Raw genomic sequence first — 51,996 nt, forward strand, 5'->3', positions numbered from 1 at the left:
CCATAACTACGACTCATAGAATCGGAGTTATGGAGGGGCTTGTGGCGCAGCCCGGCCCTTTCCCCCTTCCTTCACGGACCAAAGCCCGCGCATGGCGCAAGGAGGTCCAGCAGAGTGAAAGCACGTATCAATTCAACGGAGTGGCACGATGACCAAACGTATCCTGGTAGTTGGCGCCGGCTTTGCCGGCATGTGGAGCGCCCTGAGCGCGGCGCGCCTGATCGACCAGCAGGGAGAGACGGGCATAGAGATCGCGCTGATCGCCCCCCAGCCGGAGCTGCATGTGCGTCCGCGCCTCTATGAAGTGGGTGCCGCGCAGATGCGGGCGCCGCTCAAGGAGATCTTCGATGCGGTTGGCGTCAGGTTCATCCAGGGCACGGTGGAGCGGATCCACGCGGACCGCCACGAAGTCGAGGTGGTCGGCGTCGATCAGGTCCGCTCCACCGTGGCGTATGACCGCCTTGTGCTGGCTACGGGCAGCCGCCTGTTCCGCCCGCAAATCCCCGGCCTGGACAAGCACGCATTCAGCGTCGACCAGGTTGATGAAGCGGCCGAGCTGGAGGCGCATATCAAGCGTCTGGCCGACCATCCCGCATCCCTTGCGCGCAATACCGTGGTGGTGGCTGGCGGCGGCTTCACCGGCATCGAGACAGCCGCGGAAATGCCGGCGCGCCTGCGCGAGGTGCTGGGGGAGGACGCCGACGTGAACGTCATCGTGGTCGATCGCAACGACGAAGTGGCGGCCGAACTCGGTGCCGGGCCGCGCCCCGTTATCACGCAGGCACTCGATGCACTTGGCGTCAGCTGGCGGCTTGGCTCCGCGGTGGCATCCGTCGACGAGAATGGCCTGACCACCGCGGACGGACAACGCATCGATGCCAGGACGGTGATCTGGACTGCCGGCGTGCGCGCGAGTTCGCTGACGCAGCAGATCCCCGCGCAGCGCGATGCGTTCGGCCGCCTGCACGTGGACAGCAGCCTGCGCGTCAAGGGCGTGGACACCGTGTTCGCCACCGGCGACGTCGCCTATGCCGCGACGGACGATGAAGGCAACTACGCCGCGATGTCGTGCCAGCACGCGATGAACCTTGGCCGTTCGGCAGGACACAATGTGGCGGCGGATCTGCTCGGCCTTGCGCCGATCCCGTACAGCCAGCCGAAGTACGTCACCTGCCTGGACCTGGGTCCGTGGGGTGCGATTTATACCGAGGGCTGGGAGCGCGAAGTCAGGCTCGTGGGTGCCGATGCCAAGAAGCTGAAGAGCCAGATCAACTCGGAGTGGATCTATCCGCCCAGCGCCGATCGCGCGGAAGCACTGGCCGCGGCCGATCCGAACCGCATCGTGGTGGCGTGATCGGAAGCCCGGCAACGTTCGCTCGCGCGGCGTTGCCGGATGTCCTGATGGCAGGATAGCAAGGGCAAAGGTAAAGGCCGGACCGTCAATTGCGCTGACGGTCCGGCCTTTACCTGCTGGCGTCGGCCGAATCGCCTTGGCCTAGTCCCTGGTATCCGTGTCGCGGTCGCCGCGACGATGCGTGGCGCGGTCCGTCAGCCACTGCACCACATGCGGCCCGAAGCTGGCGTTTGCCTTGGCGAGGGTCCGTTCGGCCAGGTCGGCGAGGGTATGTTTTGACAGCTCTTGCCGCATGGCCTTTTCCGCCGCCTGCATCACCGCATGGATGGAACAGACGCCGCGCGTGGCCCAGGCGGGCGGCGCATCCTCGAACAGCGCGCAGCGCGAGCGGATCTCGCGGCAATCGAACAGTGCCTTGTCTCCGTCGATGGCTTCCACGACATCCTGGACGGTGATCTTCCCTGCCGGCCGCGCCAGCGAAAAGCCGCCGCGAATGCCCTCGGTTGCCACCACCAGGCCGGCCTTGGCAAGCTTGGTGAACAGCTTGGCGAGGTATTCGACAGGCACGCCTTGCAGGTCGGCGAGGTCCCGCACGCTGGCGCCTTTGGTGCCCGGCGGCGGGTCCACGAGGAACAGCAGGCAATGCAGTCCGTATTCGACACCTGTGCTGATGTGGGACATGACTTAACTAAGATGAATTGAATCGTAGTTTTAGCCTATAGGGAATCGATGCAAAGCGCAAGACGGTGCCGCCGCCCGCCATGCCACCGCGCGCCGGTCCGGCCGCGGGTCAGGCGATCGTATCGACCACGCCGCCATCCACGCGCAGCGCGGCGCCAGTGGTAGCCGATGCCTGGGGCGAGCAGGCATACACGATCATGTTGGCGACTTCCTCGACGGTGGCGGCGCGCTGGATGATGGAAGACGAGCGGTGCGTCTTCACAAAATCCGCCGCCACCTCCTCGGCGGATTGCCCCGTGCTTGCGATCGCGTCCTTGAGCATATCGGTGACGCCTTCGGACAGCGTGGGGCCAGGCAGCACGGCGTTGACCGTCACGCCGGTGCCGGCGAGCCGTTTGGCCAGCCCGCGCGAAACGGCGAGTTGCGCGGTCTTGGAGAAACCGTAGTGGATCATGTCGGCGGGGATATTCAGCGCCGATTCCGACGAGACGAACACGATCCGCCCCCATTTGCGCCCGGCCATCGACGGCGCATAGGCGCGCGACAGCCGCACGCCGGACATGACGTTGGTTTCGAAGAAGCGGGTCCACTCGCTGTCGGGCGTCTCGAAGAAGTCCTGCGGCTTGAAGATGCCCAGGTTGTTCACCAGGATATCGACCCGGGGGTATTGCGCCACCAGCCGGATGCAGGCTTCGGGGTCGGCAAGGTCACCGACGAAGCCCGCCACATCGGCGCCGGGCACGGCGCCGCGCAGCGTTTCCAGGGCCTTGCCCACCGTGGCCTCGCTGCGGCCGTTGACGATCACGCGGGCGCCCGCGCCGGCGAGCCCTTTTGCCGCGGCGAAGCCGATGCCGGCGGTGGATCCTGAAACGAGGGCGATCTTGCCCGAGAGGTCAATCTTCATGTTGATTCCTGGTTGGCAGGCATCCGGGACGGAGGCCGATTGACCCAGTGTATTGGCTCCGCGCAAATGGGCAAGGAGGTGCGGGGCGTACGACAGCAGGGATCGGCGTATCATCCACTTCCATCATGCATTGGAGCCCGGGCGATGAAATCCCGTTGGTCTGTTCCCACTGTCGCATTATCCGCAGCCGTGGCGCTGCTGGCTGGCTGCACCGGCCCGGTCGAGTTCTCGGCAGGCGGCCCCGATACCGTATCCCCGGCGAATCCGGATTCCCTCGACTTCGGTCCGATGGACCGCTCGATCGCGCAATGCAAGGCCGCCTCGCAACAGGCCGGCACGGGGCAGTGCGCCAAGGTGCGGGCCTATGAAGCGTGCATGAAGGGCAGGGGCTATTTCACGCTGATGGGTCCCGAGAACCCGTCCGGATGCGGCGAACCGTCCTGGCAACAGGATGTGCGCAAGCTGCTTCGCTGAGGGCCTGCCATGTGAGGGCCTTGTGCGCGCGTCCGGCGCGCCGCGGCGATCTGCGTGATGCCACACGATGCTTTGCGCTTCCCCTCGCGGATGTAACGCGAAAGCCGCAACGTTGTGGCGCAGGCCTCGCCAGCCCGGCCTCCCCGGCCCGCTTGCCGCCCGGCCTGGGCGCGCCCTTTCTCTGCACGTACAATCCCTGTTTTTACTTGATCTTCAGGCCCTGATCTCACATGACCACTATCGGCACCCCTCTCTCGCCTTCCGCGACCAAAGTCATGCTGCTGGGCTCCGGCGAGCTTGGCAAGGAAGTCCTGATCGCGCTGCAGCGGCTCGGCGTTGAAACGATCGCGGTGGACCGCTATGAAAACGCACCCGGACAGCAGGTCGCCCACCATGCGCGCACCATCGCCATGAGCGACCCGGAGCAGCTCAAGGCGCTGATCGAAGCCGAGAAGCCGGACCTGGTGGTGCCGGAGATCGAAGCGATCGCCACGCAGATGCTGGAGACGCTGGAAGCCAGCGGCGTGGTGCGCGTCATTCCCACGGCGCGCGCGGCGCGCCTGACCATGGACCGCGAAGGCATCCGCCGCCTGGCCGCCGAAACGCTGGGCGTGCCCACGAGCCCGTACAAGTTCTGCGATTCGCTGGAAGAACTGCAGGCCGCCATCGACGGCGGCATCGGCTACCCGTGCGTGGTCAAGCCAGTGATGAGCAGTTCCGGCAAGGGCCAGAGCAAGATCGACGGCGCCGCCGATGTCAAGGCCGCTTGGGACTACGCCATGGCCGGCGGCCGGGTCAGCCACGGCCGCGTGATCGTGGAAGGCTTTATCGATTTCGACTATGAAATCACGCTGCTGACGGTGCGCGCGATCGGCGCCGGCGGCCAGGTCGAGACGCAGTTCTGCGAACCGATCGGCCATGTGCAGGTGAGCGGCGACTACGTGGAAAGCTGGCAGCCGCATCCCATGCATCCCGCCGCGCTGCGGAAGTCGCAGCAGATCGCGCAGGCCGTTACCGCCAACCTGGGCGGGCAGGGCCTGTTCGGCGTGGAGCTGTTTGTCAAGGGCGAGCAGGTCTGGTTCAGCGAAGTCAGCCCGCGTCCGCACGACACCGGCATGGTGACCATGATCACCCAGTGGCAGAACGAGTTCGAGCTGCATGCGCGCGCCATTCTCGGCCTGCCGGTCAGCACCGCGCTCAAGAGCCCGGGCGCCAGCGCGGTGATCTATGGCGGCGTGGATGCGCAAGGCGTGGTGTTCGACGGCGTGGACGAGGCGCTGCGCGTGCCGCAGACCGAGCTGCGCCTGTTCGGCAAGCCGGAGAGCTTTGCCAAGCGCCGCATGGGCGTGGCACTGGCGTATGACGCCGATGTGGAAACCGCCCGCGTCCGCGCTAAGGATGCGGCGGGGCGCGTCAAGGCACGCACGGCCGGCTAAGGGCGCCACGGCAGGCTGGCGGCGAATCCAGGCGCTTCTATACTTCGAGGCATCGGCAACACCGGTGGATTGGCCAGTCCTGCTGCTGGGCCGCGGGTGAAGCCGGCGGCATGCGCGTATTGGCGCTCTCCGGCGGTGTGCCGGGGCCGGGACGGTGCGTGCGCGCCGAGTCCTGGCGTCCCACTGCCGGAGGTGCTGTCATGCCACTCGCTCCCCAAAACCTGCCAAGGCCCGGCGGCCCGGTCTTCCTGGCCGATGGCGGGCTCGAGACCACGCTGGTTTTCCTGGAAGGCATCGAATTGCCATGCTTTGCCGCGTTTCCGCTCGTGCTCAGCGACGAGGGGCTGCAGCGGCTGGAGCGCTACTTCGTGCCGTATCTGCGCACGGCCGTGGAGCGCGGGGTCGGATTCGTCCTCGATACGCCGACCTGGCGGGCCAACGCGGACTGGGGCGGCAAGCTTGGTTTTTCGCCACAGGCCGTAGCCGATGCGAATCGCCGGTCGGTCGCCTGGGCGGCGGGCCTCGGCGCGGCCTTTGCCACGCCGGATACAACGATCGTCATCAACGGCGTGGTTGGCCCGCGCGGCGATGGCTACCAGCCCGGCATCCGGATGAGCGAGGACGAGGCCCGCCATTACCATGCCCCGCAGATCGAGGCGCTGCGCGAGGCGGGCGCTGACATGGTCACTGCCGTGACCATGACCTATCCGGACGAGGCGATCGGCATCGTGCGTGCCGCAAGCGCCGCCGGTGCGCCTGTCGCGGTTTCCTTTACCGTCGAAACCGACGGCAAGCTGCCATCGGGCGACACCCTGGGCGCGGCGATCGAACGGGTCGACCGCGAGACGGCGGGCGGTCCGCTCTACTACATGATCAACTGCGCGCACCCGAGCCATTTCGAGGCAGCCGTCTCCACCGGAGAGCCCTGGACCGCGCGTATCGGCGGCGTGCGTGCCAATGCCTCAGCCAAGAGTCACGCGGAACTCGATGAAGCGCAAACGCTGGATGCCGGCGATCCGGTTGACCTTGGGGAGCGATATCTGGGGCTGTGCCGGCATCTGACGAAGATGTCGGTGCTGGGCGGATGTTGCGGGACCGATCACCGGCATATCGTCGCGATCTGCGATGCCGTATTGAGGCCCCCGGGGAGATAGCCACCGGGCAACGCAGGAAGCGGGCGCGATAAACTCCCCCCTTTCTCCTGACGGGATCCCCCAATGCCTGGCCACATTGGCATCGTTGCCTGCTCCGCCGAAGGCGCGGCGCTTTGCTATCGCACCATCTGCATGGAAGGCAGCCGCCTGCTGGGGGCGCATGCGCATCCCGAGATATCGATGCACACGCCTTCGCTCGCCGAGTATGTCAGGTGCCTCGATCGCGGCGACTGGGAAGCGGTAGGTGAGTTGATGCTCACCTCCGCCGGAAAGCTTGCCGGCATGGGTGCCGATTTCCTGATTTGCCCCGACAACACCATCCACCAGGCGTTGCCTTACGTGCTGCCGCGTTCGCCGCTGCCGTGGCTGCATATTGCCGAGGCAGTCGCCGACAGCGCGGTGCAGCGCGGCTTCACCCGCCTTGGCGTGACCGGCACGCGCTGGCTTGTCGACAGCGAGGTGTACCCCGAGAAGCTCGGCGCGCGTGGTCTCGGGTTCGTGCGGCCGGACCACGCCGAGCGCGCCGAGATCAACCGCATCATCATGGATGAACTGGTTGGCGGCATCGCCACGCCGGAAGCGCTCGCTTACTTCCAGCAAGTCATCGAGCGGATGAAGGGGCAGGGATGCGACGCCGTGGTGCTTGGCTGCACGGAAATCCCGCTGATCGTGAATGACGCCAATTCGCCGCTGCCTACGCTGGATTCCACGCGATTGCTGGCGCGGGCGGCGCTGCGCCGGGCGGTGCAGGGCGCACATTGACGCCCGGCGGCGTTGCTGCTTCGGGCGTAGTATTGGCGGTCTGGCGATTCCCCGGAAGAGGCCTGGCCATGACCAGCAAGCCGATCAAGATCCCTGGACCCGATCATCCGATCACGATCGAGGCCAACCCGTCGCGCGTCGTGGTGTCCATCGGCGGCGTCGTGATCGCCGACACGCGCGAAGCCCTGACGCTGCAAGAGGCATCGTATCCCGCAGTGCAATACATCCCGCGCAAGGACGTCGACATGTCGCGGCTTGCCCGCACCGGCCACGCCACCTACTGCCCGTACAAAGGCGACTGCGCCTACTACAGCATCCCCTCGGGCGGCGAGCGGTCGGTCAATGCGGTGTGGACCTATGAGGCGCCATATCCCGCCGTTGCGGCGATCGGGGATCACCTGGCTTTCTATCCGGGCCGCGTCGACGCAATCGAGGAGCGGGCAAGCTAGCGCACCGGGCCTGGCGCCCGGCGTCGCGCCATTGTCAGTCATCCCTGATTTTCGCTGAGGCAAGATGCCGGCCGCGCGCCACGGGCGTCACTTCCGGCGCATTGCGCGGCTGCGGGATGGGATTGGCCGGCGAGGCCGGCTATGACTATAGTCACTGCATCCTGTCGTCCAGATCATGCCTGATCGATCTTTCCAGCCCGGCACGCTGTGGCCGGCCATCCTGCGCCAGACGGCGCACGCCCTGCGTTGCGGGGCGCTGCGTCCGATCGAGACCATCCAGGCGGTCATCGAGGATGGTGGCGTACGCTTCCTGGTGCGGCAGGTCTCCAGCCTCGCGCGCAAGGATCAGGACAAGGCCCGGCAACGCGACGCCAGCGCGGCGGTCAACCCGTTCCTTCCTTACGATCCGGACCTGTTCGTCGCCGATATCTCGGACACCCACGTGGCGCTGCTGAACAAGTTCAACGTCATCGATCATCACCTGCTCATTGTCACCCGCCGTTTCGAATCGCAGGACGCGCTGCTTGCTCTGGCGGATTTCGAGGCGCTGCTGGTATGCATGGCCGAGTTTGATGCGGTGGGTTTCTACAACGGGGGAGCGGCTGCCGGCGCAAGCCAGCGCCACAAGCACTTGCAGATGGTGCCGCTGCCGCTCGGCCCGGATGGCCCGGCGCTGCCAATCGCGCCCTTGCTGGCTTCGGCGCGGTACAGCCGTCGGGRCCGTATAACTTGCTGGTCACGCGGTTGGGGATGCTGCTCGTGCCTAGGTCGGCGGAGTGCGTGGAGGGAATTTCGGTGAATACGCTGGGGTTCGCGGGGTCGTTTTTTGTGCGGGATGGGGCGCAGATGCGAATTGTGGAGCGGGTTGGGCCGATGGGGATGTTGGGGAGGGTTGCGGGTGCGGCTTTGGTTTGAAAGTGGTTTTTGGCTGGCGTCAAAGGACGTGCGGCCTCGACGGCGGTGCCGCCAGAACGCAGACTAAAGAAAATCCTGGGGCGCCGAAAAAAACTTTGCGTACTGAGCGGGTCCGAGTCCGGCGTGGGTAGTGTATTAGGCACAATTGAATAAAATACTGGGCTGCACTCGGATTTCGTCAACGATGCCCCGTGCCAGGTCGACCCTATCATTGCGGCCAGCATCGCCTCGTTCGGATTCGTCTTCATTCACCCGTTCATGGATGGTAACGGTCGGCTGTCCCGGTTCATGTTTCACAAGGCCCTGTGCATGTCAGGAATACGGCTACGCTGAATTGTTGTCTCGGCAGCGCTTTCATTGACAGRCATTCGGATATCGAACGCCGGGGCTTTGGTCCCGGGCCTGCTTCCGCCTGCCAGTTCCTGTCGTGCCGCAAACAATCCCGTCTCGTTTCCCGTGGTTCCTGGCCAAAGGGAGCGGCATCCGCTCGACAGCCAAAATAAAGGTAAATATCAATCCGGGAACGCCGTTATAGGGTTTGGGCTGGCAAGGTTGTCCCGTGATTGCATCCGCATCGGGCAGGAATCCCTGAGTATCGACGCTGGCCAAGTCAGATCGTATCGCCTGCAGTGTGATTCGATGTGCCCAACAAGTACAACCTGGTAGGCCCGAACTCTTGCCTCTTGAAATGGCTACCGCCCCGGCCAGTCCCTGTACCGGCCGGAGGCGCTTCTCTCCCTCTCGTTTCCTGCTGGCCCTGCTTGCCGCCAGCCTGTGCGTGCAGTCGCAGGGGACCGCTGCGGACACGGCCCCGCAACGTTCCGAGGCGGTGGCACGGGTGGTATTCAGCCTGCTCGGCTATGCCCGCTGGCCCTCGGAGCGAGACGTCTTGCGCCTTTGCATAGACGGATCCGCCCGCTACGCCGCCAAACTCTCGGAAGGCGGGATCCTGGCGACCGGGCGCTCCGTGCAAGCCAGGCGCATCGAACTCCTGGATGCCGGGATGACCACGGGCTGCGATTCCGTCTATCTGGGCGTCATGACGGATGTCAGGCGCAAGAAGGTGGCAACGGAGCTGAGCGGGCGCCCCGTCCTCGTCATCACGGAGGAAGACTTCGAGTGCGAGGTCGGCAGCATGTTCTGCCTCAACGTCGCCGATGGCCGCGTTACCTTCCGCGTCAACCTGGATTCCGTTGCCCGTAGCGGGATTCACATCCATCCGGGCGTGCTGCAGCTCGGCCGCCGCCGGGGGCCGCCGTCATGACCATGCCATCCCGGCCCGACGCAGCGGTATCGCGCCCGACGCTGTACAACACGCTGCGCCGCATCCACTTCGGCGTGGCGCTGATCGCGGTCTGCACCGCCGGCATCTCGCTGACCGCGCTCGGACTGGCGGCGCTGCGCGTGTATGCCGACCACAACCTGCACCTGGTGGCCCGCTCCGTCGCCTATACGCTGGAGGCGCCGGTGGTGTTCCGCGACCAGGCGGCCGCTAGCGAGGCACTGGTGGCGATCGCCGCGGCGGAGGTGGCCGAGGCCAGCGTCTATGACAGGGACAACCGGCTGCTGGCCGAATGGCAGCGCCCGGAAGGCGCGCGGTTCTCCGGCCTGCAGCGCCTGGCGAGCCGCCTGATGGCGCTGGGCCCGGTGGAACAGGTGATCCTGCATGAAACGCAGCCGGTTGGCACCGTTCGGCTGACCGGCGATCCCGCCAACCTGCTGCGCTTCGTGCTGAGCGGCCTGCTCGGCTTGCTGGCTTGCCTGCTGCTCACCGCGGTCAGCGCGCACTATCTGTCGAGCCGCATGCTGGTCCACATCATCGAGCCGGTGCGCAACCTGATGCACGTAGCCCACGCGGTGCGTTCGGAGCGTGCCTTCGACCGGCGTACGCCCCCGGCCCATATTGCCGAACTCAACGCGCTCGGCGAGGACTTCAACGGCCTGCTCGACGAGCTTGAGACCTGGCAGAACCAGCTCCAGCACGAGAACCGCTCGCTGGCACACCGCGCCAGCCACGATAGCCTGACCGGCCTGCTCAACCGGGCGGCATTCGAAGACGCATTGCAGCGCACCGTGCGCCTTGCCACCGCCACGAAGACGCATGCGGGCGTGCTCTACCTGGATAGCGACGCGTTCAAGGAGATCAATGACAGCTTCGGCCACGCCGCGGGGGACGAAGTGCTGTTCGACATTGCGCAGCGCATCCGCTCCTGCGTGCGCGAGGGCGACGTGGTCGCGCGGCTGGGCGGGGACGAGTTCGCCGTGCTGGTGACGGCGCTGCGCAAGCCGGCCGACATCATCCAGGTCGCGGAGCATATCCTGATTCGCATGCGGGATCCGGTTCAACTGTCGAGCGGAACCCGCATCGACGCGTCGCTGAGCATCGGCCTGTCCGTGTTTCCCGTGCACGCGCAAACGGCCGCCGCCTTGCTGCGGACCGCGGACGAAGCCATGTATCAGGCCAAGCGCAGATCGGGGGGGCGCTGGCAAAGCGCGGAACCGCGCCTGGTCACGGTGCAAGCCGAACAGGCATAGAAGAAGAAAACCGAAGCGGAAGCGGAAGCCGATGCGGAAACAGGAGTATCCATCGTGTTATCGAACTTGCGAGGCATCGGAGGCTGGGGCATGGCTGCCGCCCTGATCGCCATGACGCTTGCCCTGGGCGCCTGCCAGACCGTGCCTGTCTCCACACTCACCGCCACGCAAGTCGACGCGCTGCAGCAGCAGGGTTTCAAACTGACCGAAAACGGCTGGGRACTGGGCTTGTCGGAGAAGGTTCTCTTCGGCTTGAACGAGGATGTCATCAGCGGCGACCAGCAAGCGACCGTGCAACGGATAGGGCTGGCGCTGACGGGCGCGGGCATCGATCAGGTCAGGCTGGATGGCCATACGGACGATTCAGGCTCGGCCGACTATAACCAGCAACTGTCGGTGCGGCGTGCGGAGGCGGTGGCCAATGTGTTCGCCACGGCGGGATTCCTGCCTGAGAAGATCGAGGTACGAGGGCTGGGCAAGAGCAAGCCGGTGGCGGACAACCGCACGGCGGCCGGCCGCGCGGAGAATCGGCGGGTGGCTATCGTGGTGACGATTGATTAGCCGGTCGAATAGCCGATCGATTTGTAAATAGAGAGAGCTTTCCTCGCGCCTGATCATGCGATCGGCGCGAGCCGGACCCGTGATGCCGCGCCGGCTCCCGCTGCCGGCGCGGACTCTCGCAACGGCGAGGCTAGCGTACGCCCCGTGCGAGCTTCTCCTGCGCCCAGCTGACCGCCTCGCGCGCGGGCGCCAGGCCGGTCTTCTCCACGCGCTGTGCCAGCTCGAACACGCGCTCGCGGATATGGGCCACCTCGGCCAGCACCGCGGCTTCATCGGCGCCGCCGAGATACTCGCGGGCGCAACTGATGATGCCGCCGGCATTGATCAGGAAATCGGGCGCATAGAAGATGCCGCGGCGCTGCAGGGTGTCGCCTTCATCCAGCGAGGCCAACTGGTTGTTGGCGCCGCCTGCGATGATCTTGAACTGGCACTGCTCGGCAACCGCCGGGGTGATCACGGCACCGAGCGCGCAGGGCGCGAAAACATCGGCGGCGACGCTGGTGATGGCGGTTGTCGGCACGGCATGCGCGCCAAACTGCTCGCGCGCTTGCTCCGCCCTGGCGCCGTTGATGTCGGCCACGATCAGTCTGGCGCCGGCTTCATGCAGCCGGCGGCACAGGTCCCAGCCGACCGAGCCAAGCCCTTGCACGGCAACGGTCACGCCTTGCAGGGTGTTGCGGTCGAGCACATAGCGCACGGCGGCTTCGATGCCGACGAACACGCCATAGGCGGTCTTGGGCGAGGGGTTGCCGCCGAAAGTGCCTTCGCGCGGCATGCCGCTGATGTAGCGGGTCTGCGTGCGGGCGGCGACCATGTCTTCCACCGTGGTGCCGACGTCCTCGGCAGTGATGTAGCTGCCGTCCAGCGATTCGACCAGCCGGCCGAAGGCGCGGAAGAGCTGAGCGCGGTCATGCTGCGCCGGGGTGCGCAGGATGACGGCCTTGCCGCCGCCGAAGGGCAGGTCGGCGAGCGCGTTCTTGTAGGCCATGCCTTGCGACAGGCGCAGGGCGTCGGTCAGGGCATCGCTCTCGGCGGGATAAGTCCAGTAGCGGCAGCCGCCGAAAGCGGGGCCAAGGCTGGTGCTGTAGATGGCGATGATGGCCTGCAGGCCGGATTCGGGGTCGGTGGCGAGCGTGACGCGCTCGTGGGTCGGGCCTTCGCCGGTGCCGAACAGGCGGCCGGCGGCCTCTGGGGTGGTGCGTTCAGTCAAAGCGTCTTCTCCATGAAGATTGGGAATGCAAAGGGGTAGCTTCGCTTTCCTGGTGMGCCGCATTGGGTGGCAAGGCGGTGCAGTGGCGACGGTGGCCGGGCGGCTGCCGTCTTGACAAGGCCGGGCTGCCATTGTGTGGCTGCCCGGCCTCGGGTAAACGCTTGGTGCCGCGCACTGGCGCGGAACCGGTGCTGGATCTTACCGGCAAATCGCGGCTGGATGAAGAGGGCGGTGTGTGCGCGGCACCGCGACACCTATACTTGGAGTGAGGTAATCCTCAACCCCGAGCGATGGGCGAGGAGGAATCTACCCGGTGGCCTCCGCCCCTCGCGTGCAAGGAGGAAGCCATGTTCCAGCATCTGCTGCTACCCGTCGACGGCTCGCCACTGTCCGAATCCGCTTTCAGGAAGGCGCTGGTGTTTGCCCGCGAGGCGCGAGCTCGGGTCACTCTGATCCGTGTGATCCCGGATTTCCATGTCTATACGTACCAGGTGGAGATGCTGGCCAATACCCGTGCGCGGTTCGAGCGGGAGGCCACCAGCAACGTGGCGGACTATTTGAAGACCCTGGCCGCCGAAGCCGAGGCGGCGGGCGTGTCTTGCGAGACCCTTGGCGTGATGCAGGACCACCCGTATCAGGCGATCATCCAGGCTGCCCAGGACAAGGGCTGCGACCTGATCGTGATGGCCTCGCACGGGCGCCGCGGCGTGCAGGGCGTGCTGATCGGCAGCGAGACCAACAAGGTGCTGACGCACAGCAATATCCCAGTGCTGGTGTATCGCTAGCGGCGCTTGAGCGGGGGTGCCGACAGGGCCGGCATGCGCATTCGCTCTCGCTCTTCTAGGCGGGAACGGTGGCCGTCTGACTCGATCCCGTCCAGTCCAGCACCACCTTGCCGCTATTGCCCGACAGCATGGCGGCAAAACCGGCTTCGAAGTCGCCGACGCTGTAGCGATGGGTGATCATGGGCGTCAGGTCGAGGCCGCTTTGCAGCATGGCGACCATCTTGTACCAGGTCTCGAACATCTCGCGGCCGTAAATCCCCTTGATCTCCAGCCCCTTGAAAATCACCTGGTTCCAGTCGATCGCCATCTTCGACGGCGGAATGCCGAGCATGGCGATCTTGCCGCCGTGGTTCATGTGCTCGAGCATGGTGGCGAAGGCGGTCGGCACGCCGGACATCTCCATGCCCACATCGAAGCCTTCCGTCATATGCAGCTCGGCGGCCACGTCTTTCAGATTCTCGTGCTGCACGTTGACGACGCGGTTGGCGCCCATCCTGCGCGCCAGCGCGAGACGGTAGTCGTTGACGTCAGTGATCACCACATTGCGCGCGCCCACATGGCGCGCGATGGCGGCGGCCATGATGCCGATGGGGCCGGCGCCGGTGATCAGCACGTCCTCGCCCACCAGGTTGAAAGACAGCGCGGTATGAGTGGCGTTGCCGAAAGGATCGAAGATGGCGGCGATCTCGTCCGGGATGTCGTCGGGAATGCGGAAGGCGTTAAAGGCCGGAATCACCAGGTACTCGGCGAACGCGCCGGGCCGGTTCACGCCCACGCCCACCGAATTGCGGCACAGGTGGCGGCGCCCGGCGCGGCAGTTGCGGCAAAAGCCGCAGGTGATGTGCCCTTCGCCGGACACGCGGTCGCCGATTTCCAGCCCGCGTACCTCCTGCCCGATGGCGACGATCTCGCCGACGTACTCATGCCCGACCTGCATCGGCACGGGGATGGTGTTCTGCGCCCACTCGTCCCATTTCCAGATGTGGATGTCGGTGCCGCAGATGGCGGTCTGGCGGATGCGGATCATCACATCGTTGTGGCCGACTTCCGGCTCGGGCACCTCGGTCATGGTCAGGCCGGGCGCGCGTTCAAGTTTGGCGAGGGCTTTCATGGGGAGCCTCCTGCACGAAGCTTAGGCGATGGCGCCGAACTTGCGGCCGACCTTTGCAAACGCGGCAACGGCCCGCTCGATCTGCTCCGCCGTGTGCGCGGCACTCATCTGCGTGCGGATCCGCGCCCGGCCCTTGGGCACCACCGGGAAGGAGAACCCGACCACATACACATGCTCCGCCAGCAACGCGTCCGCCATGCCGGAGGCCAGCGCGGCATCGCCCAGCATCACCGGGATGATGGGATGCTCGCCAGGCACCAGCGTAAAGCCCAGCGCCGTCATCTCGCGGCGAAAATGCTCGCCGTTCTCGCGCACGCGGGCGCGCAGCGCGGCGCCTTCCTCGCTGGCCAGCAGGTCCAGCACCTTCAGCGTGGCGGCGCAGATGCTCGGCGCCAGCGAGTTGGAAAAGAGATACGGGCGCGAGCGCTGCCTCAGCAATTCCACGATTTCCCGGTGCGCGGCCACGTAGCCGCCGGAGGCCCCGCCCAGCGCCTTGCCCAGCGTACCGGTGATGATGTCCACGCGGCCCTCCACGCCGCATAGCTCCGGCGTGCCGCGCCCGTGCTCGCCGACAAAGCCTACTGCGTGCGAGTCATCCACCATCACCAGCGCGCCGTAGCGGTCCGCCAGGTCGCAGATGGATTTGAGATCGGCAATGATCCCGTCCATCGAGAACACGCCGTCGGTGGCGATCAGCTTGAAGCGCGCGCCGGCGGCATGGGCCTCGCGCAGCCGCGCCTCCAGGTCGCCCATATCGTTGTTGCGGTAGCGGTAGCGCTTTGCCTTGCACAGTCGCACGCCGTCGATGATGCTGGCATGGTTCAGTTCGTCGCTGATCACCGCATCCTGGTCATCGAGCAGCGTCTCGAACAGCCCGCCGTTGGCATCGAAGCAGCTGGAGTACAGGATGCTGTCGCCGGTGTGAAGGAATTTGGCGAGCACCGCCTCCAGCGTTTTGTGGACCGACTGCGTGCCGCAGATGAAGCGCACCGACGCCATGCCGAAGCCATCCTGCTCCAGGCCGCGCCGCGCCGCGTCGATCAGGCGGCGATCGTCGGCCAGGCCCAGGTAGTTGTTGGCGCAGAAGTTCAGCACATGCTCGCCGCCCGCGAGCCGGATGTCGGCTGCCTGCGGACTGGCAATGACGCGTTCGGCTTTGTGAAAGCCGTCGGCTCGGATGGTGTCCAGCGTATCGCGGAGGTGGGAAAGATAGCGGTCGCGCATGGGAAGCCCCTGGCTAGGTTGTTGGGCGGCGTGGCTGGCGCCAGCCTCCATGGTATGGCGAAAGCCGGAGGAATACCGGTTTGCGATGCGCGTGTTTTGTGCTGCGCTGCGCAAGTGGCGGCCGGCGCGGGCTACCGATGCTGCTATGCGGCAGAGACCCGGCCAGTCCTTGAATCTGGATACTAAACCCAATGAAATCAAGCCTTTGTCTCTTTTCCTTGGGTTCGCCAACTCCTATTCTTAAGTCAGGTTGCGCATGCCACCGCGATCGGCGCGCATGCCGGCTAACGGCTTGCTTGCGGAGGCGGCCATGAACGAAGACACGCGGATTGCACCTATCGATCGAATCGTCTATTCGCGCCGGCACGGATCCACCGGCACCCTTATCGGCCACAACGCGCGGCGGCGCCGCCTGATTCAGGCCGCCGGGGCAACCGCGCTCGCTGCGGGCCTTGGCCCCTTTGTGCTGCCACGTCGGGCGCGGGCGGCCAAACACACCTTGAAGATCCTCCAGTGGAACCATTTCGTACCGGGCTACGACAAGTGGTTCGACAACACCTACGTGAAGGAATGGGGCCAGCGCAACGATACCGAGGTCATCGTCGATCACGTGGGAATCCCCGCGTTGGCCACGCGGGCCGCGGCCGAGGTTTCCGCGCAAAAAGGGCACGACCTGTTCATGTTCCTGTCGCCGCCCCCGGTGTACGAGGAGCAGGTCATCGATCACCGCGAGATCTACGAGGAATGCCAGCGCAAGCATGGCAGGCCGGTCGAGCTGGCGATCAAGAGTACGTATAACCCGAAGACGAAGAAGTACTTCGGCTTTTCCGACAGCTTCGTGCCGGACCCGATCAACTATCGCAAGGACCTTTGGGACGACGTTGGCATGGCCGCGCCCGATAACTGGCTGGATGTCCTTGCAGCGGGCAGGAAGATCAAGCAGAAACGCAATATTCCGGTCGGCATTGGCTTGTCCGCGGAACTCGACACCGCGATGGCGATGCGGGCCATCCTCTATGCATTCGGCGGCTCGGTGCAGGATGAGCGCCATACCGTGGTGCTGAACTCGAAGAATACGCTGGAGGCAGTCAAGTTCGTCAAGGCGCTGTACCAGGAAACCATGACGGCGGAGGTCTTGGCGTGGGACCCGTCGTCCAATAACCGAGCCATGCTCGCAGGCAAGATCTCGCTTTGCCTGAACGCGATTTCCATCACCCGCGAAGGCGAGAACAAGAACCTGCCGGTCACGTCGGACATCTGGCTCACGCAGGCCTTGCAAGGGCCGGTGCGGCGCATCGGCCTGGAGCATGTGATGGATTGCTACGTGATCTGGAAGTTCGCCGAGAACATTGCGGGCGCCAGGAAGTTCCTGGTGGACTATATCGACCACTTCCGCGAGGGCTTCCTTGGTAGCGAGTTCTACAACTTCCCGTGCTTCCCGGGCACGGTGCCGGACCTGCAGAAGCTGATCGCCGACGACCCCAAGGCCAGGCCGCGCGACAAGTACAAAGTACTGGGCAGCCTGAGGAATCAGGCCACCAACGTCGGCTTCCCTGGCTATGCCAACGCGGCCACCGACGAGATCTTCAATACATGGGTGCTCAACACCATGTTCGCCAAGGCCGCCACTGGCGACGAAACGCCGGAGAATGCCATCCGCGCCGCGGATGCGACCTGCAAGCGGATCTTCGCCAAGTGGCGGGAAAAAGGGCTGGTATGAGCCGCCGCCCCCGCCGGGCCGGCGGTGTCGGGACGGGCGTGGGCCGATGAGCCATGGCCACGGTGGAGACCCGCTCGCTCACCAAGCGCTTCGACGGCGGCAACGCCGTCGACGGCATCAGCCTTGCCGTGCGCGAGGCCGAGTTCCTGGTGCTGCTGGGCCCGTCTGGCTCGGGCAAGACCACCTTGCTGCGCCTGATCGCCGGGTTGGAAGCGCCCACCTCCGGCGACATCCTGGTGGGCGGCCGTGTCGTCACCGGGCTGCCGCCGCGCGCGCACAACATGGCAATGGTGTTCCAGAGCTACGCGCTCTATCCGCACCTGAGCGTGGCCGGCAACATCGCCTTCCCGCTGCAGGCGCAGCGCATGCCGCGCGAGGCGATCGCGCGCAAGGTGAACTGGGCCGCGGCGCTGTTCGGCATCGGCCACCTGCTGGCGCGAAAGCCGCGCCAGCTCTCCGGCGGCGAGCGCCAGCGGGTGGCGCTGGCGCGCGCGGTGGTGCGCGATCCGGTGGCCTTCCTGCTGGACGAGCCGCTCTCCAATCTGGACGCCAAGCTCAGGACTTCCGCGCGCGAGGAATTGCAGCAGTTGCAGCGGCGCCTGGCGGCCACCACGATCTACGTGACGCACGACCAGATCGAGGCGCTGGCGCTGGGCGACCGGGTCGCCATCCTCGACCACGGCCGCGTGCACCAGATCGGCACGCCGCAGCAAGTGTACGAGCACCCGGCCGATACGTTCGTGGCCAGGTTCATCGGCTCGCCGCCGATGAACCTGGTCGATACGGATGCGGTGGTGACGGGCTTCCGGCCGGAGCACTTCCTGCCGCGCGGTGTCTACGGCGACGATGAAATGCTGGAACCCTTTCCGTTCCATGTCACCCGCATCGAAAACCTCGGTTCCGACCGGCTGGTGTACGGCTTGCTGGAGCCACCGCTGCCGCCCGCCAAGGTCATCTCGCGGATTCCCTGCACGGTCACCTTCCCGCTGGAGACCGGTGCGCGCTACCCGTTCGTGGTGCGGCATGCCGACCTGAGGCGCTTTGATCCGCGTTCCGGCGCCAGCGTGAGCGCGGCGCCGTCAGGGAGGCCCGCATGAGCGCCCGGTCTTCCGCCGCGCTTGCGCCACAGGCCGGCGGCTGGCATGTGCTGGAGGGCGAGCGCTGGCTCGGCGCCCTGATGCTGGCGCCGGCACTCATCTACATCGCGCTGCTGCTCGGCTTTCCCTTCCTGCTGTCGATCTACTACAGCCTGTCCGACATCACCGTGGGCAGCCGCGCCATGCATTTCGTTGGCCTGGAGAATTTCCGGCGCATCGTGCAGACCCCCACCTTCTGGCGCTCGCTCGGCAATGCGCTTGTGTTCACGCTGGTGTCCCAGGCGCTGGTGGTGATTCTGGCCAAGATCCTGGCGTTGGCACTGCTGCGCGACTTTCGCGGCAAATGGCTGGTGCGGCTGCTGATCCTGCTGCCGTGGGTGGCGCCGATCTCGCTGGGTTCGATCGGCTGGCTGTGGATCTTCGATCCGGTCTACAGCATCATCAACTGGACGCTGCGCGCGCTCGGCCTGCTCGGCCCGAATACCTGGCCGGTCTGGCTGGGCCAGCCGGACCTGGCGATGGCGTCGGTGATCCTGGTGGATGTCTGGCGCCTGCTGCCGCTGGCCACGGTCATCATCCTGGCCGGCCTGCATGGCATCCCGCAGGATATCCACGACGCCGCCGCCATGGATGGCGCCGGTTTCTGGCGCCACCTGTTCCGCATCAATATCCCGCTGGTGATGCCGATCATGCTGGTGGCGCTTCTGTTCGGCATCGTGTTTACGCTCACCGACATGATCATCATCTTCGTGCTGACGCGTGGCGGGCCTTACGACACCACGCAGGTGCTGGCCAGCCTGGCATTTTTCACCGGCATCCAGGGCGGCGACCTGGCCGAGGGCGCGGCGATTTCGCTGTTCCTGTTCCCGCTGCTGGTAGCGGTGGTGGCCCTGCTGCTGACCGTCGCCAACCGCGCGGAGGTAGCCTGACATGCGTGCCGATGCAAATCGCTGGCAGCACCGTGGCGCGCGCTGGGGCGCACGCTTCGGCCATGTCGCCATCCTTGCCGTCTTCGCGGGGTTCTGTGCTTTTCCCTTCTACTGGATGCTGATCACCACCTTCAAGGATGTCCACGACCTGATCAACACCGCCAACAACCCCTTCCTGTTCAACCAGCCGCCCACCCTGGACAACCTGCGCGTGCTGTTCCTGGAGACCCAGTACCTGCGCTGGATCGCCAATACGCTGCTGGTGGGCGCGATGGTGGTGGCCATCACCCTGCTGCTGGCGGTGCCCGCCGGCTACAGCCTGGCCCGGCTGGCAGGCAGCCGCGGACGGCAACTGGCGATCGCCATCTTCCTGACTTACCTGATCCCGCCCACCATCCTGTTCATTCCCTTCTCCCGCATCATCGGCGCGCTCGGACTGCAGGATTCGCTGTGGTCGCTGGTGCTGRTGTACCCGAGTTTCACGGTGCCGTTCTGCACCTGGCTGATGATGGGTTTCTTCAAGGCGGTGCCGCGCGATATCGAAGAGGCGGCGATGATGGACGGGCTGAGCCGCTTCGGCGCCTTCCTGAAGGTGGTGGTGCCGCTGTCGTCGGCCGGCATCCTGACGGTGGTCATATTCACGCTGACGCTGGTGATGCAGGAATTCGTCTATGCCCTCACCTTTATCACCAGTTCGTCGCAGTACACCGTCAGCGTTGGCGTGCCGACCTTCCTGGTGCGCGGGGACGTCTATTTCTGGGGCTCCCTGATGGGCGCCTGCCTGGTCGTCAGCGTGCCGGTGGCGGTGCTCTACAACCTGTTCGTCGACCGCTTTGTCGCGGGCTTTACCGTGGGCGCGGTGAAGTGAACGGGCTTGGCGGTGGGCGGTGCCGAGCGCCCGATGCGCAGCCTTTGCGCTTCGAGAAGCCGGGCAGTGTCGAGCGCTGATCCTCGGCCAGCGCAGATGCCATGAGCACTAGCCACCGCCTCGAACTCGGTTACAATCGCGCCATGTTTCGCGCAGACCGCCCCTCCTTCTTCCGGGGAGTCCTGCTGCTGTTGCTGTTCGCAATGCAGCTCCTGACCCCGCTTCTGCACGGCCATCTCGGAACCCCGAAACTCCATGGCCTGCATGTGCACACGGCGCTGYAAGGTGCGGTTAATTCCTATTCTCCTTCCGCTTCGCCCAACGCTTCCGCTGCCCACGATGGCAGCGCGCTGGTCGCGGTCGAGCCGCTGGAGGTCGATGTACAGACCGCCATCGGCCCCATTGCCTTTACCCTCCACGTACAGGCCGCCGATGTGCTCGTCGGCGTGGTCTTCGCGTTCCTGCTGTTTGCGGCGCTGCCCTTGCCGGCACCCCGGCGCCTGCCCTGGCGCGAACGCACGCCGCCCCGATGGCGTGGCGGCGATAGCAGGCCGCCTCCGGCGCACGCTCCTCCCTTCGCCTCCTGATTCCCCCGCCGGCCACGCCGGCGGTGCACGCTCGCGCGCCTGACCGGGACCGGTCAAGGCGCGCCGGGCGCTTCCATCCTGCTTTGGAGTCAGGCATGTTTTCCCGTCGCATGTTGTTCGTTGGCGCATTGCTTGCGTCAGCGCTGTTTCCCGTCGGCATGGCGCGCGCGCAGGCGCTGGCCTTGTCCGATGCCCAGGCCCGCGCGCTCGGCGTGCGGTTCGAGCCGGTCGCCAGTGCCGCGCAGGTTGAGATTGGCGCCAGCGGGCGCGTGGTGCTCAAGCCCGATGCGCAGTACGTGGTGGCCGCGCCTTATCCCGGCATGGTCGCGCGCGTGCTGGTGGCGATCGGCCAGCCGGTGCGTGCCGGCCAGGCGCTTGCCACCTTTGCCAGCCCGCAGTTGTTCGAGGCGGGGCGTGCGCTGGCCGAAGCGCGCTCGCAGGCCAACCTGGCGCGGCTCGCGCTGGCGCGGGACCGCAGCTTGCATGAAGACGGCATCATCCCCGGCAGCCGCTGGCAAGCCACGCAGGCGCGCGCCGCAGAGGCGGCGGCAATGGTGCGCGCCCGCGAGGCCGAGATGGGCGCCGCGGGCATCGTGTTCGCCAGTGGCTCTGGCGAACCCCAACTGGTGGCCGGCCGCGCCGGGCTGATCGCCGAGGTGAACGCGGTGCCCGGCACGCGCGTGGACGGCGCGGCGCCGTTGTTCCGCATCGTCGATCCCACCGCGCTGGAGCTTGACCTGCTGGTCGGCCGCGACATGCCGGCCCCCACTGGCGGCGAGCGCGTGGAAGTGCGCCAGCGCGGCGCCACCGGCAAGGTGGCCGGCGTGGTGCCGGCGAGCGACGGCACCGCCGCCGTGCGCGTGCGCGCGGCGCTGGACCAACGCGGCAGCCTGCAGGCCGGCGAAAGCGTGAATGTGATCGTGCACTTGCGTAGCGCGCCCGACGCCACCGGCGCGGGCCGCGCGCGGGTACCGGCTGCCGCGCTGACGTACTGGCGCGGCACACCCGGCGTGTTCGTGGCGAACAAGGCCGGCGTGCGCTACCAGACCGTGGTGGTCGAGGCCGTGGACGATGCCGCGGCGACCGTGCGGGCCGCGCTGCCGGCCGGCACGCGGGTTGCGGTCGGCGGCGTGGGCGCGCTCAAGGGCATGCTGGCGGGAGGTCAGTGATGCTCGCCGGCCTGATTGAATTCTCCCTGCGCCAGCGGGCGCTGGTGCTGATTGCCGCCTGCGTGCTGGCGGTGGCCGGCGCGTGGGCATACCTGAAGTTGCCCATCGATGCCTTCCCGGACATCTCGCCCACCCAGGTCAAGGTCATCCTGAAGATTCCCGGCATGACGCCGGAGGAAGTGGAGCAGCGCGTCTCCACGCCGGTCGAGCAGGAACTGCTTGGCATTCCGCACAAGACCATCGTCCGCTCGGTATCGAAGTACGGCATCAGCGACGTGACGGTCGATTTCGAGGAGGGCGTGGACAGTTACTGGGCCCGCCAGCAGGTGTCCGAGCGGCTGTCCGGACTGATGCGCGATTTGCCGCCCAACGCCATCGGCGGGCTGGCGCCGATCACCACGCCGCTGGGCGAGATGTTCATGTTCACAGTGGAAGGCGATGGCTTCTCGCTCGCCGAGCGGCGCCGCGTGCTCGACTGGGTGATCCGCCCGGCCTTGCGGACGGTGCCTGGCGTGGCCGACGTCAACGCGCTGGGCGGCGCGGTGCGCAGCTACGAAGTCATCCCCGACCCGGCGCGGCTGCGCGCCCGCGCGGTCACGCTGGAGCAACTGCGCCAGGCGCTCGACGCCAACAACCGCAACGATGGCGCGGGCCGGGTGGAGCAGGGCGACGAGAACTGGGTGGTGCGCGTGGAAGGCGGCGTGCGCGGCGTGGAAGACTTGCGGCAGATCGTCATCGATGCGCCCGGCGCGCGCAATGGCATGCCGCTGGTGACGGTGGGCGATGTGGCCACCGTCAGGCTCGGCGTGGCCACGCGCAACGGCGCGGTCAGCAAGGACGGCCGTGGCGAAGCGGTCGAGGGGCTGGTGCTGGGCTTGCGCGGCGCCGATGCCCGCCAGCTGGTCACCGCCGTGCAGGCCAGGCTGGACGAGCTGGCGCCCCAGCTGCCCAAGGGCATGTCCACGCACGTGTTCTACAACCGCGGCGAACTGGTCACCCGTGCCGCCAATACCGTGGTGCGCGCGCTGATTGAAGCCAGCCTGCTGGTGGTGGTGACGCTGTACCTGTTTCTCGGCGGCCTGCGCGCGGCGCTGGTGGTGGCGGCCACCCTGCCGCTGTCGATGCTGGCAACCTTCCTGCTGATGCGCTACGTGGGCCTGAGCGCCAACCTGATGAGCCTCGGCGGCCTGGCGATTGCGCTTGGCATGCTGGTGGACGCGGCGGTGGTGGTGGTGGAGAACATCGAGTCCGCCCTGGCGCGGGCGCACGGCCACAAGAGCGATCCGTCGCTGCGTGGCGCGGTGATCCGCCATGCCGTTGCCAGCGTGGCGCCGCCGATGCTGGCCGGTGTGTCGATCATCGCCATCGTATTCCTGCCGCTGTTGTCGCTGCAGGGCCTGGAGGGCAAGCTGTTCGGGCCGGTGGCGCTGACCATCGTGCTGGCGCTGGCGTCGTCGGTGGTGATCGCGTTCACCGTGGTGCCTGCGCTGGCATCGATGCTGCTGCGCGCGCATGCCGACGAGGCGCCGTACCTGATGCGCAAGGTGGCGAGCGGGTTTGCCCGGCTGCAGGACTGGAGCGCGCAGCATCGCCGCATCGTCTTTGCCGCGGCGGGCGCGGCGCTGGCCCTGGCGGTGGCGCTCTACCTGTCGGTGGGCAAAACCTTCATGCCCACCATGGACGAGGGCGACCTGATCGTGCAGTTGCAAAAGGCGCCGTCGGTCTCGCTGGCCACTTCGGTGGACCTGGACCTGCGGGTGCAGCAGGCGCTGCTGGCCGAGGTGCCGGAGATCCGCTCGATCGTGGCGCGCTCCGGCTCGGACGACCTTGGCCTGGACCCGATGGGGCTGAACGAGACCGACACTTTCCTGGTGCTAAAGCCAAAGGACCAGTGGCGCGGCAGCAAGGAAGATATCGCCACCGCCATCCGCCACGTCATGGAACGCTTCCCGGGCGTGGTGTACGGCTTCACCCAACCCATCGAGATGCGCGTGTCGGAAATGCTGACCGGCACGCGCGGCGACGTGGCGATCAAGGTGTTCGGCAACGATCTCGGCGCCATCGACACGGCCGCGCAGGCCATCGCAGCGCGCGTGCGCAAGATCGCCGGCGCGGCGGAAGTCATCGCGCCCAGCAACGAGGGCGTGCAGTACCTCACGCTCGCGCTGGACCGCGCGGCCGTCGGTCGCGCGGGGCTTTCCGGCGACGCGCTGCAGGCGTTGCTGCGCGCGCAGGTGGAAGGCGAGCGCATTGGCATCGTGCCGGAGGGCACCGTGCGCACGCCGCTGATCCTGCGGGGCGGCGAAAGCCTGCGGCAGACGCCGGAGATGTTCACCAGCCTGCAGGTGACGGCACCGGATGGCACGCCCTGGCCGCTCACCTCGTTGGCGCAGGTGCGGCGCGTGGAAGGGCCGGTGCGGATCAACCATGAAGACGGCGGACGCTTCGCGGTGATCCAGGTCAGCGTGGAAGGGCGCGACCTGACCGGCTTCGTGCAGGAGGCGCAAGCCGCCGTGGCTGGCCTGGCCGGGCTGCCCAAGGGGCTGCGCGTGGTTTGGGGCGGGCAGTTCGAGAACCAGCAGCGCGCCGCCGCGCGTCTTGCGCTGGTGGTGCCGCTCGCGCTGGGCGCCATCTTCCTGCTGCTGATGCTGACCTTCCGCTCGATCCGGCAGGCGGCGCTGGTGATTGCCAATATCCCGTTCGCGCTGGTGGGCGGCATCGCCGCGCTGCGGGTGGCGGGCGAATACCTCTCGGTGCCTGCCTCGGTGGGCTTTATCGCGCTGCTTGGCATTGCCGTGCTCAACGGTGTGGTGCTGGTCTCGCATTTCAACACCTTGCTGGAGGAGGGGCGGCCAGTGGCGGAGGCAGTGCGCACTGGCGTGCGCGACCGCTTGCGGCCGGTGCTGATGACCGCCTGCATCACCGCGCTGGGCATGATCCCGCTGCTGCTGGCGACCGGGCCGGGCTCGGAGATCCAGCGTCCGCTGGCCATCGTCGTCTCGGGCGGGCTGGTGAGTGCCACCGCGCTGACCTYGCTGCTGTTACCGCTCTTGTTCGAGCGCTACGGCGTGGCGCGTTCGCGTGAGGAAAACCAGGGCCGCATGGAACAAGGAGAGGGGCAATGAAGAGCGCAACCAGGAGCGCGAAGGGCGCAACGAAGGGCGCAATGCGCGGGATTGCCGCCGCTTCGGCATTCGCCGTGGCAACGGCCGTCTCCCTGATGGCCGCAACCGGCGGCATGACGAGTACCGCGTGGGCGCAGGCGATCCGGCCGGCCGAAGCCGGCATCTTGCCTCCGGAAGCCGCCGTGCGCGAGGCGGTCGGCCAGTCCCCCGACGTGCAGATGGCCGAAGCGCACCGCGACGCGGTGCTGGCCCGCGCGGACGGCATCCGTGCCGGCACCGCCGAGGCCGTGGTGCGCGCCATCGGGCAGGGCCGGCAGGTGCGGGAGCCGTCCGAGCGGTATGCCGAAGGGCAACTGGCGCTGGAGCGCCCGCTGCGGTTATGGGGCAAGGCCGATGCCGATGGCGCGCTGGCCGATGCGACCGTGCAGTCCGGCCAGCTCGCCGTGATGGATGCGCGCCATGAGGTCTCGCGGCAGATCCTGTCGCTGTGGTTCGCGGCGCTGCGCGCGCAGCAGGCAAGGGTCGCGGCGCAGGGCAACGACAGCCTGGCCGCGGAGTTGGCGAGCGTGACCGCGCGGCGCGTACAGGCAGGCGATGCGGCGCGCATGGATCACGAACTCTTGCTGGCCGAGCGCTCCCGCACGGCTGCCGCGCTGGCTAGCGCGCGGGCGGCCGAGGCAGCGGCGCAAGCCGAGCTGCGGGCGCGCTTTCCGGGGCTTGGCGTGCCCGGCGGCCTGCCTGCGGAGGTGCGCCTGCAGGCCTTGCCGGACGATTCCGCCGACGCGCTGCGCATCCGCTATGTGGAGGACAGCCACGAGTTCCGCCTTGCTCAGTCCGAGGAGATGCAGGCGCAGCGGCAGGCCCGGCGCACCGACCTGGAGCGCAAGCCCGACCCGACCGTGGGCGTGTTCTTCACGGTCGAGCGCGGCGGCGCGGAGCGGATTGCCGGTGTGAGCATCGCCATGCCGCTGGGCTCGGCGCACCGGCGCGCGTCGGCGGTGGCGGCCGCCGCCGACGCGGAGGCAGCGGCCCGCCGCCGCCTGTCGGTGGAGCGCCGGATCGGTGCGGAGTTCGAGGTGCAGTATCGCGGGCTGGAAGGCAAGCGGGCCGCGGCCATGGCCCAGTCCGAGGCGCTGGCGCTGCAGCGCAGCGCCGCCGCGCGCACCGGGCGGGCCTACAAGGCGGGCGAAACCGGCTTGAGCGAACTTCTGATCATCCGGCGCGCGCTGGCCGACACCACGCTGGCCGAACGGGTGGCCATGGTCGACGCGCTGGAAGCGGACAGCCGGCTGCGGCTGGACCTGCACCGGATGTGGGATTTCGACGACTGAGGCGCGGGGCGCCCACTAACGGCGACGCGCGGTGGGCGCGTCGCCCGCGGCCCCGGCACTGGCCAGCAGGCCGCGCAGGAAGACCATGAGCATGCGGCCCGTGGGGTCGGGATGCGTCGTGGTCCGTTGCAGCGCAAGCCCATGCGCAAGCGCCATGAAGCTGGCGGCCAGCTCTTCCGGTGCAGCCGGCGGTATGCGGCCAAGGTGCCGGAACAGCCGTTCGATCAGGCGGCCGAGTTCCGCACGGTGCGTTTCCCAGACGGTGCGATATGCGCCGGCGAACGCCGGGCTGCGATTGGCGTGCATTTGCAGCTCGATCGAGAGCATGGCCCAGTCCGTCTCCGCGTTGAGCGTCGCGGCCCAGGCATCCAGGCCCGCGAGCACCTCGCCGCCCGGGCGTTCCGCGGTATCGAACACCATGGCAAGCTGCCGCGCCTCGGCTTCCATATGGCCGCGCAGCAGATCGAGCAGCAGCGCCTCCTTGTCAGGAAAGTTCGAGTAGAACGCACCCTGCGAATAGCCAGCTTCCTCCGCGATATCCCGGATCGACGTGCCGCCGAAGCCGCGCTGCACGAATAGCCGCCGTGCTGCATCGAGCAGGCGTTCGCGGGTTTGCGCCTGGCTTTGCTCGCGGCTTAGCCGCTTTCGTGGGGTGGGTTGGTTCATTGGCGTGGCGGGTGGTGATAGCGATAGCCATTGATGTTGGGAATTCAACTGCTATGATAACGGATATCAATTGATATCTGAATTCGCAATGAACGTCGAAATGCAGGGGCTGCCATGAATTTGAATACCGCTTTCGTTACCGGGGCCACCGGTTTGCTGGGCAACAACCTCGTGCGCGCGCTGCTTGGCCGCGGCGTGGCCGTCAAGGCGCTCGTCCGTTCGCCGGAAAAAGGACAGCAGCAATTCGCCGGCCTGGCCGGCGTCGAACTTGTGGTTGGCGACATGGAGAACGTTCCCGCTTTCGTGCCGGCCCTGCGCGGCTGCGACGTGGTGTTCCATACCGCGGCCTTCTTCCGCGACAACTACAAGGGCGGCAGCCACTGGGAAACGCTCAGGCGCATCAATGTCGATGGCACGGCCGCCCTGATCGGGCAAGCCTATGCCGCTGGTGTCCGGCGCTTCGTGCAGACCTCGTCCATTGCCGTGCTGAACGGCGCGCCGGGCGCGGTGATCGATGAGACCAACGATCGCGATCCCGCCGAGGCGGACGACTACTATCGCAGCAAGATCCTGGCGGACCGCGCGGTACAGGACTTTCTCAAGGCAACCCCTGACATGCACGCCACCTTCGTGCTGCCCGGCTGGATGTGGGGGCCGGGCGATATCGGCCCGACTTCCGCCGGCCAGGTGGCGCTCGACACGGTGCTGGCCAAGCTGCCGGGACTGGTTCCAGGGAGTTTCTCCGTGGTCGATGCCCGCGACGTCGCGCTGGCGCAGATCGCCGCCGCGCAGCGCGGCCGGCGTGGCGAGCGCTATCTCGCGGCGGGCCGGCATATGACGATGCGCGAGCTGATTCCGCTGATCGGCCGCGTCGCCGGTGTGCCAACGCCGGCGCGCGCGCTACCGCTGCCTCTGCTGTATGCGCTCGCCGGCGTACAAGAGATCTACGCGCGCCTGAGCGGCAAGCCGGTCCTGCTCAGCCTGGCCACCGTGCGGCTGATGGTGAGTGAAGCGGACCGGACCCGTTTCAGCCACGCCAAGAGCGAGCGCGAGCTGGGCCTGGGATTCAGGCCGGTCGAGGAAACGGTGCGCGATGTCATCTCCTGGTACCGGGGGCACGGCTGGCTGCCCGCCGGACATGGCGCGCTGATTCGCTAGCGGGTACGCCGCAGGCGGCTGCGCTATTCACAATTTCGCTTGCGCTTCCCGCTCGAGCAACTCGCGCTTGCGCTCCACGCCCCAGCGGTAGCCGGACAGGTTGCCATCGCTGCGCACCACGCGATGGCAGGGAATCGCCACGGCGAGATGGTTGGCGCCGCAAGCCTGCGCCACCGCGCGCACGGCCTTGGGTGCGCCGATGCGCGCGGCGATCTCGGCGTAGCTGGCGGTCGTGCCGGCAGGAATTTCCCGCAGCGCTTGCCACACGCGCTCCTGGAACGCCGTGCCGCGGACATCCAGCGGCAGGTCCAGGCCCAGCGACGGCGCTTCGATCAGGCCGACCACCCGCGCGATCCATTGCTCGAAGCCGGCATCGCCGCCAATCAGGTTGGCCTTGGGAAACTGGTCCTGCAACTCGCGCGCCAGCGCGTCGGGGTCGTCGCCCAGCAGGATCGCGCACACGCCACGCTCGCTGCGCGCGACCAGGATCGAGCCGAGCGAGCACTCTCCGACGGCAAAGCGGATGTCGGTATTGGCGCCACCCGCGCGGTACCGGCTTGCCGTCATGCCAAGCATCTGGTCCGAGGCCTCATAGAAGCGGCTGTTGGAGTTGAAGCCCGCGTCGTAGATGGCTTCGGTGACGGAGCCGCCGCGGCCGAGCTGCGTGCGCAGCTTGCGCGCGCGGTGCGCGTCGGCGTAGGCCTTCGGCGTGAGGCCGGTGACCGCCCTGAAGACACGGTGGAAGTGATAGGGGCTCAGGCCGGACTGCGCGGCGAGCGTGTCCAGCGTGGGCGGACTGTCCGCGCGTTCGATGGCCCGGCAGGCCCCGGCGACGAGGGCGGCGTGCTGCGCGGCAACCGCAGCCTGATCTGCCGCCGCGCGCTGGCTCGGGCGGTAGCCGGCCGCTTCGGCGGCCTCGGGCGTGTCGAAGAATTCCACGTTCTCCGGACGCGGCAGGCGAGACGGGCTGCCGGGCCGGCAGTAGATGCCGGTGGTCTTCACGGCATAGACGAAATCGCCATCGGCAGCCGGGTCGCGGGCGAGCACGCGTGCCCAGCGCGGGTCGCGTTCGGCGGAGGTCAGCGGGATTTCCATGGTGGTCCTCGTGCTGGGTGTCTGGTGGCGTTTCATGGGTTCACTGTATGCCGGTGGAGCGGGCTGCGCACTCCGGCTCTTGCGGTCAAATTCCGCGGGTGGATTCCGCGTTACCCCTACAGGGCATCATGGAAGATGATCCCCACCGTATGCCGCTGGCCCGAGCGCAGGCGGCTGACGCCGTGGCGCAGCTTGACCCGGTAGCTGCCGCGCGTGCCTTGCACCGGGCGCTGGTTGACCGCGAACACCACCGCGTCGCCCTTGCGCAGCGGCACCACCTCGGCGCGGGACTGCATGCGCGGGCGCTGTTCCGTCAGCACGAATTCGCCGCCGGTAAAGTCCTGGCCCGGCTCGGAGAGCAGGATGGCTGCCTGGATCGGGAAGACGTGTTCGCCGTACAGGTCCTGGTGCAGGCAGTTGTAGTCGTCCGGGCCGTACTGGAGGATCAGCGGGGTGGGGCGTGTCTGGCCGGCTGCGTGGCAGCGTTTCAGGAAATCGGCGTGCCGGGCGGGGTAGYGGGTGTCGATGGCCATGGCTTGGTTCCAGCGGTTGGCTATCGGGACGAGGTGGGGATATAGCGCGCCGCGCAGGCTTTCGATCAGGGCAGGCAGGGGGTAGCTGAAATACTTGTATTCGCCTTGGCCGAAGCCGTGGCGGCTCATTACCACGCGGGAGCGGAAGGGCGTGTCGAGGGGGTAAAGGGCCGCGAGCGTATCGCACGCGTTGGGGGCGAGCAGGTTTGCCATGACGGCGTAGCCGTGGTGGTCCAGGTTCTGYGCGATGGCGTCCCAGTCCAGGGTCTCCAGGGTCTCTACGCGCGGGGTGGCCTCTTCAATGGTATTCGCGCTGCGGGTTGCCGTTGCCTGGCTTGCTTTCATGCTGCGGCCTTTCGTGGTTCGTGTCGATGCAACGAACTTTAGAGGAGGATCCCGGCGGCATCACTCCGTGTCTTGCTGTTGAATTCTCTTGTTCGTGCATGCTCTCCCCGCGCCTGGCGCCCGGATGTGCGCCGCCCGCTGCCCTGCCAGTTCGCCGCGCTTGCTTTTGGCTCCCACTCGCCTATGATCTCGTGAATCGTTTTAGTAAACCGTTTTACTGAAACGCTTAATACCAAGTTGCCCGGCCCTGCTCATGATGGAGTCTTACGACGTGTGTAATGCTTTTCGCCGCAAGATCATGAAGTCCTCGCTGGCGCTTGCCGCGGGTTCCGCGCTGCCGCGCGTTGCGATGGGCGCCGATGCGCCGGTGGTGCTGCGCTGTTCCTCGGCCATGCCGGTGGACCAGAGTTCGGCCCAATACCTGTGGTTCGAGCGCTTCCGCGAATGCTTGCGCGCGGCGGTGGGCGAGCGCATCCGTGTCGATTATTTTCCGAACGGGCAGTTGGGCAAGGAGGCCGATGTGGTGCAGCAGGTGCGCCTGGGCTCGATCGACATGATGGTCACCGGCAGTTCGATCTGGGCCACCGCATTGCCTGAGCTGGCACTGCTTGACCTGGGCTATCTGTTCGACGGCTGGACGCACCTGGCGCGCGCGCTGGATGGCGGCGTGGCCGCGCGGTTCGATGCCATGCTGCGCGAGCGTACCGGTTGCCGCGTGATCGGATGGGGCGCCTTCTTCAACGCGCGCAGCGTCTATACCCGCCATCCGGTGACCTCGCTGGCGGCGCTTCAGAAGGTGAAGCTGCGCGTGCTGCCCACGCAGATCTTTGTCGACACCTTTCGCTTGATGGGCGCCATTCCCACGCCGATTCCCTTCAACGAGGTCTATACGGCGGTACAGACCGGCGTGGTGGCGGGCTTCGAGCACGACGCCGCCAGCGTGCTGGCCAACAAGCTCAATGAGGTGGTCGGGCATTGCTGGCTGACCGAGCACCTGTTCAGTGCCAGCGTTGCCGTGCTGGGCAAGCGGGCATGGGAAAAGCTGCCGCTCGAGCTGCAGGCGCCGCTGTTGCAGGCGGCCGCGCAGGCCAGCGCCTACCAGCGCGAGGTGGCGCCGCAGCGTGGCCAGCGGGCCATGGATGCGCTGCGCCAGCTCGGGTTGGCCTTTCATCCCATGCGCGCCGCGGAGCGGGAGTCGGTCCGCTCTCGCATGCAGGCGCAGCTATGGCCGGGATTCACCGCCAGCTATCCGGCTACCCGGCCGCTGCTGGCGGCGATCGAAGCCGCGCGCGCCTGAGCAGCATGGGCGTGCCATCTTGTCTTTGCGCGCAAGGCGCGGCGGTATGAGCGCGAACCCGCTGGACGATGCCGCGGGCGTCGCCGCACGCGCCCCCGATGGGCGAGCCGGCAGCGTGCCGGGCCGCCTGTCCAGGCTGGCCGAATACCTCTGCGCGGCAGCGCTGGCCGCCGACGTATTGCTGGTGTGCGCATCGGTAATCTGCCGCTACCTGCTGCACGCGCCGCTGGAGTGGGCCGAGGATGCGGCGCGGCTGTTGATGGCGGTACTTGTGTTCTTCGGCGCCGGCACGGTGCTGGCGCGCGGCCGGCATCCCGGCTTCGAGGTCTTTCGCAACCGGCTGCCGGGCAGGTGGCATTCTCTTGCCACGCGGCTGTGCGCGTGGATGATCGCGGCGGTGTCGGTCATGCTGTTCGCTTCATCGGTGCTGCTGCTGCTCGACGCGCGCAACGTCAGCACGCCGCTGGGCCTGCCGCAGTGGCTCCATGTCTTGCCGGCTTGCCTGGGCAGCCTGTACCTGAGCGCGATCGCGCTCGCCAATGCACTGAGGGGGGGCCGTGCCAGGTGGCTGGCCTTGTTGCTGGCGACGTTGCTGTGCGCCGCAGTGTGGGCGTGGAACACGCTGTCCGGCACGGTGGCCGGCAGCGGCTGGCAGGTTCCGCCGTGGCTGCTGCTGGCCGTGGGTTTTGCCGGCGGCATGCTGCTGGGCATGCCGATTGCCTTCGTGCTGGGGCTGGCCGCGCTGCTGTATTTCCTGGCAGAGCCGTCGCTGCCGCTGATCGTCTATTCGCAGCAGGTGCTATCCGGCATGGATCATTTCGTGCTGCTGGCGATCCCCTTCTTCGTGCTGGCGGGCCTGCTGATGGAGGTCAACGGCATGTCGGCGCGGCTGGTCGAGTTGCTGGTGCTGGCCTTCGGCCGCGTGCGCGGTGCCATGAACCTGATCGCCATCGTGGCGACGGCGGTCTTCTCCGGGGTGTCCGGCTCCAAGCTGGCGGACATTGCCGCGGTGGGCGGCATTGTGGTGCCGGCGGTGCGCCGCACGCGGCAGGATGCCAACGAAACCGCGGCGGTGCTCGCCAGTTCCGCCGTGATGGCGGAGACCATCGCCCCGTGCATCAACCTGATCCTGATGGGTTTTGTCGCAAACATCTCCATTGGTGGCCTGTTCCTGGCCGGCGTGGTCCCGGCCGCGGTGATGACGCTCGGCCTGATCGTCCTCGCCGTGGCCCGCGGCAGCCGCATCGATCCCGCCCTGGCCTTTCCGGTGCGCAAGTCCAGGCGCAAGCTGGCCGGCGGCGCGCTGGCCACCCTGCTGATGATCGCGATGATCGGCAAGGGCGTGACATCGGGCATGGCTACTTCGACCGAGGTGTCCGCCTTTGCGGTGGTCTACGCGTTGCTGGTGGGGGTGCTGGTGTTCCGCGAGCTCGATGTGCGCGCCGTGGTGCGCCTGTTCGCGCGGGCCGCGGCCATGACCGGCAGCATCCTGTTCGTGATCGCGACGGCATCGAGCCTGGCATTCGCGCTGTCGATCCAGCAACTTCCCGGCCTGCTCCAGCACGCCATGACCGGGCTGGCGGTGCAATACGGCAGTACCGCCTTCCTGCTGGTGTCGGTGCTGCTGACGATCGTGTTTGGCACCATCCTGGAGGGCGCGCCGGCGCTCATCCTTTTTGGTCCGCTGCTGGCGCCCATTGCCGGGCAGGCCGGCGTGCATCCGCTACACTTCGGCACTGTGATGGTGATCGCCATGGGGTTCGGCCTGTTCATGCCGCCACTGGGCCTGGGGCTGTTCGCCACCTGCGCGATGACCGGCACGCGCATGGAGCAGGTCGCCGGGCCGATGCTGAAGTACCTGGCGCTGCTGTTGCTGATTTTGCTGCTGTTGGTCCTGATGCCATCGCTCACGCTATGGCTACCCCGCCTGATGAAGCTGGCATGAGAACCCGATAATGGCAACCATACAAGACGTCGCCAGACTGGCAAACGTGTCCGTGAGCTCCGTTTCCAACGTGCTCAACGGACGCACCGAACGGCTCAATCCCGCCACCTTCGAGCGGGTGCAGGAGGCGATCCGCACGCTCGGCTTCCGCCCCAGCCAGGTTGCGCGCCAGCTCAAGACCGGGCAGACGCCCATGCTGGGCCTGCTGGTGCCTTCCACCGCCAATCCGATGTACGGCCAGCTCGCGCTGAAGATCGAGGCCGAAGCGCAGCGCCAGACCGGCTATCGCGTGCTGCTGGGCAACACCAACCGCGACCGGGAGCAGGAGTCGCGCATGCTCGACGACCTGCTCTCGTTTGGCGTGCACGGCGTGATCATCGTCTCGTCGCTGACCGACGAGCAGCATTTCGAGCCGGCGACCCGCCAGGGGCTGGCGATGGTGAGCTACGACGGCGGCGCCGATCCCAACATGCCTGCGCGCATCGACCATATCGCGCCCGACAACTTCCAGGCAGGCCACCTGGCCGCCTCGCACCTGATCGCCCTTGGCCACCGGCACATCGCATTCGTCATGCCCGCCGGGCGCACCGTCAGCCGCGCGAGCAAGATTGCCGGCTTCGAGGCCGCGGCAACAGAGGCCGGGATCGCGGAAACGGCAGAGGTGATAGAGTGCCCGCCCGCCGCGCACTATGGCGATGCCGAACTGGCCGAACTGGGCCAGGTCCTGGCCGCGCGGCTGGCGCGCACCACGGCGCGCCCGACCGGGCTGATCGCGGTCAACGACATGATGGCGATCGGGCTGATGTCGGGCTTGCACCAGGCCGGTTTGTCGGTGCCGGCCGACGTTTCAGTGATTGGCATGGACGATATCGGCATGTGCTCGTACACCAATCCCGCGCTCACATCGGTGGCCATGCCTTTTGGCGACATGGCGGAGGCCATGGTGCGCCGGGTCATGCTGCGGCTGGCGCAACCCGGCCTGGCGCCGATTCGCCTGTGTTTCCCCAGCGGCCTGGTGGTGCGCCAGTCCACCGCGCCGCCGCCTGCCGTCAACCGCGTGGCCGGCGCGCCGACCCGAAGGCGAGGCTGACCCGTGCATTGCAGCCCGTGGCGGCCGGGGGGGAGCCCGCCGCCAGGGGCTGGTGGTGACGCGCACGGCGTGCGCGTGATGGTGTTGGAATGATCTGTATCGTGGAGGAGCGAGAGATGGTGCCCGACAAACCGGAACGCCGGCTGGCAGGACCGGCCAGAACCTATATCGAGGCGGGATACGCCATTGAAGTGGATATCCTGCAAGTGGAGGACGGAAGCTGGGGATCGCTCGTCCGCCTGTCAAAGCTGGCCGACGGCCTGGTGCCCGCCGCGCACTTCATGCTCAACCGCACATTCGAGGACCGCGCCATGGCGTTTTCCTACACACTGGCGCTGACGCGCGCATGCGTAACGCAGTTCGCACCGGCCGCGGCGACCACGATCGCCGAGTTGCTCAGGTCCGGCAACGGCGGGGGGGCCGACACGGCTGACGAATAGGGAGCAGGCCGCGGCGAGAGGCTATTCAGGACGATTTCGACGAGGCGCAAAGCAGATGAGACGACCGGAATGACATAGCGCCGGCCCTGGCCGGCGCCTGGCGTCCGGATGACGATCGCGACGGCACGCGCGGCCATTACCTGGCTGAGCGGCACGTTGCGGCAAGTGCGGAAGGGGGGCCCACCAGGCAATCAGGGGGGCAGCATGGAAAACACCGCGGTGTTCGCAAGGCAGGAACTGGACACTTATTTTGCTTCGTATGTCGGCATGGAGGGCGGGAATCCGCGGGGTTCGGTCTGGTTCTGCGACAGGAGTCCGAATCCCTGGTCCGAGCACCTGAAAGCGCCGCTCGAGCCCCGCATGGCGCCGTTGTCGTGGGACCGCGCGTTTCGTGAAGCGCATCGGGGCAGCATGGGCAAATGGCTTAGTCACCAGCGCATTGCCCGCATCATGGCCGCCGCCCGCGCCGAGGTGCTGGGCCTTCGCGATGCCGATGCCGACTGGAAGTCGTATTACGAGCACTGCCTGTATTCGTCCTGCGGCGCCGAGTTCAAGCTCAACCTGTTTCCCGTGCCCGTGCAGCTCGATGGCCTGACCCCCTGGTCCAGGGTGTTCCGCGGCCAGCCCGAACTGGTGCCCAAGGAGCGTTACCTGGACCTGTGCCGGTACGGCGGACGCTTCCGCTTCCTGGCCGAGATGTGCGCGCGCTGGCGGCCAAAGGTGGTGGTGTGCCTGGGCCATCGGCACACCGAGGATTTTGTCAGTGCATTCGCGCTGGACGGCGCGGCGGTGCAAGAGCGGCAGTTGCAGCCCGCCGACCTGGTGAAATCCCTGCGCGTGTTCACGCGCGACGACAGCACCTGGATTATCTGCCCGGCACTGGCCGGCCCCTCCGGCCTGACCTCCGACGTGCTCCTCAGTGCTTTTGGCAAAGTGCTTGCCGCCATGCTCGATCCGGCCGACTTCGCTCCGGCGAGCGAGGCGCGCCAGGCAGCGGATGTTCGCCCGTGGCCGCAGCCCGAGGCGCACCTGGGCCCGCCTGGCTGACAACGCCTGTCAGCCGATGCTCAGGCGCCATCGCGCGGGCAGTGATTTCCGGCGCTCGAAATGCGGCATGCCCGCGGGGACCCATGCCACGCATACCGCATCCTACAATCCATGGGTGTCGCTTTCGTGGACCTGGAGCTGAGATGAATCAGGAGCTTTCCCATGCGGGCTCCGCGGTAGCCGCGCCTGCCGCCGGGCCGTGGAGTCCCTTGCGCAACAAGGTGTTCCGGGCCATCTGGCTGGCCACGCTGGCGTCCAATATCGGTACCTGGATGCATGATGTCGGCGCCGGCTGGATGATGACGTCGGTCAGCCAGTCGCCACTGATGGTGGCGCTCGTGCAGGCGGCCACGACGCTGCCGATGTTCCTGTTCGCCCTGCCGTCCGGCGTGCTGGCCGATATCGTGGACCGGCGCAAGTACCTGCTGTTCGCGCAAGCCTGGATGCTGGTGGTGGCGGCGGCGCTTGGCCTGCTGGCGCTGGCCGGGCTGGTAACGCCCGCGGTGTTGCTGGCCGCCACTTTCCTGTTGGGCATTGGCGCGGCGATGAGCGCGCCGCCGTTCCAGGCCATTGTGCCGGACCTGGTGCCCAAGCCGGCGCTGCAGTCGGCGGTGGCGCTCAACTCGCTGGGGGTGAACATCAGCAGGGCGATCGGGCCCGCGCTGGGCGGCGTCGTGCTGACGCTGTTCGGGCCGCCGGCGGTATTCCTGATCAACGCGGTGTCGGTGCTGGGGGTGCTGTGGGTGATCTACCGGTGGCAACCGGCGCCGCTCACGCGGCGCTTGCCGCCCGAGCATTTCCTCCCGGCCGTGCGGGCGGGCCTGCGCTACGTGCAGGCGGCGCCGGTGCTGCAGGTGGTGCTGGTCCGCGCGGTGGCCTTCTTTGTGTTCGGCAGTGCCGGCTGGGCGCTGTTGCCGCTGGTGGCGCGCAAAGGGCTGGCGGTGGGGCCGGGCGGCTACGGGCTGCTGCTGGCTTGCGTGGGGGCGGGGGCGATCGGCGGCGCCCTGGTGCTGCCGCGCCTGCGCCAACTGCTCTCGCCCGATCGGCTGGTGCTTGGCGCCAGCGTGATTTTCGCGCTGGTCTTGTTCGCCATGTCGGTCTTCAGGAGCTTCGCCTTGATCGCCGCCGTGCTGCTGTTCGCGGGCCTGGCCTGGATCGTCGTGCTGTCCGTGCTCAATGGCGGCGCGCAGCGCAGTTCGGCGGGCTGGGTGAAGGCACGGGCGCTGGCGGTCTACCTGGTGGTGTTCTTCGGCGCCATGGCGGCCGGCAGCGCGGTGTGGGGGCAGGTAGCCTCGCTCAAGGGGACGGACCTGGCGCTGCAGGTGGCCGGCTCGGGCATGCTGCTGGCCGCCGTGGCGGCCTTGCGCTGGCGTCTGGCCGATTCGCCGGACCTGGATCTCACGCCGTCGCCGCACGATGCCAGCGTGCCGCTTTCCGAAGAGACCGCCGACGATTGCGGGCCGGTGATGATCACCGTCGAGTACCGCACCGACCCGGCGGATGCCGCCGCGTTTCGCGCCGCTGCCCGCGAAATGCGGCGCGTGCGCCGGCGCGGCGGGGCGCTGTCGTGGGGCCTGTTCGAGGACATGGAAGCGCCCGGCCGCTACGTGGAAACGTTTGTGATCGAGTCGTGGCTGGAGCACCTGCGCCAGCACGAGCGCTTCAGCGCCAACGACAAGGCGATCCAGGCCCGCGTCCATGCCTTGCATCGCGGCCCGGCGCCGCCGCGGGTGCGGCACCTGGTTTCGCCGCCGTAACGGCTGCGTGCCGGCTCACGCAAGGCTAGGCACTCCCCGGCGTTGCGCCGGTTTCGATGGCGACTTCCCACCAGGCCGGCAACAGGGCGCGCACCTCCGGCCGCGCGAAGCGGTCGTCGATCAGGTGCACCACGCCGCGGTCCGCCTCGGTGCGGATCACGCGCCCGGCCGCCTGCACGACTTTTTGCAAGCCGGGATAGAGGTAGCCGTACTCGTAGCCGCAGCCGAATGCCGACTGCATCCTGCGCATGGTCAGTTCATTGACCGGGTTGACCTGCGGCAAGCCRAGCGTGGCGATAAAGGCGCCGATGAGCCGGTCCCCCGGCAGGTCGATGCCCTCCGCGAAGGAGCCGCCAAGCACCGCGAAACCGATGGCGCAGGTTCCGGGCGCAAAGGCCGCCAGGAACTCGGCCTGCTCGGCCTCGGTCATGGCGCGCGACTGCCGGCGCACGGCAATATCCGGGCAGCGCTGCTCAAAGGCGTCCGCCACTTGCCGCAGGTAATCGTGGCTGCTGAAGAATGCGAGGTAGTTGCCCGGACGCGCCCTGTACTGCGCGCCCAGCAGGTCCACGATGGGGCGCACGGAGCGCTCGCGGTCGCGGTAGCGCGTGGAAATATTGCCGGCGATACGCACCGCCAGCTGGTCGGCGCGGAAGGGCGACTGCACTTCCAGCCAGACCGTGTTGCGTGGCAGGCCCAGCGTGTCGCTGACAAAGCGCGCGGGGGTCAGCGTGGCGGAGAACAGCGTGGTGGCATGGGCCGCCGCGAACCGGGGCGCCAGGAAGGCCGCGGGGATGAGGTTGCGCACGGCAAGGCGGCCCTTGCCTGTCTTGCTCCGGGCGGGGCGCGTCGCGGATTCGGCGGCGCCAGCCTCCTTGCTGATATCGAAGACCGAATGCGCGTCGAGCGACTCGGCCAGGCGGCAGAAGTGCAGGGCATCGAAATAGAAGCGCTGCAGCGCCGGGCCCACGCTTTCCGGCGCTTCGGTGAGCTGGTCCAGGATGGCCGATGCCGTGCGCTCCAGCGCCGCGATAAACGGGCCGGGAATTTCCGGGTGCGCGGCATAGGCGCTCTCCTGCGCCTTCRCCAGCAGGTTCCACTGGCCGGAGAGCCGGCGCAGCGCGCTGGCGAGCGGCCTTGGCGCGCCGCGCCGCAGTTCGGGCAGCACCGCGGGATCCAGCTCCGCCGAGTACATCTTGCGCGCCCGCTCCAGCAGGTTGTGCGCCTCGTCGACCAGCACGCCGACGCGCCAGTCGTTGGCGGTGGTCATGCCATGCAGCATGGCGGCGCGGTCGAAGTAGTAGTTGTAGTCGCCGATCACGAGATCCGCCCAGCGCGCCATTTCCTGGCCCAGGTAGTACGGGCAGATATCGTGGCTGAGCGCGATCTGCCGCAAGGCTGCGCGATCGAGCAGGGCCTGCCCGGCGGCGTCCTGCCGTGCTGCCGGCAGGCGGTCGTAGAACCCGCGCGCGAGCGGGCACGATTCGCCGTGGCAGGCGCGGTCCGGCTGCTCGCAGGCCTTGTCGCGCGCGGTCAGCTCCAGCACCCGCAGGCGCAGGCCGGCGTTACCGTCGCGCAGTCCCCGCGCGGCGTCCAGCGCCATCTGGCGGCCGGTGGTCTTGGCGGTCAGGTAGAACACCTTGTCGATCTGCCCCTGGGGTACCGCCTTGAGCATGGAGAACAAGGTGCCTGCTGTCTTGCCGGTGCCGGTAGGGGCCTGCGCCAGCAGGCAGCGGCCCGAGCGTGCGGCGCGATAGACGGCTTCGGCCAGGTCACGCTGCCCGCGCCGGAACGAGGCATGGGGAAAGGCCATGCCTTGCAGCGCCTGGTCGCGCGCCGCGCGATGCGCGCTCTCCTGCAAGGCCCAGTTGACGAAGCGCTCGCACTTCTCTTCGAAGAAAGCCAGGAGTTGCCCGGCCCCGAAGTGCTCGCTGAAGCCCGACTCCTGCCGGCTCGCCACGTCGAAATAGACCACGCCCACCTGCATGCCGGCGAGTCCGAGCTTTTCGCATAGCAGCCAGGCATAGATCTTCGCCTGGGCCAGGTGCAATTGCCGATGGTTCTCGGGCAGCGCGGTCCAATCGCCGCGCACCGTCTTGATTTCTTCCAGCAGGTTCCGGTCGGGATCGTAGCCATCGGCGCGCCCGCGCACCCGCAGGTTCCTGAACTCGCCCTGCAGGCTGATCTCGGACTGGTACGCGGCGCCGCGCCGCGACTGCACCAGGGCATGGGCGGCCATGCCGTCGGCGGCGGTAGGCGAAGGCGTGAAGCGCACGTCGAGATCGCCTTGCTTGGCGGTGAATTCACACAAGGCACGCACGGCGACGGTGTACGTCATCGGCCTCGCTCCTGTGTCGGAGGCGCGGCGGGCGGGCTCGGCAAGGAGGCAACTCCCGGTGTAGGGGATGACGCACTTGGTAGGGGAAATCACGGGATGAACATGCTGCTGCGGCGAACTGTATGAATATACAGTACCGGGGTGGGGCCGGCCGGCATCTCGCCTAATCTGGCTGCGCTGCCCAAACCGTGTCACAATTTTGCATCCCGCGCATCCCGGCCACGCCGCCGCTCATTGCAGCAGGGCGGCACCGGCAAGCTTGCGCCGCCAGGGCATCCGCCCTGCAAAGCTTCACGAATCCGCCATGACAGAGCCCAGCAGCCTGAATGCTCCCTCCTCGTCAGCTTCGCCCACCCCGCAAGTCGAGGAGTCGAGCGAGACGAGCTACCGCGCGCTGGTGGACGCCATCCAGGACTACGCCATCTTCACCCTGACCGGGACCGGCCATATTTCGAGCTGGAGCCCGGGCGCGCAGCGGATGAAGGGTTATGCGGCGGCGGAAGTCATTGGCAAGCATTTCTCGGTGTTCTACACGCCCCAGGCCGTTGCCAGCGGCTGGCCGGACTACGAGTTGCGGTGCGCCCGGGCGGAAGGGCGCTTCGAAGACGAGGGCTGGCGGGTGCGCAAGGACGGCACGCTGTTCTGGGCCAACGTGACGATCACACCGATCTACGATGAGAGCCAGGCCGTCAGCGGCTTTGCCAAGGTGGTCCGGGACATGAGCGAAAGACGGCGGCTGGAAGAAATCGAAGCGTCGAGCCGCCGCATGATTGAGTTCCTCGCGACGCTGTCGCATGAACTGCGCAACCCGCTGGCACCGGTACGCAATGCCATCAACCTGATGCGGCTGGACACCAGCCTCAGTCCCCATGCCGCGCGCTGCCGGGACATGATCGACCGGCAGATCAGCCATCTGACGCGGCTCGTCGACGACTTGCTGGATGTGGGACGCATTGCCTCGGGCAAAGTGGGACTGCGGCTGAGCAATGTCGACCTGCGCGACGTGGTGGCGCGTGGCATCGAATCCGCCCGGCCCGTGCTGGACTTGCGCGGGCAGCACGTCGACGTCAGCCTGCCTGATGAGCCCGTGGCGTTCCGGGCCGATCTCACCCGGCTTGTGCAGGTCCTGCAGAACCTGCTGCACAACGCCGCGAAGTTCTCGCCGGCGGGCAGCCGCATCGCCATCAGTGGCGAGGTGACCGGCCGCCTGCTTGAACTGCGGGTATCCGACCAGGGTTGCGGCATCCAGCAGGACGCGCTGGAAGATATCTTCAGCCTGTTCGTGCAACACAGCCCCATCAGCGAAGTCCAGAATGCCGGGCTTGGCATTGGCCTGTCGCTGTGCCGCTCGCTGGTGGAATTGCATGGCGGAACCATCCGGGCCTCCAGCGCGGGGCTGGGCAAGGGCAGCACATTTACCATCCAGATGCCCTGTATCAAGCATCAGCCCGCGGACACCACTGCCGATACGTCCCCGCGGACCGGCGCATTGCGCGTGCTGGTGGTGGATGACAACCGGGATTCGGCCGACAGTCTCGCCATGTTGCTGCAGATGCTGGGCCATGAAGTGTCGGTCGCCTACGAGGGGGAAATGGCCCACGCGATCGCTACCGGTTTTTCGCCGCACCTCGCGCTGATCGACATCGCCATGCCCGTCATGGACGGCTTCGAATTGCTGAAGATGCTGCGGGCCCAGCCGGAACTGCGCGGCACGGTCTTCGTCGCGATGACCGGGTTCGGGCAACCGGCCGACCATGAGGATACGCATGTCGCCGGCTTCCACGCCCATATGGTGAAGCCGATCGAGATGAGCCACCTGGAGATGCTGCTGGCAACGGTGGGGCGGCAGATCGCCCGCGGCGAGTAGCGCTTGCCTGCCGGCACTGGTCGTTCCTTCCCGCTCGTTGAAAACGCCGCAATGTCCGGCGCCGGGCGCAGCCCGTCCCGGCCGTGCCTGTGCCGTTGCGCGCCGGCAGACTTCAGCGCCGGCAGGACGCGCATCGTAGAATTGCGTCATGTACCGCACAACCCGCTCCGGCGCCTGGCAGGCGCCGGGACGCTGCGACGCGCAGCGCAAGGATGACTGACATGAGTGACATGACGAACAAGTTCCTGAATATCTATTCCCACGGTTTCGCCCGCGTGGCGGTGGGCGTGCCTGTCTGCCGCGTGGCCGATCCCGCCTTCAACGCAGCCGGGACGATTGCGCTGGCCAGGGAAGCCGCCAGCCAGGGCGCGGCGCTGGTGGCCTTCCCGGAACTCGGCTTGTCCGCCTATACCTGCGACGACCTGTTTCACCAGCGGGCCTTGCTCGATGCGTGCGAGGCTGCCCTGGCAGAGATCGTGGCTGCCTCCAGGACCATTGCCACCACGCTGGTGGTCGGGCTGCCCCTGCGGGTCGAGCATCAGTTGTTCAACTGCGCGGCGGTGGTCGCCGGCGGGCAGGTGCTCGGTGTCGTCCCGAAGTCCTACCTGCCGAATTACTGGGAGTTCTACGAGGCACGGCAATTCAGCGCGGCGGACAGCGCGGCGGTGAGCGAAGTGCTGCTGGATGGAAACAAGGTGCCGTTTGGCGCCGGCCTGCTGTTCGAAGCGCGGGACATTCCGTTTTTCCGCTTCCACGTGGAGATCTGCGAAGACGTCTGGGTGCCGATTCCCCCGTCGTCGTTCGCGGCGCTGGCGGGCGCCACCGTGCTGGTGAACCTGTCGGCATCCAATATCGTGGTCGGCAAGTCCGGCTACCGGCATCAACTGGTCAGCCAGCAATCGGCGCGTTGTCTCGCGGCCTATGTCTACAGTTCGGCCGGCAAGGGCGAGTCGTCCACCGACCTGGCGTGGGACGGGCAGGCGCTGATCTACGAGAACGGCGAACTGCTGGCCGAGTCCGAACGCTTCGCGGACAGCTCGCACCTGACCTTTGCCGACGTCGACCTGGAGCGCCTGTCGCGCGAGCGGATGCACCAGACCACCTTCGGCCACTCGGTGCGGCGCCATGGCGCGGAGGTCGCGAAGTTCAGGGTGATTCCGTTTGCCGTCGATACGGTGCTGGACAAGTCCTTGCCGCTGCGCCGGACGGTGGAGCGGTTCCCCTACGTGCCATCCGACGCCCGGCGCCGGGACGAGCGATGCAGCGAGGTCTACAACATCCAGGTGCAGGCGCTGGTCCAGCGCTTGTCGGCCAGCGGCATCTCCAAGGTGGTGATCGGTGTCTCCGGCGGGCTGGACTCAACGCATGCGCTGCTCGTGTGCGCGAAGGCCATGGACCGGTTGAAGCTGCCTCGCACCAATATCCTCGGCATCACCATGCCCGGCTTCGCCACCAGCGACCGCACGCTGCTCCAGGCGCGCAAGCTGATGGAGGTGGTGGGCTGCGTGTCGAAGGAGATCGATATCCGGCCGAGCTGCACCGAAATGCTCAAGGATCTCGGGCACCCGTATGCGTCCGGCAAGCCCGTGTACGACGTGACGTTCGAGAACGTGCAGGCGGGCGAGCGTACTAACCACCTGTTCCGCTTTGCCAATTCCAGCCACGCTATCGTGATCGGCACGGGCGACCTCAGCGAGCTTGCGCTTGGCTGGTGTACTTATGGCGTTGGCGACCATATGTCGCATTACAACGTGAACGGCAGCGTGCCGAAGACGCTGATCTCGCATCTGGTCCGCTGGGTAGCGGAGACGGGACAGATTGGCGACGCGGGGTCTGACGTATTGCTCGATGTGCTTGGGACGGAGATCAGTCCCGAACTGGTGCCGGGCGACTCGGCCGATGCGCCACAGCAGAAGACCGAGAATTTCATCGGTCCGTATGAGCTGCAGGATTTCAATCTGTACTACACGTTGCGGTTTGGATTTACGCCGACCAAGATTGCGTTTCTTGCCATGAGCGCCTGGGGCGATCGCGATAAGGGAAGCTGGCCCGAGGGGCTGCATGTGGCGCGTAATGAGTACAAGGTGGCGGATATCAAGCGGAACCTCGGGATCTTTCTTGACCGGTTTTTCCGGACGAGCCAGTTCAAGCGGTCTTGCGTGCCGAATGGGCCGAAGGTGGGGTCGGGTGGGTCGCTGTCGCCGCGGGGGGACTGGCGGGCGCCTAGTGATTCGGAGTCTGTTGTGTGGATGAAGGACCTTGAGAGGATTCCGGATGGGGTTTGAGGCAGGAGGTAACCGCAACGGCTTGAACTTCAAAATCAAAATCCTAAAGCCAAAGGCGGTTTCACCACCCTTGTGGGCGGTGCGCCCCATTCTTCTCTCGCAGCTGCGAAAGTAGCCAGGGAAGGCGATCGGGACGAGGCGAAAGACGCCTCGTCACCGATCCAGAAAGAGCGGCGGGGACCCAAACTCGCCGCGCCCTGAGTACGACCTGAAAAACTCGGTTCTGAGTCCCAGGCGTCCTATCGGCAATGTCGCGAGTCAGGTCTCGCAGGCATCCAGTCGCTTACATCGGCGCAATCCCGTCCTGTTCCTGCCTGAAGGGGCTGTTCCACCCCTTTAACCAATGTCACGTGCCGTGCGCAAGCAGCGCCCGACGAGCCTGACATGGCAGGGTCATGTCAGCATTTGTCAGTTTTTCGGTGATTCATTTGGATAGGATCGGTGCTGATATAGGCACTCGGTTCCTATCCGCCTGCGTCAGCCAGCTCATTGCCTCCACCGCGATAGCAACCCCGATGGCCTGCAATTCCAGTGGCCCGGGCATGCCTTCCGACAAGACCGTCAACGGGATCAAGGCCACGTTGGCGCCGATGAGATAGACGGCGCCTGTCTGTCACGGAAGCCATGGCTCCAGAAGTCGTCCACGCCCAATCCAGTGATTCACTTGATTGCTTCATTGGGCGGTTTCCTGAGTGCTTATCACTGAAATTAATTCATTTTCTTGACATTGACGGGAGGGTTTGTGTTGAAACGAGTTGCACTCATCTTTGGCATTTCGATGCTGGCCGGCTGTGGTGGTGGTGGTGGTGGTGACGCCCCTGGCGAGGCAAGTCCGGGACTGACCGCTTCGCAAGCCTGCACCGGAAACATGGCCACCCGCTTGAAGTTCTCGTCTTCGGCCGTGCCGCTGACATCTACGGTGAAAGTGGATGTGCTACAGGAATCGGACACTACAGATGTCGCTTCCGGAGCGGGTCTTCTTGCCTGTGTGCAAGAAGACGGGTTCTGCGCCGGGGATATCCCGGTAAGCCAGGTTTCTCGCGGTTACTACACGCTGATTGCGAGTGACGAAAGCGGTAGGTTCCTGGGGGCCACTGCATTCAGGATCGAGCCCGACAGTCACTGTGCGATCAGCACGAACCCGATCATCAGCACGGAAACCACCGGGTTCTACGTGGGGCGAAAACTGAACCAGCTCAGCCCGCTTGACGAAGAAGAGATCCGCGGCAAGCTAACTGCGCTGACCAAGTCCGAGGGCAGTATCTATGATTTCTACCTTGGCCTCGGCCAGTATTTCGTAGGCAAGGGATCGGCCATTTCCGATGTTCGGAAACATGAAGGAGTCTTTTCTGAATTGCTGCAGGCAATCGATTCCGGAAATTCTCCTTACATGAAATCCCCGGCTGCCAGTGTCTCCACAGGCAACCAGCGCGCACTGGCATCGGCCGAGACGGATTCCACCACGTGGCCGTCAATTGCCGCGTTTGGGGTCAAGAACGGGGGCGAGATAGCTCTTAGCCTGGCGGAGGGAAAATACGCCAAGGCGGCAGTCGCTGGCATGACCAGCCTCTTCGAGGCGTTCGATCTGTTCAACAAGCCTGAAGACCCGATTGCGCAGCTGGGTCCGGAAATCATCTCGCGGCTGGATCAGATCAATAGCAAGCTGGATAATATCTCCGCGACGTTGCAGGATCTGACTTCCTACATAAAGAAGTTCGAGGCGATCTACCTCAAGAATATCGCACAGCAAAGTGCCAGTCAGATATTCGATAATAGTYCAAAAATCAATTCGTCCTATAACTCGCTTGTCTATGTGACGTCTTTCGACTGCGCACATGGAAATAAGCCGTTCCCCAGTCAATACTTCATAATTGAATATGTGAGGCGATTTGGGGCTTCATTTCCGTCTGATTGCGCCAAGACAGGTTTGAACAAGGCGCTGGCAAATCTCGATGGCATATTTACCAATTCTGTCGAGATCTCAGGTGATGATGTGGCGATCAAGGGGCTGCCAAATGATCGGCTGAGTATTTTCTATAGTTCGATGCGGCAGGCGACTTTGAAATATCCGGATCCGCGCAATCTTTATAATGGTTCTCCTGATCCGAGTTTCAATCAGCCCGTCATGGCGCARCAATATAATATCTATAATTCCCTGGTGGCGAAATACTCCGCTGGAATATGGGATTCGCTGGACAAGGCTTATCTGGTGGAAACGTCGGCGGCCTACCTGAATAGTCTGCCCAAGTGGCCGAACGAGCGGCGCAAGGACATGAATTATCCGTTGTCCGAGATGTTGGGCAACTCCTTGAATCCGACCTACGGCGAGCAGAGGGATAAGATTGGCACTTGCATAGGCTTTGACGGAAAGCCCGTCGAGCAGCCCGTCGACCCCGAAGGAAAAACAATGCACGAGCCGCTTTGCGATTTGAATATGATTTACTCCTATCGCAACGGGCTGATCAAGAAAAAGGTGGAAGAATATACGCTCGATTTTTTCAATGATGTTGATCTCCCTCCTGCGTTGCCCGGTGGCGATTGGTCGCGCTATTGCCATTTCCCGATGGATCAGGTCGGCGATCGCCGTGCGGAGAAGCCGCTGGTGCTGGGTTACAGCAGCTACGCTATCGATATTATGTGTCCTCTCACGCCGTACTCCGTTGCGCCGTCGGTTTGGGGGCCTTCCGGCTGGGATTCGTCAGGTTTCCCTGCGTGCGAGGATATTATCTCGGGGAAGATTTCCAATATTTCTCAGCTCTACCCAAGGGACGGTAATATTCAGTACTGCCGTTTCAACAACCCTGTACATCCCGATGCTAATGACAAGAGCCGGCGCTGGGCGAGATTCATGACGATCGAGTTCATGAACTGCCGAAAGGATCCCGGGGTGGCGATCAACTATTATTCGACAACCAGGGATGGTTCTGGTGCCGATTGCGTGCGCAAGTAATCACTGAAGCCGGGCGCGGTGCCGCTGGCATCGTGCTCGCCATCGCTTGATCAACTGCATAGGGCGCCTGCACGCAGGCATGTGCGCCAGGCGCCGCGCGAGAGGGGGCTAGTGCCTGACGATCCGCCTGTCGAACCAGTCATCCAGCATGGGCTTCTCATAGCGCAGCGGGTCGCTGCTCGAGTACGTATTTACCGACATCATGAAGTTCATGTCGGCCAGCCGTTCCTCGCCGCTTGCCAGTATGCGGTCGTCATGGCTCAGGGTGTAGCGCAGCGTCATCCGCGGCCAGGTGATATCCCGCACCACGCGGATTTCCTGCCCGTTGAAGCGAAACGGTTCGAAGCGCCCGGCCAGGTCGATGTCCAGCACTTCGATCTTGAGCGAGTCGCCCGGGGCGAGCTTGCGCTCGGCCAGCCGGGTCAGATGCCGCGTGATATCGCTTTCCACCGCGGCGAGATCCTTCTCGCTTGCATACGGGTGGGAGTAGGCGGCGTCGGTGTAGCTCTGCGGATCAATGAAGCTGACAGAGAGACTGCCGCCCGGAGGCGTCGCCAGGGCGCCGGCGCCGGACAATGCGGCCAAAGCGGCGGCGGCGAAACAAAGGGACCTGGACATTGCGACCTCCCGCTTTCCTCACGGCTTGATCAGTTCGACCGCGCGCGGGGAGGGCTTGTTCCGGGGCGCGGCGGCTCCGCTCAGGGCGCCAGCACCGCGCTGCTCGCCATCGTCGCCGGTACGGTCTGCCGCATCGTTTCCACGAAGCGGCGCAGCTTGGCGGGATAGAAGCTCGCGTAGGGATAGACCAGTTGCATGGGCAGCGAGGAAGCTTGCCACTGCGGTACCAGGTGGAGCAGGCGTCCCTGCGCGATGTCGTCCGCCATCAGCCACGCCGACGCCACGCAAACCCCCAGCCCCATGACCGCGGCGCTGCGCAGCGCATACAGGCTGTCGGTGCCGACGCGCGGGTGGAAGGCCAACCGCTGGGTCTCGCCCGTGGCCGCATGGGTGAGCGACACCTCGTTGCGGTAGAAGGTGCGCAGCGACAGCCAGGGCAAGCCGGCAAGCTCATTCGGATGCGAGGGCATCACCCTGGCTTCCAGTACCGATGGCGCCGCCACGACGATGCGGGGCACTTCGGAAAGCCGGATCGCCACTACTGACGGGTCGCTGACCTCGCCCACGTGGATGGCGCAATCGATGCCTTCGGCGATGAAGTCCGGTGTCCGGTCGTGCAGCAGCCATTCGACCGTCACCCGCGGGTGGCGGCGCAGGAATGCCGCCAGCGGCCCCACCAGCTGCTGCTGGCCGAACGCGTGTGGCACCACCACCCGCAGCGTGCCCGCCGGTTCGTCGCCGGCGCCCCGCAAGTCCGCCTCGAACGCTTCCCAGCCCGCCACCAGTTCCTTGGCGCGCCCGAAGCAGCGTTCGCCGTCCTCGGTGAGTTTCATCGCATGCGTGGAGCGTTGCAGCAGGCGCAGGCCCAGCGAGCGCTCCAGGTTCTGCAGGCGGCGGCTCACCGTGGGCTGGGTGGTGCCCATCTGCGCGGCGGCCGCCGACAGGCTGCCGGCTTCGACGATCCGCACAAAGGTCTGCATCAGTTCGATGCGGTCGGTCGAGGCGGGCGCTGGCGTGGCGGGCGAGGGCGGTTTCAAGTTGGTCATACGTCGGACGCATAGCAATTGTGCAGAGTGTAGTACTACCGCGCTGAACCAGGGGCCGGCAAACTCCAGTCTCGTTTTCGATCCGAGGGTTTCCGCTATGTCATCCATTCGCGTTACAGATGCAAATGTCGCCACACACCCGGCCAGGGCTCCGGCGGTCCTGGCGGCCGAGACGGGTGCCGCCACCGGCTTGCCCGCCCGGTTGGTCCTGCTGCTTGCCGCCGGCGCCGGCCTGGCCGTGGCATCGCTCTATTACAGCCAGCCCATGCTGGGCGTGCTGGGTCCGGATATCGGTGCGTCCGACTGGGCGGTGGGGCTGGTCCCCACGCTCACGCAACTGGGCTATGCCCTGGGCATCCTGCTGCTGGCGCCGCTGGGCGACCGCTATGACCGCCGGCGCATCGTCCTGGCCAAGGCCGCCGTGCTCAGCGCCGCGCTGCTGGCCAGCGGCGCCGCCACAGGCATCGGACTGCTGCTGGCCACCAGCCTGGCGATCGGGCTGGCCGCCACGATGGCGCAGGACATCGTGCCGGCGGCCGCCACGCTGGCGCCGGAGTCGCACCGGGGCAAGGTCGTCGGCACGGTGATGACGGGGCTGCTGCTCGGCATCCTGCTCTCGCGCGTGCTCAGTGGTTTCGTGGCGGAGCACTTCGGCTGGCGGATCATGTTCGTGATCGCGGCGGCCAGCATCGCGCTGATCGGCGCGGTGGCATGGCGCGCACTGCCGCGCTTCAAGCCCACCACGCATCTCGCGTACAGCGCGCTGCTGGGCTCGCTGGCCAGCCTGTGGCGCAAGCATGGCGCGCTGCGCCGGGCGACCCTGGCGCAGGGGCTGCTGTCAATCGGTTTCAGCGCGTTCTGGTCGACGCTGGCCGTCATGCTGCATGGCGCGCCGTTTCATCTGGGCAGCGCGGCTGCTGGCGCGTTCGGCCTGGCCGGCGCAGCCGGCGCGCTCGCCGCACCGCTGGCCGGCCGCCTGGCCGACCGCAAGGGCCCCGAGCTGGTCACGCGCCTGGGCGCCGCGCTGGCCGCGGTTTCGTTCGCGGGGATGCTGTTCTCGCCGTTGCTGGCGCCGCACGCACGGCTGTGGCTGATCGCGGCCAGCGCGCTGGGCTTCGACCTCGGCGTGCAGGTCGCGCTGGTCGCGCACCAGACCATCGTCTATGGCATCGAGCCCGGCGCGCGCAGCCGGTTGAATGCGGTGCTGTTCGTCGGCATGTTCGTGGGCATGGCGGCCGGTGCCGCGCTGGGCAGCCTGATGCTGGCGCGGTGGGGATGGATGGCCGTCACGGCGTTGTCGACGGCGGCGGCCATCGGGGCGTTGCTTGTGCGGGCATGGCCGGGGGCGCGGCTGGCGAAATGACATGTCGGCATGACAAGCACCGCTTGCCGCATCCGGCGAAAGGCGCCTCGCCAGCTCGGGAAAGAGCATGGCGAGGCGAAGGTACGGCGCTTGGGGGCCACTCACGTACAGGGCTAAATCTGCACCTGGAATCGGGCGCCGAATGTCTGCCGCCGCACATTGGATGCGCGGCCTTCAGCCGGAGTGCTGTACTCCGGGACCCATGCGCTGCCCGCCAGCCTGGCCGGGCGCTTGTGCCTGCTCTGCCAGGGCGGATGCGTGTTGCGCCGAGGCCGAGCGGCGATGATCGATCAGCAGGACCGCAATCATGGCGATCACCCCCGGAATGGCGATTGCCATGAAATTCTGTTGCAGCGGCAGCGACATGCCCACCAGCGCACCGATCACGATCGGCGCCAGGATCGCCCCGCTGCGGCCGATGCCCGATGCCCAGCCAATACCGGTGGCGCGCGCCGCCATCGGATAGAACTGCCCGGCATAGGCATAGGTCACGATCTGCGTGCCGATGGTCGAGGCCCCGGCCAGCGCCACCAGCACGAACAGCAGCGGGGTGGGTACCGGGTAGCCCAGCAGCGTGATCGATACGGCGGCCAGCGCGTACATGCCGACCAGCACGTACTTGATATTGAAACGGTCGGCCAGCCAGCCGCCGCCGATGGCGCCGACCATGGCGCCGAAGTTAAGCACCAGCACGAAGGCCAGCGCCGAGCCCAGGCTGTAGCCGGCGCTGGCCATCATCTTGGCCAGCCATGAGCTGAGTGCGTAGACCATGAAGAGACACATGAAGAATGCCACCCAGAACATCACGGTGCTGAAGCCTCGTCCGTCCTGGAACAGCTTGCCGATGGGCGCATCGCCGGCCTTGTCGCCGGCGGGCAGGGCGAACTGGTCGCCGGCGTGCGGCCGGTAGCCTGGTTCCAGCCGGGAAACGATGGCCTTGAGCGTGTCGATCTGGCCCTTCCTGACCAKGAAGGGCATCGATTCCGGCAGGGATTTCAGGATGAACGGGATCAGCAGCGCCGGCAGGCCTGCGGCGATAAACACCGACTGCCAGCCGTAGCTCTCGATCAGGCCCTTGCCCAGCAGGGCGGCCAGCATGCCCCCTACGGAGTAGCCGCTGAACATCAGCGTGACCATGGTGCCGCGGATCTTGCGCGGCGAGTATTCGGTCATCTGCGCCACCACGTTCGGCATGACGCCGCCGATGCCCAGGCCCGCCAGGAAGCGCGTGACGCTGAACGTCACGGGATCGCTGGTGAAGCCCGCGGCGGCGGTGAAGACGCTGAACAGCAGGATGCAGATGGCGATGGCGCGGCGCCGTCCGATGCGGTCGGCGATGGTGCCCATGAAGATCGCGCCGAACATCATGCCGAATAGCGCGGAGCTGACCATGAAGCCGGCGCTGGTGGCGTCGACGCCCATGCTTTTCATGATGGAGGGGAGTGCGATGCCGACGACGGCGAGGTCGTAGCCGTCGAAGATGATGATGAGGGCGCACCAGAGGAGGATTTGGGCGTGGAAGCGGTTGAAGCGGGCTTCGTCGGCTAGTTTGTGGATGTCGATTTGGGGCATGGGGTGTCTCCTTTTGGTCCTTTTGGGATTTGGGTGTTTTGTTTTTTTTGTTTGATGGGGTTGCAATTGCAACTGCTTAACTTCAAAGGCTTAAAACCTTAAAGTCAAAGGCGGTTTCACCCCCCTGCGGGGGGCGACCTACTTTCTTGTCTTGCCAAGAAAGTAGGCAAAGAAGGCGCGCCGGATGGGGCGACCCCCTCCTC

At 66.4% G+C, this 51,996-nt stretch carries 41 protein-coding genes and 2 pseudogenes; 31 read left to right on the forward strand and 12 right to left on the reverse strand.

All coding sequences use genetic code 11. The features are described from left to right. Positions 1–148: 148 nt before the first annotated feature. Positions 149–1,354: an NAD(P)/FAD-dependent oxidoreductase gene (locus AC1DKD_RS08810; RefSeq protein ID WP_441627586.1), complete on the forward strand. Its 1,206-nt coding sequence runs from the start codon at positions 149–151 to the stop codon at positions 1,352–1,354. 141 nt (positions 1,355–1,495) lie between these two features. Here the strand turns inward: AC1DKD_RS08810 and AC1DKD_RS08815 are convergent, their stop codons facing one another. Together AC1DKD_RS08815 and AC1DKD_RS08820 are read right to left on the reverse strand one after the other, a co-directional pair. Continuing rightward, entirely contained in the window at positions 1,496–2,035 is a 540-nt protein-coding gene (locus AC1DKD_RS08815; RefSeq protein WP_441627584.1) for an RrF2 family transcriptional regulator, read from the reverse strand. A gap of 109 nt (positions 2,036–2,144) precedes the next feature. Further along, positions 2,145–2,939 (reverse strand): SDR family NAD(P)-dependent oxidoreductase, encoded by a 795-nt coding sequence (locus AC1DKD_RS08820; RefSeq protein WP_441627582.1) that lies wholly within the window; start codon positions 2,937–2,939, stop codon positions 2,145–2,147. Between the two features lie 144 nt (positions 2,940–3,083). Here AC1DKD_RS08820 and AC1DKD_RS08825 point away from each other — a divergent pair, with 144 nt between their 5' ends. The 10 genes and pseudogenes from AC1DKD_RS08825 to yfiB all read left to right on the forward strand — a co-directional run bounded on the left by AC1DKD_RS08825 (position 3,084) and on the right by yfiB (position 11,225). Continuing rightward, positions 3,084–3,413 carry a hypothetical protein gene (locus tag AC1DKD_RS08825; RefSeq protein WP_441627580.1) on the forward strand — a complete coding sequence of 110 codons (330 nt, stop codon included), beginning with the start codon at positions 3,084–3,086 and terminating at the stop codon, positions 3,411–3,413. 230 nt (positions 3,414–3,643) lie between these two features. Beyond that, the gene (gene purT, locus AC1DKD_RS08830; RefSeq protein ID WP_441627578.1) at positions 3,644–4,849 is read left to right on the forward strand and encodes a formate-dependent phosphoribosylglycinamide formyltransferase; all 1,206 of its coding nucleotides are present in this window, start codon (positions 3,644–3,646) and stop codon (positions 4,847–4,849) included. A gap of 200 nt (positions 4,850–5,049) precedes the next feature. Continuing rightward, entirely contained in the window at positions 5,050–6,003 is a 954-nt protein-coding gene (locus tag AC1DKD_RS08835; protein WP_441627576.1) for a homocysteine S-methyltransferase family protein, read from the forward strand. Positions 6,004–6,066: 63 nt separating this feature from the next. Beyond that, entirely contained in the window at positions 6,067–6,765 is a 699-nt protein-coding gene (locus tag AC1DKD_RS08840; protein WP_441627574.1) for an aspartate/glutamate racemase family protein, read from the forward strand. 68 nt (positions 6,766–6,833) lie between these two features. After that, positions 6,834–7,214 (forward strand): DUF427 domain-containing protein, encoded by a 381-nt coding sequence (locus AC1DKD_RS08845; protein ID WP_441627572.1) that lies wholly within the window; start codon positions 6,834–6,836, stop codon positions 7,212–7,214. 175 nt (positions 7,215–7,389) lie between these two features. Then, positions 7,390–8,129, forward strand: a pseudogene (locus AC1DKD_RS08850) (ATP adenylyltransferase family protein). Positions 8,130–8,324: 195 nt separating this feature from the next. Continuing rightward, positions 8,325–8,447: pseudogene (locus AC1DKD_RS08855) on the forward strand (Fic family protein); the annotation flags it as partial. A 370-nt stretch (positions 8,448–8,817) separates the two neighbouring features. Then, a complete protein-coding gene (yfiR, locus tag AC1DKD_RS08860) occupies positions 8,818–9,393 on the forward strand; it encodes a regulatory sequestration protein YfiR (protein WP_441627568.1) in 576 nt (191 codons plus the stop codon). Continuing rightward, positions 9,390–10,664 (forward strand): diguanylate cyclase DgcN/YfiN, encoded by a 1,275-nt coding sequence (gene dgcN / locus AC1DKD_RS08865; RefSeq protein ID WP_441627566.1) that lies wholly within the window; start codon positions 9,390–9,392, stop codon positions 10,662–10,664. Before yfiR ends, dgcN begins: the two co-directional genes overlap by 4 nt. A 90-nt stretch (positions 10,665–10,754) precedes the next feature. Further along, complete coding sequence (gene yfiB / locus AC1DKD_RS08870) at positions 10,755–11,225, forward strand: outer membrane lipoprotein YfiB (RefSeq protein ID WP_477143186.1); 471 nt, start codon at positions 10,755–10,757, stop codon at positions 11,223–11,225. A 130-nt stretch (positions 11,226–11,355) separates the two neighbouring features. On the opposite strand, the gene AC1DKD_RS08875 is transcribed toward yfiB, so the two are convergent. Further along, positions 11,356–12,498 carry a Leu/Phe/Val dehydrogenase gene (locus tag AC1DKD_RS08875; RefSeq protein WP_477143187.1) on the reverse strand — a complete coding sequence of 381 codons (1,143 nt, stop codon included), beginning with the start codon at positions 12,496–12,498 and terminating at the stop codon, positions 11,356–11,358. 284 nt (positions 12,499–12,782) lie between these two features. Between AC1DKD_RS08875 and AC1DKD_RS08880 the strand changes: the two genes are divergently transcribed. Then, entirely contained in the window at positions 12,783–13,220 is a 438-nt protein-coding gene (locus tag AC1DKD_RS08880) for a universal stress protein (protein ID WP_441627560.1), read from the forward strand. A gap of 55 nt (positions 13,221–13,275) precedes the next feature. On the opposite strand, the gene tdh is transcribed toward AC1DKD_RS08880, so the two are convergent. Further along, the gene (gene tdh, locus AC1DKD_RS08885) at positions 13,276–14,331 is read right to left on the reverse strand and encodes an L-threonine 3-dehydrogenase (protein ID WP_441627558.1); all 1,056 of its coding nucleotides are present in this window, start codon (positions 14,329–14,331) and stop codon (positions 13,276–13,278) included. A 21-nt stretch (positions 14,332–14,352) separates the two neighbouring features. Beyond that, the gene (locus tag AC1DKD_RS08890) at positions 14,353–15,555 is read right to left on the reverse strand and encodes a glycine C-acetyltransferase (RefSeq protein WP_441627556.1); all 1,203 of its coding nucleotides are present in this window, start codon (positions 15,553–15,555) and stop codon (positions 14,353–14,355) included. A 310-nt stretch (positions 15,556–15,865) separates the two neighbouring features. On the opposite strand from AC1DKD_RS08890, the gene AC1DKD_RS08895 reads away from it, so the two are divergent. The 8 genes from AC1DKD_RS08895 (at position 15,866) to AC1DKD_RS08930 (ending at position 26,381) form a co-directional block, all read left to right on the forward strand. Then, positions 15,866–17,275: an ABC transporter substrate-binding protein gene (locus AC1DKD_RS08895; protein ID WP_441627554.1), complete on the forward strand. Its 1,410-nt coding sequence runs from the start codon at positions 15,866–15,868 to the stop codon at positions 17,273–17,275. Positions 17,276–17,328: 53 nt separating this feature from the next. Beyond that, positions 17,329–18,372 (forward strand): ABC transporter ATP-binding protein, encoded by a 1,044-nt coding sequence (locus AC1DKD_RS08900; RefSeq protein WP_477111325.1) that lies wholly within the window; start codon positions 17,329–17,331, stop codon positions 18,370–18,372. Beyond that, positions 18,369–19,301, forward strand: a complete 933-nt coding sequence (locus AC1DKD_RS08905; protein WP_441627550.1) for a carbohydrate ABC transporter permease — start codon at positions 18,369–18,371, stop codon at positions 19,299–19,301. Before AC1DKD_RS08900 ends, AC1DKD_RS08905 begins: the two co-directional genes overlap by 4 nt. Before the next feature lies 1 nt (position 19,302). Beyond that, positions 19,303–20,169, forward strand: a complete 867-nt coding sequence (locus tag AC1DKD_RS08910; protein ID WP_477143188.1) for a carbohydrate ABC transporter permease — start codon at positions 19,303–19,305, stop codon at positions 20,167–20,169. A gap of 101 nt (positions 20,170–20,270) precedes the next feature. Beyond that, positions 20,271–20,756, forward strand: a complete 486-nt coding sequence (locus AC1DKD_RS08915; protein WP_477143189.1) for a hypothetical protein — start codon at positions 20,271–20,273, stop codon at positions 20,754–20,756. 95 nt (positions 20,757–20,851) lie between these two features. Continuing rightward, a complete protein-coding gene (locus AC1DKD_RS08920; protein ID WP_477111324.1) occupies positions 20,852–21,925 on the forward strand; it encodes an efflux RND transporter periplasmic adaptor subunit in 1,074 nt (357 codons plus the stop codon). Next, positions 21,925–25,050, forward strand: coding sequence for an efflux RND transporter permease subunit (locus AC1DKD_RS08925; RefSeq protein WP_477143190.1), 3,126 nt, complete (start codon positions 21,925–21,927; stop codon positions 25,048–25,050). Before AC1DKD_RS08920 ends, AC1DKD_RS08925 begins: the two co-directional genes overlap by 1 nt. Positions 25,051–25,163: 113 nt before the next feature. Next, positions 25,164–26,381: a TolC family protein gene (locus tag AC1DKD_RS08930; protein WP_477102718.1), complete on the forward strand. Its 1,218-nt coding sequence runs from the start codon at positions 25,164–25,166 to the stop codon at positions 26,379–26,381. Between the two features lie 15 nt (positions 26,382–26,396). Here the strand turns inward: AC1DKD_RS08930 and AC1DKD_RS08935 are convergent, their stop codons facing one another. After that, positions 26,397–27,047 carry a TetR/AcrR family transcriptional regulator gene (locus AC1DKD_RS08935; protein WP_441635373.1) on the reverse strand — a complete coding sequence of 217 codons (651 nt, stop codon included), beginning with the start codon at positions 27,045–27,047 and terminating at the stop codon, positions 26,397–26,399. Positions 27,048–27,161: 114 nt separating this feature from the next. On the opposite strand from AC1DKD_RS08935, the gene AC1DKD_RS08940 reads away from it, so the two are divergent. Continuing rightward, positions 27,162–28,205: an SDR family oxidoreductase gene (locus tag AC1DKD_RS08940; protein WP_441635375.1), complete on the forward strand. Its 1,044-nt coding sequence runs from the start codon at positions 27,162–27,164 to the stop codon at positions 28,203–28,205. Positions 28,206–28,232: 27 nt separating this feature from the next. On the opposite strand, the gene ada is transcribed toward AC1DKD_RS08940, so the two are convergent. Together ada and AC1DKD_RS08950 are read right to left on the reverse strand one after the other, a co-directional pair. Further along, the gene (ada, locus tag AC1DKD_RS08945; RefSeq protein ID WP_441635377.1) at positions 28,233–29,300 is read right to left on the reverse strand and encodes a bifunctional DNA-binding transcriptional regulator/O6-methylguanine-DNA methyltransferase Ada; all 1,068 of its coding nucleotides are present in this window, start codon (positions 29,298–29,300) and stop codon (positions 28,233–28,235) included. A 116-nt stretch (positions 29,301–29,416) separates the two neighbouring features. Further along, positions 29,417–30,178, reverse strand: coding sequence for a 2OG-Fe(II) oxygenase (locus tag AC1DKD_RS08950; RefSeq protein WP_477143191.1), 762 nt, complete (start codon positions 30,176–30,178; stop codon positions 29,417–29,419). Between the two features lie 256 nt (positions 30,179–30,434). Between AC1DKD_RS08950 and AC1DKD_RS08955 the strand changes: the two genes are divergently transcribed. The 6 genes from AC1DKD_RS08955 (at position 30,435) to AC1DKD_RS08980 (ending at position 37,754) form a co-directional block, all read left to right on the forward strand. Beyond that, positions 30,435–31,475 carry a TRAP transporter substrate-binding protein gene (locus tag AC1DKD_RS08955; RefSeq protein ID WP_441635404.1) on the forward strand — a complete coding sequence of 347 codons (1,041 nt, stop codon included), beginning with the start codon at positions 30,435–30,437 and terminating at the stop codon, positions 31,473–31,475. A gap of 46 nt (positions 31,476–31,521) precedes the next feature. After that, positions 31,522–33,420, forward strand: a complete 1,899-nt coding sequence (locus AC1DKD_RS08960; protein ID WP_441635381.1) for a TRAP transporter large permease — start codon at positions 31,522–31,524, stop codon at positions 33,418–33,420. A gap of 10 nt (positions 33,421–33,430) precedes the next feature. Next, on the forward strand, positions 33,431–34,510 hold the full coding sequence (locus AC1DKD_RS08965; RefSeq protein ID WP_441635383.1) for a LacI family DNA-binding transcriptional regulator: 1,080 nt from the start codon (positions 33,431–33,433) through the stop codon (positions 34,508–34,510). A 116-nt stretch (positions 34,511–34,626) separates the two neighbouring features. Further along, positions 34,627–34,950 (forward strand): hypothetical protein, encoded by a 324-nt coding sequence (locus AC1DKD_RS08970; RefSeq protein WP_441635385.1) that lies wholly within the window; start codon positions 34,627–34,629, stop codon positions 34,948–34,950. Positions 34,951–35,154: 204 nt separating this feature from the next. Next, positions 35,155–35,997, forward strand: coding sequence for a transcriptional regulator (locus AC1DKD_RS08975; protein ID WP_441635387.1), 843 nt, complete (start codon positions 35,155–35,157; stop codon positions 35,995–35,997). Positions 35,998–36,140: 143 nt separating this feature from the next. Then, positions 36,141–37,754, forward strand: coding sequence for an MFS transporter (locus AC1DKD_RS08980; RefSeq protein WP_441635389.1), 1,614 nt, complete (start codon positions 36,141–36,143; stop codon positions 37,752–37,754). A gap of 25 nt (positions 37,755–37,779) precedes the next feature. Here the strand turns inward: AC1DKD_RS08980 and AC1DKD_RS08985 are convergent, their stop codons facing one another. Then, a complete protein-coding gene (locus AC1DKD_RS08985; protein WP_477143192.1) occupies positions 37,780–40,092 on the reverse strand; it encodes a helicase C-terminal domain-containing protein in 2,313 nt (770 codons plus the stop codon). Positions 40,093–40,396: 304 nt separating this feature from the next. Between AC1DKD_RS08985 and AC1DKD_RS08990 the strand changes: the two genes are divergently transcribed. The 3 genes from AC1DKD_RS08990 to AC1DKD_RS09000 all read left to right on the forward strand — a co-directional run bounded on the left by AC1DKD_RS08990 (position 40,397) and on the right by AC1DKD_RS09000 (position 47,194). Further along, complete coding sequence (locus AC1DKD_RS08990) at positions 40,397–41,959, forward strand: hybrid sensor histidine kinase/response regulator (RefSeq protein ID WP_441635393.1); 1,563 nt, start codon at positions 40,397–40,399, stop codon at positions 41,957–41,959. 230 nt (positions 41,960–42,189) lie between these two features. Continuing rightward, complete coding sequence (locus AC1DKD_RS08995) at positions 42,190–44,244, forward strand: NAD(+) synthase (protein ID WP_441635406.1); 2,055 nt, start codon at positions 42,190–42,192, stop codon at positions 44,242–44,244. Between the two features lie 745 nt (positions 44,245–44,989). Further along, complete coding sequence (locus AC1DKD_RS09000) at positions 44,990–47,194, forward strand: hypothetical protein (protein ID WP_477143193.1); 2,205 nt, start codon at positions 44,990–44,992, stop codon at positions 47,192–47,194. Between the two features lie 108 nt (positions 47,195–47,302). Here the strand turns inward: AC1DKD_RS09000 and AC1DKD_RS09005 are convergent, their stop codons facing one another. Beyond that, the gene (locus tag AC1DKD_RS09005; RefSeq protein WP_441635397.1) at positions 47,303–47,812 is read right to left on the reverse strand and encodes a DUF3016 domain-containing protein; all 510 of its coding nucleotides are present in this window, start codon (positions 47,810–47,812) and stop codon (positions 47,303–47,305) included. 80 nt (positions 47,813–47,892) lie between these two features. Beyond that, positions 47,893–48,858, reverse strand: coding sequence for a LysR family transcriptional regulator (locus tag AC1DKD_RS09010; RefSeq protein ID WP_441635400.1), 966 nt, complete (start codon positions 48,856–48,858; stop codon positions 47,893–47,895). A gap of 97 nt (positions 48,859–48,955) precedes the next feature. Between AC1DKD_RS09010 and AC1DKD_RS09015 the strand changes: the two genes are divergently transcribed. Then, the gene (locus tag AC1DKD_RS09015; RefSeq protein WP_477102676.1) at positions 48,956–50,221 is read left to right on the forward strand and encodes an MFS transporter; all 1,266 of its coding nucleotides are present in this window, start codon (positions 48,956–48,958) and stop codon (positions 50,219–50,221) included. A 174-nt stretch (positions 50,222–50,395) separates the two neighbouring features. Here the strand turns inward: AC1DKD_RS09015 and AC1DKD_RS09020 are convergent, their stop codons facing one another. Continuing rightward, the gene (locus tag AC1DKD_RS09020) at positions 50,396–51,793 is read right to left on the reverse strand and encodes an MFS transporter (protein ID WP_477143194.1); all 1,398 of its coding nucleotides are present in this window, start codon (positions 51,791–51,793) and stop codon (positions 50,396–50,398) included. Positions 51,794–51,996 lie beyond the last annotated feature (203 nt).

The organism is Cupriavidus sp. 05T313 (assembly GCF_056396665.1).

What these genes read in the sequence shown, in the direction of transcription:
- AC1DKD_RS08820 (WP_441627582.1), bottom strand. Translation starts at nt 2,939, where the DNA reads ATGAAGATTGACCTCTCGGGCAAGATCGCCCTCGTTTCAGGATCCACC.
- AC1DKD_RS09005 (WP_441635397.1), bottom strand. Translation starts at nt 47,812, where the DNA reads ATGTCCAGGTCCCTTTGTTTCGCCGCCGCCGCTTTGGCCGCATTGTCC.
- AC1DKD_RS09015 (WP_477102676.1), top strand. Translation starts at nt 48,956, where the DNA reads ATGTCATCCATTCGCGTTACAGATGCAAATGTCGCCACACACCCGGCC.
- AC1DKD_RS08900 (WP_477111325.1), top strand. Translation starts at nt 17,329, where the DNA reads ATGGCCACGGTGGAGACCCGCTCGCTCACCAAGCGCTTCGACGGCGGC.
- AC1DKD_RS08930 (WP_477102718.1), top strand. Translation starts at nt 25,164, where the DNA reads ATGACGAGTACCGCGTGGGCGCAGGCGATCCGGCCGGCCGAAGCCGGC.
- tdh (WP_441627558.1), bottom strand. Translation starts at nt 14,331, where the DNA reads ATGAAAGCCCTCGCCAAACTTGAACGCGCGCCCGGCCTGACCATGACC.
- AC1DKD_RS08835 (WP_441627576.1), top strand. Translation starts at nt 5,050, where the DNA reads ATGCCACTCGCTCCCCAAAACCTGCCAAGGCCCGGCGGCCCGGTCTTC.
- AC1DKD_RS08995 (WP_441635406.1), top strand. Translation starts at nt 42,190, where the DNA reads ATGACGAACAAGTTCCTGAATATCTATTCCCACGGTTTCGCCCGCGTG.
- AC1DKD_RS08970 (WP_441635385.1), top strand. Translation starts at nt 34,627, where the DNA reads ATGGTGCCCGACAAACCGGAACGCCGGCTGGCAGGACCGGCCAGAACC.
- AC1DKD_RS08990 (WP_441635393.1), top strand. Translation starts at nt 40,397, where the DNA reads ATGACAGAGCCCAGCAGCCTGAATGCTCCCTCCTCGTCAGCTTCGCCC.
- AC1DKD_RS08975 (WP_441635387.1), top strand. Translation starts at nt 35,155, where the DNA reads ATGGAAAACACCGCGGTGTTCGCAAGGCAGGAACTGGACACTTATTTT.
- dgcN (WP_441627566.1), top strand. Translation starts at nt 9,390, where the DNA reads ATGACCATGCCATCCCGGCCCGACGCAGCGGTATCGCGCCCGACGCTG.
- AC1DKD_RS08935 (WP_441635373.1), bottom strand. Translation starts at nt 27,047, where the DNA reads ATGAACCAACCCACCCCACGAAAGCGGCTAAGCCGCGAGCAAAGCCAG.
- AC1DKD_RS08890 (WP_441627556.1), bottom strand. Translation starts at nt 15,555, where the DNA reads ATGCGCGACCGCTATCTTTCCCACCTCCGCGATACGCTGGACACCATC.
- ada (WP_441635377.1), bottom strand. Translation starts at nt 29,300, where the DNA reads ATGGAAATCCCGCTGACCTCCGCCGAACGCGACCCGCGCTGGGCACGC.
- purT (WP_441627578.1), top strand. Translation starts at nt 3,644, where the DNA reads ATGACCACTATCGGCACCCCTCTCTCGCCTTCCGCGACCAAAGTCATG.
- AC1DKD_RS08955 (WP_441635404.1), top strand. Translation starts at nt 30,435, where the DNA reads ATGGAGTCTTACGACGTGTGTAATGCTTTTCGCCGCAAGATCATGAAG.
- AC1DKD_RS08965 (WP_441635383.1), top strand. Translation starts at nt 33,431, where the DNA reads ATGGCAACCATACAAGACGTCGCCAGACTGGCAAACGTGTCCGTGAGC.
- AC1DKD_RS08940 (WP_441635375.1), top strand. Translation starts at nt 27,162, where the DNA reads ATGAATTTGAATACCGCTTTCGTTACCGGGGCCACCGGTTTGCTGGGC.
- AC1DKD_RS08845 (WP_441627572.1), top strand. Translation starts at nt 6,834, where the DNA reads ATGACCAGCAAGCCGATCAAGATCCCTGGACCCGATCATCCGATCACG.
- AC1DKD_RS08840 (WP_441627574.1), top strand. Translation starts at nt 6,067, where the DNA reads ATGCCTGGCCACATTGGCATCGTTGCCTGCTCCGCCGAAGGCGCGGCG.
- AC1DKD_RS08920 (WP_477111324.1), top strand. Translation starts at nt 20,852, where the DNA reads ATGTTTTCCCGTCGCATGTTGTTCGTTGGCGCATTGCTTGCGTCAGCG.
- AC1DKD_RS08825 (WP_441627580.1), top strand. Translation starts at nt 3,084, where the DNA reads ATGAAATCCCGTTGGTCTGTTCCCACTGTCGCATTATCCGCAGCCGTG.
- AC1DKD_RS08895 (WP_441627554.1), top strand. Translation starts at nt 15,866, where the DNA reads ATGAACGAAGACACGCGGATTGCACCTATCGATCGAATCGTCTATTCG.
- AC1DKD_RS09010 (WP_441635400.1), bottom strand. Translation starts at nt 48,858, where the DNA reads ATGACCAACTTGAAACCGCCCTCGCCCGCCACGCCAGCGCCCGCCTCG.
- AC1DKD_RS08880 (WP_441627560.1), top strand. Translation starts at nt 12,783, where the DNA reads ATGTTCCAGCATCTGCTGCTACCCGTCGACGGCTCGCCACTGTCCGAA.
- AC1DKD_RS08815 (WP_441627584.1), bottom strand. Translation starts at nt 2,035, where the DNA reads ATGTCCCACATCAGCACAGGTGTCGAATACGGACTGCATTGCCTGCTG.
- AC1DKD_RS08810 (WP_441627586.1), top strand. Translation starts at nt 149, where the DNA reads ATGACCAAACGTATCCTGGTAGTTGGCGCCGGCTTTGCCGGCATGTGG.
- yfiR (WP_441627568.1), top strand. Translation starts at nt 8,818, where the DNA reads ATGGCTACCGCCCCGGCCAGTCCCTGTACCGGCCGGAGGCGCTTCTCT.
- AC1DKD_RS08960 (WP_441635381.1), top strand. Translation starts at nt 31,522, where the DNA reads ATGAGCGCGAACCCGCTGGACGATGCCGCGGGCGTCGCCGCACGCGCC.
- AC1DKD_RS08905 (WP_441627550.1), top strand. Translation starts at nt 18,369, where the DNA reads ATGAGCGCCCGGTCTTCCGCCGCGCTTGCGCCACAGGCCGGCGGCTGG.
- AC1DKD_RS08980 (WP_441635389.1), top strand. Translation starts at nt 36,141, where the DNA reads ATGAATCAGGAGCTTTCCCATGCGGGCTCCGCGGTAGCCGCGCCTGCC.